The sequence below is a fragment of the Citrobacter sp. MNAZ 1397 genome (assembly GCF_023613995.1).
Lineage (GTDB): Bacteria > Pseudomonadota > Gammaproteobacteria > Enterobacterales > Enterobacteriaceae > Phytobacter > Phytobacter ursingii.
Window position 1 is genome coordinate 57672 of the sequence record NZ_JAKIVH010000006.1, and the last position, 56787, is coordinate 114458.

Annotated in this window: 60 protein-coding genes (2 of these 60 running past the window's edge); 28 read left to right on the forward strand and 32 right to left on the reverse strand. The window is 53.3% G+C overall.

Features of this window, described 5'->3' with window-relative positions; all coding sequences use genetic code 11:
- Positions 1-472, reverse strand: partial view of a cell-envelope stress modulator CpxP gene (gene cpxP / locus L2097_RS22605; protein ID WP_250353746.1) — the 5' portion only. It extends 29 nt beyond the left edge of the window; 472 of the gene's 501 nt are visible here — the first part of the coding sequence; the start codon lies at positions 470-472; the stop codon falls past the left edge of the window.
- Between the two features lie 151 nt (positions 473-623).
- On the opposite strand from cpxP, the gene cpxR reads away from it, so the two are divergent.
- Positions 624-1322, forward strand: coding sequence for an envelope stress response regulator transcription factor CpxR (gene cpxR / locus L2097_RS22610; protein WP_039077316.1), 699 nt, complete (start codon positions 624-626; stop codon positions 1320-1322).
- Complete coding sequence (gene cpxA / locus L2097_RS22615) at positions 1319-2692, forward strand: envelope stress sensor histidine kinase CpxA (protein ID WP_085006108.1); 1374 nt, start codon at positions 1319-1321, stop codon at positions 2690-2692. The genes cpxR and cpxA overlap by 4 nt, the downstream gene beginning before the upstream one ends.
- 36 nt (positions 2693-2728) lie before the next feature.
- Here the strand turns inward: cpxA and yiiM are convergent, their stop codons facing one another.
- Complete coding sequence (gene yiiM / locus L2097_RS22620; RefSeq protein ID WP_085006109.1) at positions 2729-3403, reverse strand: 6-hydroxyaminopurine reductase; 675 nt, start codon at positions 3401-3403, stop codon at positions 2729-2731.
- 158 nt (positions 3404-3561) lie between these two features.
- Between yiiM and L2097_RS22625 the strand changes: the two genes are divergently transcribed.
- On the forward strand, positions 3562-4458 hold the full coding sequence (locus tag L2097_RS22625; RefSeq protein ID WP_071845950.1) for a dihydrodipicolinate synthase family protein: 897 nt from the start codon (positions 3562-3564) through the stop codon (positions 4456-4458).
- 44 nt (positions 4459-4502) lie between these two features.
- Here the strand turns inward: L2097_RS22625 and kdgT are convergent, their stop codons facing one another.
- The gene (kdgT, locus tag L2097_RS22630; protein ID WP_047373432.1) at positions 4503-5486 is read right to left on the reverse strand and encodes a 2-keto-3-deoxygluconate transporter; all 984 of its coding nucleotides are present in this window, start codon (positions 5484-5486) and stop codon (positions 4503-4505) included.
- A gap of 257 nt (positions 5487-5743) precedes the next feature.
- Positions 5744-6364 (reverse strand): superoxide dismutase [Mn], encoded by a 621-nt coding sequence (sodA, locus tag L2097_RS22635; RefSeq protein ID WP_039077321.1) that lies wholly within the window; start codon positions 6362-6364, stop codon positions 5744-5746.
- 538 nt (positions 6365-6902) lie between these two features.
- Between sodA and L2097_RS22640 the strand changes: the two genes are divergently transcribed.
- The 3 genes from L2097_RS22640 to L2097_RS22650 are packed head-to-tail and all read left to right on the forward strand — an operon-like array spanning position 6903 to position 9688.
- Positions 6903-7880 (forward strand): TRAP transporter substrate-binding protein, encoded by a 978-nt coding sequence (locus L2097_RS22640; RefSeq protein WP_250353721.1) that lies wholly within the window; start codon positions 6903-6905, stop codon positions 7878-7880.
- A 9-nt stretch (positions 7881-7889) separates the two neighbouring features.
- A complete protein-coding gene (locus tag L2097_RS22645) occupies positions 7890-8384 on the forward strand; it encodes a TRAP transporter small permease (RefSeq protein ID WP_250353722.1) in 495 nt (164 codons plus the stop codon).
- Complete coding sequence (locus L2097_RS22650; protein WP_085006112.1) at positions 8381-9688, forward strand: TRAP transporter large permease; 1308 nt, start codon at positions 8381-8383, stop codon at positions 9686-9688. Before L2097_RS22645 ends, L2097_RS22650 begins: the two co-directional genes overlap by 4 nt.
- 34 nt (positions 9689-9722) lie before the next feature.
- Here L2097_RS22650 and rhaR read toward each other — a convergent pair whose 3' ends face one another.
- The 3 genes from rhaR to L2097_RS22665 all read right to left on the reverse strand — a co-directional run bounded on the left by rhaR (position 9723) and on the right by L2097_RS22665 (position 12414).
- Positions 9723-10571 carry an HTH-type transcriptional activator RhaR gene (gene rhaR, locus L2097_RS22655; protein ID WP_047372376.1) on the reverse strand — a complete coding sequence of 283 codons (849 nt, stop codon included), beginning with the start codon at positions 10569-10571 and terminating at the stop codon, positions 9723-9725.
- Positions 10572-10650: 79 nt separating this feature from the next.
- Positions 10651-11484 (reverse strand): HTH-type transcriptional activator RhaS, encoded by an 834-nt coding sequence (rhaS, locus tag L2097_RS22660; RefSeq protein WP_047372377.1) that lies wholly within the window; start codon positions 11482-11484, stop codon positions 10651-10653.
- 258 nt (positions 11485-11742) lie between these two features.
- Positions 11743-12414: an oligogalacturonate-specific porin KdgM family protein gene (locus L2097_RS22665; protein ID WP_250353723.1), complete on the reverse strand. Its 672-nt coding sequence runs from the start codon at positions 12412-12414 to the stop codon at positions 11743-11745.
- Positions 12415-12891: 477 nt separating this feature from the next.
- Between L2097_RS22665 and rhaB the strand changes: the two genes are divergently transcribed.
- The 9 genes from rhaB to rhaM all read left to right on the forward strand — a co-directional run bounded on the left by rhaB (position 12892) and on the right by rhaM (position 22996).
- Positions 12892-14361 (forward strand): rhamnulokinase, encoded by a 1470-nt coding sequence (rhaB, locus tag L2097_RS22670; RefSeq protein ID WP_250353724.1) that lies wholly within the window; start codon positions 12892-12894, stop codon positions 14359-14361.
- Positions 14358-15617, forward strand: a complete 1260-nt coding sequence (gene rhaA / locus L2097_RS22675) for an L-rhamnose isomerase (protein ID WP_047372380.1) — start codon at positions 14358-14360, stop codon at positions 15615-15617. The genes rhaB and rhaA overlap by 4 nt, the downstream gene beginning before the upstream one ends.
- 116 nt (positions 15618-15733) lie before the next feature.
- Positions 15734-16564, forward strand: coding sequence for a rhamnulose-1-phosphate aldolase (gene rhaD / locus L2097_RS22680; RefSeq protein ID WP_250353725.1), 831 nt, complete (start codon positions 15734-15736; stop codon positions 16562-16564).
- Positions 16565-16773: 209 nt separating this feature from the next.
- Positions 16774-17760, forward strand: coding sequence for a rhamnose ABC transporter substrate-binding protein (gene rhaS / locus L2097_RS22685; protein ID WP_047372382.1), 987 nt, complete (start codon positions 16774-16776; stop codon positions 17758-17760).
- Between the two features lie 101 nt (positions 17761-17861).
- Complete coding sequence (locus L2097_RS22690; protein WP_250353726.1) at positions 17862-19373, forward strand: sugar ABC transporter ATP-binding protein; 1512 nt, start codon at positions 17862-17864, stop codon at positions 19371-19373.
- On the forward strand, positions 19373-20377 hold the full coding sequence (locus L2097_RS22695) for an ABC transporter permease (RefSeq protein WP_085006115.1): 1005 nt from the start codon (positions 19373-19375) through the stop codon (positions 20375-20377). Before L2097_RS22690 ends, L2097_RS22695 begins: the two co-directional genes overlap by 1 nt.
- Positions 20374-21378 (forward strand): ABC transporter permease, encoded by a 1005-nt coding sequence (locus L2097_RS22700; protein WP_250353727.1) that lies wholly within the window; start codon positions 20374-20376, stop codon positions 21376-21378. Before L2097_RS22695 ends, L2097_RS22700 begins: the two co-directional genes overlap by 4 nt.
- Positions 21379-21536: 158 nt before the next feature.
- Positions 21537-22685, forward strand: a complete 1149-nt coding sequence (gene fucO / locus L2097_RS22705; RefSeq protein WP_250353728.1) for a lactaldehyde reductase — start codon at positions 21537-21539, stop codon at positions 22683-22685.
- Complete coding sequence (gene rhaM / locus L2097_RS22710; protein ID WP_047372387.1) at positions 22682-22996, forward strand: L-rhamnose mutarotase; 315 nt, start codon at positions 22682-22684, stop codon at positions 22994-22996. The genes fucO and rhaM overlap by 4 nt, the downstream gene beginning before the upstream one ends.
- Positions 22997-23151: 155 nt before the next feature.
- Here the strand turns inward: rhaM and L2097_RS22715 are convergent, their stop codons facing one another.
- The 5 genes from L2097_RS22715 to L2097_RS22735 form a co-directional block, all read right to left on the reverse strand.
- Positions 23152-24426, reverse strand: coding sequence for an MFS transporter (locus L2097_RS22715; RefSeq protein ID WP_047372388.1), 1275 nt, complete (start codon positions 24424-24426; stop codon positions 23152-23154).
- On the reverse strand, positions 24423-24914 hold the full coding sequence (locus L2097_RS22720; protein ID WP_085006117.1) for a NanQ anomerase/TabA/YiaL family protein: 492 nt from the start codon (positions 24912-24914) through the stop codon (positions 24423-24425). Before L2097_RS22720 ends, L2097_RS22715 begins: the two co-directional genes overlap by 4 nt.
- A 15-nt stretch (positions 24915-24929) precedes the next feature.
- Positions 24930-25853 (reverse strand): dihydrodipicolinate synthase family protein, encoded by a 924-nt coding sequence (locus tag L2097_RS22725; RefSeq protein ID WP_250353729.1) that lies wholly within the window; start codon positions 25851-25853, stop codon positions 24930-24932.
- Positions 25854-25868: 15 nt separating this feature from the next.
- Entirely contained in the window at positions 25869-27083 is a 1215-nt protein-coding gene (locus L2097_RS22730; protein ID WP_085006119.1) for a PfkB family carbohydrate kinase, read from the reverse strand.
- 215 nt (positions 27084-27298) lie between these two features.
- Positions 27299-27847 carry a helix-turn-helix domain-containing protein gene (locus L2097_RS22735; RefSeq protein ID WP_047372392.1) on the reverse strand — a complete coding sequence of 183 codons (549 nt, stop codon included), beginning with the start codon at positions 27845-27847 and terminating at the stop codon, positions 27299-27301.
- A 104-nt stretch (positions 27848-27951) separates the two neighbouring features.
- On the opposite strand from L2097_RS22735, the gene L2097_RS22740 reads away from it, so the two are divergent.
- Together L2097_RS22740 and L2097_RS22745 are read left to right on the forward strand one after the other, a co-directional pair.
- Positions 27952-28614: an AzlC family ABC transporter permease gene (locus L2097_RS22740; protein WP_250353730.1), complete on the forward strand. Its 663-nt coding sequence runs from the start codon at positions 27952-27954 to the stop codon at positions 28612-28614.
- 11 nt (positions 28615-28625) lie between these two features.
- Entirely contained in the window at positions 28626-28937 is a 312-nt protein-coding gene (locus L2097_RS22745; protein ID WP_250353747.1) for an AzlD domain-containing protein, read from the forward strand.
- 15 nt (positions 28938-28952) lie between these two features.
- Here the strand turns inward: L2097_RS22745 and L2097_RS22750 are convergent, their stop codons facing one another.
- The 8 genes from L2097_RS22750 to L2097_RS22785 all read right to left on the reverse strand — a co-directional run bounded on the left by L2097_RS22750 (position 28953) and on the right by L2097_RS22785 (position 34417).
- Positions 28953-29510, reverse strand: coding sequence for a P-loop nucleotide/nucleoside kinase family protein (locus tag L2097_RS22750; RefSeq protein ID WP_250353731.1), 558 nt, complete (start codon positions 29508-29510; stop codon positions 28953-28955).
- Complete coding sequence (locus L2097_RS22755; RefSeq protein ID WP_047372395.1) at positions 29507-29944, reverse strand: PTS sugar transporter subunit IIA; 438 nt, start codon at positions 29942-29944, stop codon at positions 29507-29509. The genes L2097_RS22750 and L2097_RS22755 overlap by 4 nt, the downstream gene beginning before the upstream one ends.
- A 9-nt stretch (positions 29945-29953) precedes the next feature.
- Positions 29954-30223: a hypothetical protein gene (locus tag L2097_RS22760; RefSeq protein ID WP_047372396.1), complete on the reverse strand. Its 270-nt coding sequence runs from the start codon at positions 30221-30223 to the stop codon at positions 29954-29956.
- 70 nt (positions 30224-30293) lie between these two features.
- A complete protein-coding gene (locus tag L2097_RS22765; RefSeq protein ID WP_047372397.1) occupies positions 30294-31136 on the reverse strand; it encodes a class II fructose-bisphosphate aldolase in 843 nt (280 codons plus the stop codon).
- Positions 31123-32490, reverse strand: a complete 1368-nt coding sequence (locus L2097_RS22770; protein ID WP_047372398.1) for a PTS sugar transporter subunit IIC — start codon at positions 32488-32490, stop codon at positions 31123-31125. The genes L2097_RS22765 and L2097_RS22770 overlap by 14 nt, the downstream gene beginning before the upstream one ends.
- Entirely contained in the window at positions 32483-32797 is a 315-nt protein-coding gene (locus L2097_RS22775) for a PTS sugar transporter subunit IIB (protein ID WP_047372399.1), read from the reverse strand. Before L2097_RS22775 ends, L2097_RS22770 begins: the two co-directional genes overlap by 8 nt.
- Before the next feature lie 10 nt (positions 32798-32807).
- Complete coding sequence (locus tag L2097_RS22780; RefSeq protein ID WP_047372400.1) at positions 32808-33788, reverse strand: 6-phosphofructokinase; 981 nt, start codon at positions 33786-33788, stop codon at positions 32808-32810.
- Positions 33789-34204: 416 nt separating this feature from the next.
- Positions 34205-34417 (reverse strand): YdgH/BhsA/McbA-like domain containing protein, encoded by a 213-nt coding sequence (locus L2097_RS22785; RefSeq protein ID WP_047372401.1) that lies wholly within the window; start codon positions 34415-34417, stop codon positions 34205-34207.
- A gap of 140 nt (positions 34418-34557) precedes the next feature.
- On the opposite strand from L2097_RS22785, the gene L2097_RS22790 reads away from it, so the two are divergent.
- Both L2097_RS22790 and L2097_RS22795 read left to right on the forward strand, forming a co-directional pair.
- Entirely contained in the window at positions 34558-35079 is a 522-nt protein-coding gene (locus L2097_RS22790) for a Crp/Fnr family transcriptional regulator (protein ID WP_250353732.1), read from the forward strand.
- 56 nt (positions 35080-35135) lie between these two features.
- Positions 35136-35639 carry a YgjV family protein gene (locus L2097_RS22795; RefSeq protein ID WP_250353733.1) on the forward strand — a complete coding sequence of 168 codons (504 nt, stop codon included), beginning with the start codon at positions 35136-35138 and terminating at the stop codon, positions 35637-35639.
- Positions 35640-35688: 49 nt separating this feature from the next.
- Here the strand turns inward: L2097_RS22795 and L2097_RS22800 are convergent, their stop codons facing one another.
- A complete protein-coding gene (locus L2097_RS22800) occupies positions 35689-35901 on the reverse strand; it encodes a YdgH/BhsA/McbA-like domain containing protein (protein ID WP_047372403.1) in 213 nt (70 codons plus the stop codon).
- Positions 35902-36030: 129 nt separating this feature from the next.
- Positions 36031-36867, reverse strand: a complete 837-nt coding sequence (gene fdhD / locus L2097_RS22805; protein WP_047372404.1) for a formate dehydrogenase accessory sulfurtransferase FdhD — start codon at positions 36865-36867, stop codon at positions 36031-36033.
- 155 nt (positions 36868-37022) lie between these two features.
- Here fdhD and fdnG point away from each other — a divergent pair, with 155 nt between their 5' ends.
- The 7 genes from fdnG (at position 37023) to fdhE (ending at position 46385) form a co-directional block, all read left to right on the forward strand.
- A complete protein-coding gene (fdnG, locus tag L2097_RS22810; protein WP_139800479.1) occupies positions 37023-40073 on the forward strand; it encodes a formate dehydrogenase-N subunit alpha in 3051 nt (1016 codons plus the stop codon).
- 12 nt (positions 40074-40085) lie between these two features.
- The gene (gene fdxH, locus L2097_RS22815; RefSeq protein ID WP_039077360.1) at positions 40086-40988 is read left to right on the forward strand and encodes a formate dehydrogenase subunit beta; all 903 of its coding nucleotides are present in this window, start codon (positions 40086-40088) and stop codon (positions 40986-40988) included.
- Positions 40985-41623: a formate dehydrogenase cytochrome b556 subunit gene (gene fdoI / locus L2097_RS22820; RefSeq protein WP_047372407.1), complete on the forward strand. Its 639-nt coding sequence runs from the start codon at positions 40985-40987 to the stop codon at positions 41621-41623. The genes fdxH and fdoI overlap by 4 nt, the downstream gene beginning before the upstream one ends.
- Before the next feature lie 174 nt (positions 41624-41797).
- A complete protein-coding gene (locus L2097_RS22825; protein ID WP_250353734.1) occupies positions 41798-43141 on the forward strand; it encodes a vWA domain-containing protein in 1344 nt (447 codons plus the stop codon).
- Between the two features lie 17 nt (positions 43142-43158).
- Positions 43159-44655 carry a sensor histidine kinase gene (locus L2097_RS22830; protein ID WP_250353735.1) on the forward strand — a complete coding sequence of 499 codons (1497 nt, stop codon included), beginning with the start codon at positions 43159-43161 and terminating at the stop codon, positions 44653-44655.
- A 4-nt stretch (positions 44656-44659) separates the two neighbouring features.
- Positions 44660-45349 carry a response regulator transcription factor gene (locus L2097_RS22835; protein ID WP_047372409.1) on the forward strand — a complete coding sequence of 230 codons (690 nt, stop codon included), beginning with the start codon at positions 44660-44662 and terminating at the stop codon, positions 45347-45349.
- Positions 45350-45455: 106 nt separating this feature from the next.
- Positions 45456-46385: a formate dehydrogenase accessory protein FdhE gene (gene fdhE, locus L2097_RS22840; protein WP_229221724.1), complete on the forward strand. Its 930-nt coding sequence runs from the start codon at positions 45456-45458 to the stop codon at positions 46383-46385.
- Between the two features lie 5 nt (positions 46386-46390).
- Here fdhE and L2097_RS22845 read toward each other — a convergent pair whose 3' ends face one another.
- The gene (locus L2097_RS22845; protein ID WP_250353736.1) at positions 46391-46540 is read right to left on the reverse strand and encodes a PIN domain-containing protein; all 150 of its coding nucleotides are present in this window, start codon (positions 46538-46540) and stop codon (positions 46391-46393) included.
- Positions 46541-46730: 190 nt separating this feature from the next.
- Here L2097_RS22845 and L2097_RS22850 point away from each other — a divergent pair, with 190 nt between their 5' ends.
- Entirely contained in the window at positions 46731-47639 is a 909-nt protein-coding gene (locus L2097_RS22850; protein ID WP_250353737.1) for an alpha/beta hydrolase, read from the forward strand.
- A gap of 64 nt (positions 47640-47703) precedes the next feature.
- On the forward strand, positions 47704-48042 hold the full coding sequence (locus L2097_RS22855) for a nuclear transport factor 2 family protein (protein WP_047372412.1): 339 nt from the start codon (positions 47704-47706) through the stop codon (positions 48040-48042).
- A gap of 47 nt (positions 48043-48089) precedes the next feature.
- On the opposite strand, the gene fabY is transcribed toward L2097_RS22855, so the two are convergent.
- The 9 genes from fabY to L2097_RS22900 form a co-directional block, all read right to left on the reverse strand.
- Positions 48090-49031: a fatty acid biosynthesis protein FabY gene (gene fabY / locus L2097_RS22860; RefSeq protein WP_047372413.1), complete on the reverse strand. Its 942-nt coding sequence runs from the start codon at positions 49029-49031 to the stop codon at positions 48090-48092.
- 44 nt (positions 49032-49075) lie between these two features.
- Positions 49076-49513 (reverse strand): D-aminoacyl-tRNA deacylase, encoded by a 438-nt coding sequence (dtd, locus tag L2097_RS22865; RefSeq protein WP_047372414.1) that lies wholly within the window; start codon positions 49511-49513, stop codon positions 49076-49078.
- A gap of 2 nt (positions 49514-49515) precedes the next feature.
- Positions 49516-50379: a virulence factor BrkB family protein gene (locus tag L2097_RS22870; RefSeq protein ID WP_047372415.1), complete on the reverse strand. Its 864-nt coding sequence runs from the start codon at positions 50377-50379 to the stop codon at positions 49516-49518.
- Entirely contained in the window at positions 50373-50972 is a 600-nt protein-coding gene (yihX, locus tag L2097_RS22875) for a glucose-1-phosphatase (protein WP_142517035.1), read from the reverse strand. The genes L2097_RS22870 and yihX overlap by 7 nt, the downstream gene beginning before the upstream one ends.
- A gap of 149 nt (positions 50973-51121) precedes the next feature.
- Entirely contained in the window at positions 51122-52027 is a 906-nt protein-coding gene (locus tag L2097_RS22880; RefSeq protein ID WP_047372417.1) for an aldose epimerase family protein, read from the reverse strand.
- Positions 52017-53390 carry an MFS transporter gene (locus L2097_RS22885; protein ID WP_250353738.1) on the reverse strand — a complete coding sequence of 458 codons (1374 nt, stop codon included), beginning with the start codon at positions 53388-53390 and terminating at the stop codon, positions 52017-52019. Before L2097_RS22885 ends, L2097_RS22880 begins: the two co-directional genes overlap by 11 nt.
- 94 nt (positions 53391-53484) lie before the next feature.
- Complete coding sequence (locus L2097_RS22890; protein WP_085006132.1) at positions 53485-54912, reverse strand: MFS transporter; 1428 nt, start codon at positions 54910-54912, stop codon at positions 53485-53487.
- Between the two features lie 69 nt (positions 54913-54981).
- Positions 54982-55992: a zinc-dependent alcohol dehydrogenase gene (locus tag L2097_RS22895; protein WP_047372420.1), complete on the reverse strand. Its 1011-nt coding sequence runs from the start codon at positions 55990-55992 to the stop codon at positions 54982-54984.
- 32 nt (positions 55993-56024) lie between these two features.
- Positions 56025-56787, reverse strand: partial view of an aldolase gene (locus L2097_RS22900; protein WP_085006133.1) — the 3' portion only. Its footprint extends 125 nt past the window's final position; the window shows 763 of its 888 coding nt (coding positions 126-888); the start codon falls outside the window, past its right edge — the gene reads right to left on this strand; the stop codon is at positions 56025-56027.

The window sequence follows — 56787 nt, forward strand, 5'->3', positions numbered from 1 at the left end:
ATACTCTCAACGGTGAACTTTGCTGCATCTGCGTCATTTCACGCAGTTGGCTCATCCGTTGCTGGTGTTTCTGGTTCAAAACCGCTTGCTGATCAGGGGTAAGCAGGTGATACATCTGGTTGCGGACTTTCGCCATTTCAACCTGACGACTTATCTGCTCCTGCGCCATTTTCTCGGCCTGAATGCGCACAGCGTTTTCATCAAAATTTTCTGCGGTGACAAGGCGATGCATTGTCTCCATTTCGCTAACATTAACAGGAGGCTTGTCGTGCCTTGCCTGTTGCATCAGATCTCGCATCTGTTGACGCTGATGTTCGGTTAAATGTATGCCGTCGAACATATGGCTCTGACTGGAACGCTGCGCGAATCCCTCAGTCGGGTGCCAGTTATCGCCTGTTACGACTTCAGCAGCCTGGCTAAAAGCACTTAGCGCCAGTGTTGAGGCCATGACGGCAGCGGTAACTTTGCGCATCATTTGCTCCCAAAAACTTTCTATGTCGCGAATCAACGATAATGAGTCTACGATTCAGGCTGCAAACATGCGTCAGGGGGTGTAAAACAACGTAAAGTCATGGATTAGCGAGCCTTGATGACGTAATTTCTGCCTCGGAGGTATTTAAACAATGAATAAAATTCTTTTAGTAGATGATGACCGAGAGCTTACATCCCTGTTAAAAGAGCTGCTCGACATGGAAGGTTTTAATGTGCTGGTTGCCCACGACGGGGAACAGGCGCTCAACCTCCTTGATGACAGCATCGATTTGCTTTTGCTCGATGTCATGATGCCGAAGAAAAACGGTATTGATACCCTTAAAGAGCTACGCCAGACACACCAGACTCCCGTCATTATGTTGACCGCACGCGGCAGCGAGCTGGATCGCGTACTCGGCCTTGAGCTGGGCGCGGACGATTATCTGCCAAAACCGTTTAACGACCGCGAACTGGTCGCGCGTATCCGTGCGATTTTGCGCCGTTCTCACTGGAGCGAACAGCAGCAGAATACCGACAACGGTTCGCCGACGCTGGAAGTAGATGGCCTGAGTCTCAACCCAGGTCGTCAGGAAGCCAGTTTCGATGGTCAATCGCTGGAACTGACCGGTACCGAATTCACCCTGCTCTATCTGCTGGCACAGCATTTGGGCCAGGTGGTTTCGCGTGAACATTTAAGCCAGGAAGTGCTGGGTAAACGCTTAACACCGTTTGACCGCGCGATTGATATGCACATCTCTAACCTGCGCCGTAAGTTACCGGACCGCAAAGATGGTCATCCGTGGTTTAAAACCTTGCGAGGCCGGGGCTACTTGATGGTATCCGCTTCATGATAGGAAGTTTGACCGCCCGCATCTTCGCCATTTTCTGGTTAACGCTGGCGCTGGTGCTGATGCTGGTACTGATGGTTCCCAAGCTTGATTCCCGCCAAATGACGGAGTTGCTTGATAGCGAACAACGCCAGGGCGTGATGATTGAACAGCACGTTGAAGCGGAACTGGCCAATGATCCACCCAACGATTTGATGTGGTGGCGCAGGCTGTTTCGCGCAATCGACAAATGGGCCCCTCCGGGGCAACGTTTGTTGCTGGTAACCAGTGAAGGGCGCGTCATCGGCGCCGAACGCAATGAAATGCAAATTATCCGCAACTTTATTGGTCAGGCGGATAACTCAGATCACCCGCAAAAGAAAAAATATGGTCGGGTAGAGCTGGTAGGGCCTTTTTCCGTCCGCGACGGTGAGGACAATTACCAGCTCTATCTTATTCGACCAGCCAGTAATTCCCAGTCTGACTTTATCAACCTGCTGTTTGACCGCCCTCTCCTGTTGCTGATTGTCACGATGCTAATCAGTTCGCCGTTGCTGTTGTGGCTGGCGTGGAGCCTGGCAAAACCCGCGCGTAAATTGAAAAACGCGGCAGATGAAGTGGCGCAGGGCAACTTGCGACAGCATCCTGAGCTGGAAGCCGGGCCGCAAGAGTTTCTTGCCGCAGGCACCAGTTTTAACCAGATGGTTATGGCGCTGGAGCGAATGATGACCGCCCAGCAGAGGCTCTTGTCCGATATTTCCCACGAACTACGGACACCGTTAACGCGACTGCAACTCGGCACCGCGCTGTTGCGTCGTCGCAGCGGTGAGAGTAAAGAGCTGGAACGTATCGAAACCGAAGCCCAGCGGCTGGACAGTATGATCAACGACCTGTTGGTCATGTCGCGTAACCAGCAGAAAAACGCGCTGGTCAGCGAAACGGTCAAAGCCAATCAGTTGTGGAATGAGGTGCTCGACAATGCCGCGTTCGAAGCGGAACAGATGGGTAAATCGCTGACGGTGAATTTCCCGCCTGGCCCGTGGCCGCTGTATGGCAACCCGAATGCGCTGGAAAGCGCGCTGGAAAATATCGTCCGAAACGCGCTGCGTTATTCACACACCAAAATTGAAGTGAATTTCTCGGTCGATAAAGACGGCATCACCATTAACGTGGACGATGACGGTCCGGGCGTCAGCCCGGAAGATCGCGAGCAGATATTCCGTCCGTTCTACCGCACCGATGAAGCGCGCGATCGCGCGTCCGGGGGAACAGGTTTAGGATTGGCAATAGTTGAAACCGCTATGCAGCAGCATCGCGGTTGGGTGAAAGCCGACGACAGCCCACTCGGCGGTTTACGCTTGACGTTGTGGATCCCGCTGTATAAACGCGCCTGAGCATTTCCCCTCGCCTTACCGGGCGGGGGGAAACCGCTACTTACCCCGCAAACGTCGGGAGTTATCTTCGATTTTTCCGCTACTTCGCCGATTTTGAATCGTTCTTGTCCAACTGGCCGAAAGCCCCGCTGCGGACACCAGCCTGCGATATTGCTCATCGTCAAAGGGCATATGCCAGGCGATTGCGGCGGCATCCAGGACGCTCACATCGCTGTTACGTGATACCCGTTCCAGTGGCGCGTCGACGTTAACTTTGCCGCCAGTAATGACCCGATAAAGCCAGCCAACGCGCCCACTCGCCTGCATCTGCGAAGACATGTCGCTAATGGAAAAGTGAAAGTTAAGTTTGAAGCAGGGCGATCGCGGCTGCGTCACCTGAATGAGCGCATTTCCCCACTGAAAAATATCACCGATAAAGACATTGCTTTCCGTCAGCCCTTCGGTCGAGAGGTTCTCGCCAAACGCCGGGGCGAAGAAAAGCGCCGCCTGTTCGGGAAACATCGCCTTCCAGTGAGCGTAGTGTTCACGGGGATAATGACAAAGCGCCCGGTCCGGGCCGCCGTGGTAGGAGGTTTCCGCCTGCTCATCACCGACTAACCCCCGTTCCGTTAACACCAACTCACCTTCCACCTGCAATTTGGCAATGGCACTGGGTCTGCTGCCAGAATAATCCCTTATTTTTCCTGTAAAAACATTCACCGGATGCTGCATGTCCCCTCCCCGGGCTTATTCATTGTCGAGGTATTAGACCACACTTTTTAGCAATAAATCGTGCAGAAATGCGACACCGATACGCCTGCGGTTTACACGTCCGTGCTATGACTTAATGGAGAAGTGAAACGCAATTTCATATTCAAGGAGACAATGACGTGAAGAAGAAAAATGAATTTTATGGCGTCTGGTGCCCGTCCATTACGCCCATGACATCGGCCGGTAAAATCGACCTGAACGGATTGAGACAGCATATTTCACGCCTGACCGAGGCCAGCATTGACGTCGTGTTGCTGATGGGCAGCATCGGCGAATTTGCCTCTTTCACCCTTGATGAACGACTCATGCTTATCCGGGAAGTGCGCGGTATGACGCCCGGCACCCTGGTCGCGAACGTTTCCTCGACCTGCCTGAATGATGTGGAGTGGATGGCGGATGAAGCCTTCCGCACGGGTTACGATGCCGTCATGGTCCTGCCCCCTTATTACTATGGGCAAACGTCTGCGCAATTGCTGAGCTACTTTCGCCATCTGGGGCAACGGCTGAAGGGTAAGTGGTTTGCCTATAATTTTCCGGCCAGGACCGGCTGCGATCTGACACCCGAAATTGTCGCAACGCTGGCAGCAGAATTCCCGAACTTCGCTGGCATCAAAGATACGGTCGATTGCCAGTCGCATACGCGCAACATCATTCTGGCAACCGAGAAAATCCGCGATGATTTCGCCGTACTGTCGGGGTATGACGAATACTTCATCCCCAATCTGCTGGCAGGCGGTGCGGGGGTTATCTCCGGGCTCAACAACGTAATGCCGGAACTGTTTGTCAGGGCGCGGGAAGCATGGAAACAAAACGATTTGGCTACGCTGCATGAAGCCCAACGCGAGATGGGCAAATTCATGTCGATTTACACCATTGGCGAGGATTTTGTTACCACTATCAAAACCGTGGTAGCCCGGAAATTCGGTTATTGTGGCGCAACGTCCCGCAATGCGGGCGGCGAATTAACGCCAGCGCAATGTGCACAGATTGATGAGGTTTTCGGTATCGGCCATTAAAAAAACCGGCCTGAGAAGGCCGGTTTCTCTTTTAAACCACGGCGTTATTTCACCGCACCGCGCAAATCCGCAACCACGGCATTTCCTTTCACTTTGCGTGACCAGAGAGAGGTCAAAATCGGCACCAGAATAGAGGTCACAATCACCGATGTCGCCACCAGCGCGGTCGCGGCGGGCGCCATCGCTTTAAACTCCGGTACCATCTCGGCAATCAGCACCGGTGTCGCCACCGCCGCACCGGCGGAACTCGAGGCAGCAAGCCCGGCGGTACCATCCCCACCGCCCAGTACTTTATCAGCAATAATCAACGGGATGCCGGTAATCACAATCACCGCCAGCCCCAGCAGGATACCGAGCAATCCGGTCTGCGCGATAACGCTGAGATCGATAGTGTTCCCCAGCGCAAAGGCAAAAAACGGAATCAGCGTCTGCACCGCTCGGGTGAAGAATTCACGTAGCTCCGGATCCAGGTTGCCCAACCCAAAACCAATCAGGAAGGGCAGCACCGCGCCGACAAATACGTGCGGTTCAAAAGAGGCGATACCCGCCGTCCCCAGAATCACCATCGTCATCAGCGGGCCGGATTCAAGCGACATTAACACAAATGCCCCAGCCTCTTCTTTGGTGCCATATTGCTGCATGATCGAGGCATAAAGGCCGCCGTTCGTCATATCCATAGAGGCCACCAGCGCCAGCGTCGACAGCCCGGCAAAGAAACCGGCTTCCACACCGTGAGCCGGAATCAAGCGGGATGCTACCGCCGCAACCACCCAGGCCACCGCAATTTTAGTCACCACCAGCGTGCCAGATTTACGCAATACCGTCCCGGTCGCGCTGAGCTTAATCGATGCGCCCATACAGAAAAACCACACCGCCAGAATCGGCACGGTACCGGTAATCATGCCATTGGTGAAGGAACCAAAATATTTCCCGGCCCCAGGCGAAAACGTATGGCACAGCGCCCCAAGAAACAGAGGAACCAACATCATCCCACCGGGGATTTTTTCTATTGCACGTTTGATTTGCATATCGCCACCTGTAAAACAGTGAGTTTTGCGCGCCATCTCACCCTATAGGCGGGCGTTTCCAGCGCTGATGGCAAAATGTTAGAACGTCGTCACACTCAGAAAAGTGATCTCCCATGCAAATTCAAAACAATATTTCATTTTTATTGGATATGCGTTTCTTTTGATTTCAGTAGCTGATCAGAAGCCATAAAAAAACCCCCGCTGGCGATGTCAGCAGGGGTCTGGTTTGCCTGTAAGAACGGGCTATTTAGCGAAAATTATTTCTTCGCAGCGAAACGTGCCGCAGCTTCATCCCAGTTCACTACGTTCCAGAACTCTTTGATGTAGTCCGGGCGGCGGTTCTGGAATTTCAGGTAGTACGCGTGTTCCCACACGTCCAGACCCACGATCGGGAAGCCAGACGCGCCAGAAATCGCTTCACCCATCAGCGGGGAATCCTGGTTAGCGGTAGAGACGACAGCCAGTTTGTCGCCTTTCAGCACCAGCCATGCCCAGCCAGAGCCGAAGCGGGTTGCTGCTGCTTTTTCGAATTCAGCTTTAAAGTTATCAACGGAACCAAAGTCACGCTCGATAGCCGCTTTGAGGTCACCCTGCAGGGTGGTGCCTTTTTTCAGGCCTTTCCAGAAGAAGCTGTGGTTAGCGTGACCACCCGCGTTGTTACGCAGAACGGTTTTTTTGTCAGCCGGCAGTTGGTCCAGTTTGGTGATCAGCTCTTCAGCAGACAGACTGGCGAATTCAGGCAGGCTTTCCAGCGCTGCATTCGCATTGTTTACATATGTCTGGTGGTGTTTAGTGTGATGGATTTCCATCGTCTGCTTGTCGAAATGAGGTTCAAGTGCATCGTACGCGTAAGGCAGGGATGGCAGTGTATAGCTCATACTAATCTCCATTATTGTCGGGCGGCAGGTATGTTAACGCCGCGTAATCAGTTGGTTCATTATAGTTAGTTAAATGATATTGAAAATGTTTATCAATGCCGTAGTTTTAATATGGTTATAACATTCTGTTATGAACCCGTGCCGACAAGAGGAATAGCGCAGCGACAGACGAAAAAAAGATCGCTAAACGCTACACACAAATGGAGTGGCTAGTTAACAGGCCGTCATTAAAACGGTGGAGTATCAAAGAGGGAGGATCATGGGCTGGCACAGCCTGGATATCAGTAAGTTGAACAACCATCACCAGGTGTCCCGTGGTCTTTGCCCTTTGCGGTCATGGAAGACACTTCATCGCACTTCCCCCTGCTTTCACTCAAGAACCTTCCTTTATAAATTCCTGGTTTAAAGGTTTTGTGAATTCCCGATTGCCTGGCCTTTGTTTTTTGCCGCGTTTGCGTATTTCCTGGCAAAACTTCAAAGGTCTCCTCTCTTTGAGCACAGTAATTTCAGCAGCAAATTCACTCATGGAGAGGTTTATATGACAAAACGACGGATAGTCCGGGCACTCTTTTTATGCCTTTTTATCTTGCCTTTCGCCGCCCCGGCGAAAACGATGCTTCGTCTCGCCTACGCGGAAAATAGCCAGCCCGTAAAAGATGCGCTGCGCTTTTTAGGGGACGAAATCGAAAAAAACACCCACGGCGACGTTCAGGTCATCTATTTTCCGGACGGGCAGTTAGGCGGTGAACGTGAGCTGGTGGAACTGACGCAGGTTGGCGTGGTGGATATCACGAAAGTATCTTCCGGCTTGATGGAAAGCTTTTCGCCTCTCTATGGCGTCTTCTCGCTGCCGTATCTCTTTGCCAGCAAAGAAGAATATTACAAGGTCATGGATAACCCGCAGGTGATGGATGGGGTATATCAATCCACGGCTGAGCGAGGCTTTATCGGTGTGGGTTGGTATGACTCAGGCGCCCGTAATTTTTATATGACCAAAGGACCTGTTAACGGTGTGGCGGACCTGAAAGGGAAAAAAATCCGCGTCATGCAAAGCGTAACGGCCATCAATACCATGAAATTACTTGGCGCCTCGCCCATCGCAATGGGTCAGGCCGAAGTCTACACCTCGCTGCAGCAAGGCATTCTCGACGGCGCGGAAAACAATGAGTTCGCGCTTACCATCGCCCGGCATGGCGAAGTCGCCCGCTTTTACACCTACGACATGCACACCCGTATTCCAGACATTCTGGTCATGAGCCAGCAGGCCCTCAAAAAGCTCACCCCTGAACAACTGGCGATTGTAAAAGACGCAATTAAGGCCTCAATCGATTTTGAAAAAGCGGCCTGGGATGCCGAGATCGAAAAAACCCGCCTGCAGGCTGTAAAAGACTTCAACGTTGAATTTAACGATGTTGATAAAAAGCCCTTTCAGGACGCCGTACAACCCATCTATGAAAGCCTGAAGGAGAAACCCGTACTGTATGCGCTGTACCAACGTATTCAGGCGGCAAAATAAGGATTTATCATGAATAAAATAAGAAAGTTACTCGATAAAATACTGGAAGTGCTTACTTGTCTGATGCTGGCAATGATGGTCATTACCGTGTGCTGGCAAGTTATCAGCCGTTATGTTCTCGGTACCCCCAGCACATTCACCGAAGAATTACTGCGCTTTGCGCTGGTCTGGCTCTCCATGCTGGGTATGGCTTATGTCTCGGGAAAACAGCATCACATCTGCCTGACGCTATTCCTTGATAAGGTATCCCCTCTGCTGCGCACGCTCTGGACGCTGGTACTGCAAATATGTTTTGGTCTTTTTGCACTCTACGCGTTGATTATCGGTGGGCTACAAATATCGTCCATTTCAATGGCGCAATACTCCCCTGCCCTGAACATATCAATGGGCCACGTCTACTACGCCCTGCCGCTGGGTGGCATCCTCATCATTATCTACAGCGTGCTGAACATCATGGACAGCCTGCGCAATATGAAAGCACTTTCAGGGACGGAATCCGCATGATTGAACCACTGTACGCCGCCAGTTTGATGATTGGCGTCTTTGTTATCCTGCTGGCGATGGGCGCACCCATTGGCTTGTGTATTGTCATTGCATCCTGCAGCACCATGATGCTGGTGCTGCCTTTTGATATTGCGATGTTTGCCACGGCGCAAAAAATGTTCTCCAGCCTGGACAGTTTTGCACTGCTGGCAGTGCCATTCTTTGTGCTGGCGGGGGTCATCATGAACAGCGGAGGGATCGCGATTCGTCTGGTGAACTTTGCGAAATTATTTACCGGTAAGCTGCCCGGCGCGCTGTCTTATACCAACATTGCAGGCAACATGATGTTTGGCGCCATTTCTGGCTCCGCCATCGCCGCCTCCACATCCATTGGCGGTGTGCTGGTGCCGATGAGCGCACGAGAGGGTTATGACCGGGGTTTCGCGTCTGCGGTCAATATCGCCTCCGCGCCAACAGGAATGCTTATTCCCCCTACCACCGCCTTTATTTTGTATGCGCTGGCCAGTGGCGGCACGTCAGTCGCTGCACTCTTCGCCGGCGGCCTGGTGGCGGGTGTACTGTGGGGTGTCAGTTGCATGGTGGTGACATGGGTCGTGGCAAAACGATGCCATTACACGCTCACGTTTGCCCTTGAAAAGGGCATGGCCTGGCGAGTCACCAAAGAGGCGCTGCCAAGTCTGTTACTTATTGTGATCATCGTGGGCGGGATAGTCCTTGGCATTTTCACCGCCATTGAAGCGTCGGCCGTGGCGGTGGTGTATACCCTTTTTCTGACAATGGTGCTCTACCGCACGCTAAAAATAACAGACCTGCCCAACATCCTCATCCAGACAACCGTCATGACCGGGGTGATTATGTTCCTGCTGGCGACCTCATCAGCCATGTCGTTCTCCATGGCCATTACGGACCTTCCGGCAGCGCTCAGTAAGCTGATTCTGGGTATCTCGGAAAGTAAGTTGGTTATTCTGCTGGTCATTACGTTGTTTTTACTGGTGATCGGTGCCTTTATGGATATCGGCCCGGCGATATTGATATTCACGCCCATTTTGCTACCGATCATGCTGAAACTGGGCGTTCACCCGGTGCATTTTGGCATCATCATGATTTATAACCTCGCGTTTGGCACCATCACTCCACCGGTGGGCAGTGGCTTATACGTGGGGGCAAGTGTCGGAAAGGTGAAGGTTGAGCAGGTATTAAAACCGCTGGTTCCGTTTTATATCGCCATCATCGCGATGTTACTCCTTATCACCTATGTTCCAGAAACGACCTTATTTTTGCCACGTCTTCTGGGCGTGATGTAACGCTGTTACGCCCCCGGTGCCATCCGGGGGTTGCTCAGGCGGCATGCCTTCCGCGCTGTCGCCACTGGCTTGGGGTCATCCCTGTTTCACGGGTAAATACAACCGAAAAGTAGTTACTGTCTTCAAATCCACAGCGCATGGCGATCTCACCTATCATTAACTCACTGTGCTGCAACAAATATTGCGCATGACAAATGCGTAGCTGACGCAGGTAATGGTTAACGGTCATCCCGGTCTGATCGCGGAATTGCTGACGTAGCGTACGTTCGCTGCATTGTTCACGCTCGCAAAATTGTTCCAGCGTAAAGGTGCAACTCAGGCTGCCAGATAGCGTGGTAATTAACTTATCCAACAGCGCTTCACTGCGGGTCGCCGCCAGATTATCTGCCGCAAAACGGTGCCGCCGTAGCGTGAGCACCAGTTGTGCGAACAAAACCTCGGCCATCGTGTTAGACAGGGCATCGTCCCTGGTATTTTCCTGCTCAAGCTGCGTAATCACCTGACGGACCTGGGCCATACCGGAACTACCCATTCGCCAGTGGGGGGTTAAATCCGCCCCATTCCAGCCGGGAATGTGCGCCTGCCAGTCAAAATTAAGCGACAACCTGTCGGGGCAGTAGATGATGTTTTGTAAAACCAGATCGTTAACCGAAGCATACGAGTGACGATCTTCGGCGCGAATATAAAAAAGATCGCCGCGTGTGATCCGGTAGGGCCGGTCATTAAGCACATGTAAACCGTTGCCCCGCCAGACCAGCACCAGCTCGCAAAACTCATGGGTATGCTCAGCAAACACATTTTGCGGGTAGCGGTCAGCAACCGTGACCGCCTGTCCAGGCCGCGGAAAAAAATCAGCTTTACGAAGGATTAAATGCCCTGCCACAAATTCACCTCTGCTGTGCTCAACCTGCCATTATTAGCTGATTGGCAGCAAAAATACGGTGATTACCTTCTCGTTACTGTCACTGCAGAAGTGTGTCGCGCCCCTGACGAATATCGCGAGGAGACCAGTCAAACTCGCGGCGAAAAAGCGTGGAAAAATGGTTACTGTCGCCGAAACCGCAGCGAAAAGCGATATCAGTAATACTGTCGTCACTGTGGCGTAGCAAATGGCGCGCTTTGATTAACCGTACGCGATTGAGATAACGTTGCGGCGTCAGCCCGGTATGTTGTTTCATCTGCCGATGGAGTGTTCGCAAAGAAAGCGAGAATTTATCGGCCAGGTGTTCCCAGTTCACATCGTCGGCGAAATTATCTTCAAGCCACATCATCAAATGATTGATCTGCATATTATTTTCGACAAAGTTATCGTCGAGGCAGCTTTGACGCAACAGCACAAGAAGCTGCATAAACAACACTTCGCGGCTGGCAATTGCGTGAATATTGTCATCCTTGCATTGCGCCATCTGGTCAATAATGGGACGCGCCTGTTGCAGTACGCTCTGGTTGATACGCCAGTGTGAAACATACTGCCCGTCTTCCTCTTGCGGCAGTAACTTATCCAGACCGGAAATAAACTGGAAGCCCTTCGGAGAGCGATAAAGCACATTCGTCAGGCATAAATTTTCCGTGTGTTCATAAAGATGGCGGTCTTGATCGCGAACAAAACAGATCATGCCACGGCTCAATGTATAAGGCTGACCGTTAAACACATGAATGCCGGTTCCATGCTCGACCAGGACAATTTCATAGAAATCATGGTCATGTTCAGGGAAGGCTACCTGCGGCAGTCGCGGCTCAATGGCGACCGTCGCCGTACCTGAGGTAAAAAAATCAAAGCCATGTAATTGTGCCATCTTCATTGCCTCCACATCAGTGAGAACTAGCATAGTGAAGGGTGATGAATGGCACCTTGAATTTTTGACAGCAAAAAATATAAATCCTGCTATTTTTTCAAGACGGGGCGCAGAATAAATCGAAAATGTTAGATCGATCACATAACTATTTTCATTAGAAAACAAAGGAAAAAAAGCCGACATCTTTTTCATGATGCCGGCCAAATAACCACAATAAGAAAAGTACTACCTGGCTTATCGCTTAGAGAATATCAATCATCAAAAGCTATATCCCACACCAATACGGAAACGCGTTTGTCTTTCATCAGAAGTACTACGTACTGAAACATTACCAATCTCTACGTACGGCGTCCATTTGTCTATAATGTATGCGGTGCGAAAATTAAACTCGTAATTATCCCGACCATTATCGAAAAGGTTATATTTCTCAGCTTTCTTATAAATACCTTCAACGGTCCAGTCAAAATTATTCCATTTGTAACCAGCCCAAACATCCATGCGGTTTACGGTATCATCATCCCGCGAGTCAGACGAACGGCGGATATATTCGAAACGGTAACGTGCACCCACCCACCAGCTATCGTTTAATGTCCATGTCGCGCGCAAATAAGGTTTGTAGGTGGCATAACCATTCCCCGTTTCCAATACAAAACCAGGCTGCCAGGCTACCGCCCCTGATTTATATTGATAGCTTAGCGTATACTCATTTCCCTGTGATTCCATGTCATTAAAGGGCTTATCGGTATCGTCGCCACCGGATTTGGATATTGCCTCAATGGCAAAACCAAACCCGTTCTCGAAACGATGCGAAATATAAGCACGATCGTAATTTGCTTTGCTGTCATCCAGATATTCATGGCGAACATCCACATACACTGCCTGTGCGCTTGATACCGCAAACGGTAATAATAAGAATAACAATTTTCTCATACAAACAATCCATTGAAGTGAAAAAATAAATTTTAAAGGAAAGTATCCCCATGACTTCGCGAACAACCTAATTTAAATGAAAAATTGTTTCAATAATTCTATCAAGGTAGTTACAAATATGAGAGCGCCATCAAAAACAGTAATAAATAAAATAAAAAACACATCAGTAATAAAAATACCAAAACTTAATAAATCATCACAAAAAATAATTAAGCAATCCATCAATCTTATAACTCATTGTTTTTAACGGGTTAACAAATAAAACCATTCAACAGAAAAATAATTATTTCTGCTTGCCTTGATTTCTTTTTCCCCTGTAACCCTGGTGTCGACAAAAGGTATTGCGCCAACCGTGATTTTTATCATGCCCATCTTTATTTGATTGCCATGTTGCCGTCTTTGCTGTCACTACCATCAAGGTGGCGCGAGAAAGGCATTTATACACTGTCCTTCACTCTTTGATTTGGGACTCTAATCATGACATTTCGCCATTGTGTCGCCGTTGATTTAGGCGCCTCCAGCGGGCGTGTAATGCTGGCCCGCTACGCGACGGAACAGCGGACCCTCACGCTGCGTGAAGTTCATCGCTTCCCCAACTATCTGGAAAAAAACAACGGTTTTGACTGTTGGGATATTGATGCGCTGGAAGATGAAATTCGTCTCGGGCTGGAAAAAACCTGCACGCAGGGCGTCACTATTGACAGCATCGGTATCGACACCTGGGGTGTGGATATCGTGCTGATCGACAAACAGGGTGCTCGCGTTGGCTTGCCGGTTTCCTATCGCGATCATCGCACGGATGGCATCATGGCCACGGCAGTGGAGCAGTTGGGCAAAGCCAACATTTATGGCCGCAGCGGTATCCAGTTTTTACCGTTTAATACCCTCTACCAGCTACGCGCGCTGGCGCAGCAACAGCCGGAGATTGTCGCCGGGGCCGAGCATGCATTGCTCATCCCCGACTATTTCAGTTTCCGTCTGACCGGCAACCTGAACTGGGAATACACCAACGCGACCACCACACAACTGGTTAACATCGATAGCGACAACTGGGATGCCACGCTGCTCAACTGGGCGGGCGTGCCTGCATCCTGGTTCGGTACGCCAACCCATCCGGGTAATGTTATCGGTCACTGGCAAAACCCGCAGGGCACCGCTGTTCCTGTGGTGGCGGTAGCCAGCCACGATACCGCCAGCGCGGTTATCGCTTCGCCGCTGAAAAACGCCAATGCCGCCTATCTCTCTTCCGGCACCTGGTCGCTGATGGGTTTTGAAAGCACCACGCCCTACACCAGCAGCGATGCGCTGGCCGCCAATATCACCAACGAAGGTGGCGCGGAAGGCCGCTATCGCGTCCTGAAAAACATTATGGGGCTGTGGCTGTTGCAGCGTGTTGTGAAAGAGCGCGATATCCGCGACCTGCCCGCCCTGATTGCCCGTACCTGCGAACTGCCCTCCTGTCGTTTCGTGATTAACCCGAACGACGAGCGCTTTATTAACCCGGAAAACATGGGTGAAGAAATCCAGGCCGCCTGCCGTGAAAGCAATCAGTCGGTCCCACAAAGCGATGCTGAACTGGCGCGCTGCATTTTCGATAGCCTGGCCCTGCTGTATGCCGATGTCCTGAGCGAACTTGCCGCCTTGCGCGGTCAACCTTTCACTGAACTCCATATCGTCGGCGGCGGCTGCCAGAACCACGTTTTAAATCAACTGTGTGCAGATGCCTGTGGACTGCCCGTTATCGCAGGCCCCATCGAAGCCTCTACGCTGGGCAATATCGGCGTACAACTCATGACGCTGGGCGAACTCAGCGGCGTGGATCCCTTCCGTGATGTGGTGAGCACCAGCTATGCGCTGACCACCTTCACACCCAATCCTGACAATGAAATTGCCCGTAACGTCGCGCGGTTTCAGCAGAAACGACAGACAAAGGAGCTTTGCGCATGACCACTCAACTTGAACAAGCCTGGGAACTCGCTAAACAGCGTTTTGCCGCTGTAGGCATTGATGTCGAAGAGGCCCTGCGCCAGCTCGACAGACTACCAGTATCCATGCACTGCTGGCAGGGCGATGATGTCGCCGGGTTTGAAAACCCGGAAGGCGCTCTCACTGGCGGTATTCAGGCAACCGGCAACTATCCGGGCAAAGCACGCAATCCTCAGGAGTTGCGTGCCGATCTGGAACAGGCCCTGAGCCTGATCCCTGGTCCTAAGCGCCTGAACCTGCACGCGATGTACCACGAAGCGGGTCCATCGGTCAGTCGCGACGCGATCAAGCCTGAACACTTCAAAAACTGGGTTGAGTGGGCAAAAGCCAACAAATTGGGTCTGGATTTCAACCCGTCCTGTTTCTCACACCCGATGAGTGCCGACGGCTTCACACTTTCTCATGCGAACGATGAAATTCGTCAGTTCTGGATTGATCATGTGAAAGCCAGCCGCCGGATCTCCGCTTACTTCGGCGAACAACTGGGCACGCCATCGGTAATGAACATCTGGGTACCGGACGGCATGAAAGATGTCACCGTTGACCGCCTGGCACCGCGTAAACGTCTGATGGCGGCGCTGGATGAAGCGCTGAGCGAAAAGTTCGACCAGGCGCATCACATCGACGCCGTTGAAAGCAAGCTGTTCGGTATTGGCGCAGAAAGCTACACCGTCGGCTCAAACGAGTTTTATATGGGGTATGCCACCAGCCGCCAGACCGCCTTGTGTCTGGACGCGGGTCACTTCCACCCCACCGAAGTCATTTCTGACAAGATCTCCGCCGCCATGCTCTATGTACCGCGTCTGCTGCTGCACGTCAGCCGCCCGGTACGCTGGGACAGCGACCACGTGGTCCTGCTGGATGATGAAACCCAGGCCATCGCCAGCGAGATCGTGCGCCACAACCTGTTCGACCGCGTACACATCGGCCTGGATTTCTTCGATGCCTCTATCAACCGTATTGCCGCGTGGGTTATCGGCACCCGCAACATGAAAAAAGCCCTGCTGCGCGCCCTGCTGGAGCCGACAGAACAACTGCGTCAACTGGAAGCCGACGGCGATTACACCGCCCGTCTGGCGCTGCTGGAAGAGCAGAAATGCCTGCCATGGCAGGCGGTGTGGGAAATGTATTGCCAGCGTCACGACACCCCGGCCGGCAGCCAGTGGCTGGAGAGCGTGCGGGCGTATGAGAAAGAGGTATTGAGTCAACGCGGGTAAGACCGCCCTCACCCTAACCCTCTTCCACGGGGAGAGGGAACTTTTACCCCCTCTCCCCGTGGGAGAGGGCCGGGGTGAGGGGGAATCCTCACCGCGATAACAGGAACCAAACGACTATGCAGAATATTATCAACGCCTGGTTCACCCAGGGCATGATCAAAGCCACCAGCGATGCCTGGCTCAAAGGCTGGGATGAACGCAACGGCGGCAACCTGACCCTGCGTCTGGACGCGGCAGACATTGCCCCGTACGAAGCTGATTTCCACGCCGAACCGCGTTATATCGCGCTCAGCCAGCCGATGCCGATACTGGCGAATACCGCGTTTATCGTCACCGGCTCGGGCAAATTCTTCCGTAACGTCCAGCTCGACCCGGCCGCTAACCTCGGTGTGGTCAAAGTGGACAGCGACGGCGCGGGATACCACATTCTTTGGGGTCTTACCAACGAAGCGGTGCCAACGTCTGAGCTGCCGGCCCACTTCCTGTCACACAGTGAACGCATCAAAGCTACCGACGGCAAAGATCGTGTCATCATGCACTGCCATGCCACCAACCTGATCGCGCTGACCTATGTGCTGGAGAATGACGCCAGCCTTATCACCCGCAAACTGTGGGAAGGCAGCACCGAGTGCCTGGTGGTCTTCCCGGATGGCGTCGGCATTCTGCCGTGGATGGTGCCGGGCACCGATGAAATCGGTCACGCCACCGCAGAAGCCATGAACAAACATTCGCTGGTACTTTGGCCGTTCCACGGTGTCTTCGGAAGCGGTCCGACCCTGGATGAAACCTTCGGTCTGATCGACACCGCGGAGAAATCCGCAGAAGTGCTGGTGAAAGTCTATTCGATGGGCGGTATGAAGCAGACCATCACCCGTGAAGAACTGATTGCGCTGGGTAAACGCTTTGGCGTCACCCCGCTGGCCAGTGCGTTAGAGCTGTACCAATAAGAACATCACATAATCCCTCCAGGCGATGACCAGGAGGGAAACTCTGTTACCTGCAAATTATCCATTCCCTAAGGATTTCGCGGTGCAGGAAGGCGGCGGCGCAGCGAATCCCCAGGAGCTTACAGGAGTAAGTGACTGGGGTTTGCGAGAACGCCAACGCACCTGCAATGTGAAAGACGACGGGAAACTAACTCAGTGGAGTAAAAGCAATGAAAATAAAGACAAGCTTGATCCTCACCGTTGCCGCCCTGGCGTTGTCCGGTTCCGCATTAGCAGAAGTCAAAATCGCTCTCGTGGCGAAATCATTGGGAAATGGTTTTTTTGAAGCAGCAAACACCGGCGCGCAGGAAGCCGCCAAAGAGTTAGGCGATGTCAAAGTCATCTATACCGGCCCAACCACTACCACCGCAGAAGCACAGATCGAAGTGCTTAACGGCCTGATCGCTCAGGGTGTGGATGCGATCGCGATTTCCGCGAACGATCCCGATGCCGTGGTTCCGGTACTGAAAAAAGCCATGCAGCGCGGCATCAAAGTGGTCTCCTGGGACTCCGGCGTGGCGAAAGCGGGTCGTCAGATACATCTGAACCCGTCCAATAATGCCCTGATTGGCGAAACCAACGTCAAGCTGGCCGTCGACGCATTAAAAGCGCTGAACGTTGAGAAAGGCGATGTGGCCATTCTGAGCGCCACCCCAACCTCTACCAATCAGAATATCTGGATTGAAGAGATGAAAAAGGTGCTGCCGAAGTACCCCTCCGTCAATCTGGTGACCGTTGCCTATGGCGACGATCTGTCTGATAAGAGCTACCGCGAAGCGGTGGGTCTGCTGAAATCGTACCCCGATCTGAAAGTGATCGTCTCTCCGTCCTCGGTGGGTATCGTGGCCGCCGCGCAGGCGGTGAAAGACCAGGGCAAAATCGGCAAAGTTTACGTCACCGGCCTGGGTTTGCCGTCTGAAATGGCGGGTGCCGTGAAATCCGGGGCGACGAAAAGCTTCGCCATCTGGAACCCGATCGATCTGGGTTACGCCGCGACCTACCTGGCGGATGATTTAGTGAAAGGGACAGCGACGAAAACCGAGGCCAATATGGGCAAACTCGGCAAGGTGAAACTGGATGCTGACGGCAATGGCGCAATGGCAGAGCCGTTCGTCTACGACGCCAGCAACATTGATAAGTTCTCGAAAATTTTCTAATCCCTTCTCCCTCTCCCGGTGGGAGAGGGTCGGGGTGAGGGCATCAGGCCGCCCTCACTTTAACCCGCTGCCGAGGGGAGAGGCGATATTTGGAGAACATCATGACGGCATCCACACCCCTGCTGTCGCTCAAAGGTATCACCAAGGTTTTCCCTGGTGTCCGTGCCCTTGAGAACGTACAGCTCGACCTCTGGCCCGGCAAAGTCACCGCCCTTATCGGTGAAAATGGCGCGGGCAAGTCCACGCTGGTCAAAGTTATGACCGGTATTTACCAGCCTGAAGAGGGCGAAATTCTCTACAAAGCTATTCCCATTCAGCTTCCGACCCCGGAATCTGCGCACAAGGTGGGGATCACCGCCATACACCAGGAAACCGTGCTGTTTGACGAATTGTCCGTCACGGAGAATATTTTCGTCGGTCAGTACCTGTACAAAGGCCTGCTGAAAAAGCTCGACTGGCCCGCCATGCACCAGAAGGCACGGGATATTCTGACCCGCCTGGAAGTGCAGATTGACCCGCGCGCCACGCTGAAAACCCTGAGCATCGCTCAGCGTCATATGGTGGCGATTGCCCGCGCGCTGTCGTTTGAAGCGCAGGTGGTGATTCTCGACGAACCCACTGCGGCCCTCTCACAGCACGAGATTCTGGAGTTTTATCAAATTGTTGAGCGTTTAAAACAAGAGGGCAAAGCCATTCTGTTTATCTCGCACAAGTTTGATGAAATCTTCGAACTGGCAGACCACTACACCATTCTGCGCGACGGCGTGTGGATCGGTTCCGGTGCCATGCAGGACATTACCGAAGAACGCATGGTCGCCATGATGGTCGGTCGCGCCATTACCCAGACCTACCCGAAAGTTGCCTGCGAAATGGGCGACACGGTGCTGGAAGTGAAAGACCTCTGCCACCCGACCGAATTTGCCCATATCGACTTCTCTTTGCGTAAAGGGGAGATCCTCGGCTTCTACGGTCTGGTGGGCGCCGGGCGTACCGAACTGATGCAGGCGCTGTCCGGCGTTTCGCGCCCCTCTTCCGGTGAGATAGTCCTCAACGGCAAAGCGGTCCATTTCAAACAGCCCGCCGATGCCATCCACGCCGGGATTGTCTGCGTGCCAGAAGAGCGGCAAAAACAAGGGGCGATTATCGAACTCCCCATCGCCCAGAACATCAGCCTGCCGCAGCTTGGCAAACTCAACCCGAACGGCGTGCTCAACGACGCCAAAGAGTGGGCACTGGCGGACGAGTACGCCAAACGGCTGCAGGTGAAAGCCTTTAGCTGGAAGCAGGCGGTGGAAACCCTCTCCGGCGGTAACCAGCAGAAGGTGGTGATCGGCAAATGGCTCGCTACCCACCCGGACGTGATCATCCTCGATGAACCGACCAAAGGCATTGATATCGGCTCGAAAGCGGCAGTGCACCAGTTTATGTCTGAACTGGTTTCACACGGACTGGCAGTGATCATGGTGTCGTCCGAACTGCCGGAAGTGATGGGCATGGCCGACCGCATCATCGTGATGCACGAAGGGCTGATGGTCGCTGAATATCAGGCCGGTGAAGCCACGGCGGAAACCATCGTCAGCGCCGCCAGCGGCGCCGGTAAGGAGGCAGCATAATGTGGCAACAACTCCTTAAACACCGCGAAGCCCTGCTGGGCGGCGTTATCGTGCTGATGGTGCTAGCCATCGGCAGCCGCGTGCCGTCATTTATCGGCCCCGGCAACCTGGTGGAGATGTTTAACGACACCGCCATTCTTATCATTCTCGCCCTCGGGCAGATGATGGTGCTGCTGACCAAAGGCATTGATTTGTCGATGGCGGCCAATCTCGCGCTGACCGGGATGATCGTCGCGCTGCTCAACTTCCACCATCCGGACATCCCGGTCTGGGCGCTGCTGATTCTGGCCACCGCGCTCGGGCTGGTGATGGGCATCATCAACGGCCTGCTGGTGTGGAAGATGGGCATTCCGGCGATTGTGGTCACCCTCGGCACGATGAGCATCTATCGCGGCATCATCTTCCTGCTCTCCGACGGTGGCTGGATTAACTCCCACCAGATGAGCGCCGATTTTCTCGGTCTGCCGCGCTCGTCACTGCTCGGTTTGCCATTACTAAGCTGGTGCGCCATCGCCGCGTTATTTGTGGTGGGTTACTTCCTGCGTTACAGCCGTACCGGCCGTGCCCTGTATACCGCAGGCGGCAACGCCACGGCGGCGTATTACACCGGGATCAACGCCGGAAAAATGCAGTTCGTCAGCTTTTGCCTCTCCGGGGCGTTGGCGGGTTTCTGCGGTTATTTATGGATTTCCCGCTTCGCGGTGGCGTATGTCGATGTGGCGAACGGTTTTGAACTGCAGGTCGTGGCAGCCTGTGTCATTGGCGGCATCAGTACCATGGGCGGAACAGGCCGGGTGCTGGGATGTTTGTTGGGCGCGCTGTTCCTTGGCGTGATCAATAACGCGCTGCCAGTCATCGGTATTTCCCCCTTCTGGCAGATGGCGATTTCCGGCTCGGTCATTGTCATTGCGGTTCTGCTTAATGAACGCGGTAACAAGCGCAAAGGACGTTTAATCCTGCGCGATGCAGCCCTGGCACGACAAAAACAGGCGGTGAAATCATGACCAAAATGCTGACTTCCGACGCCATGAAAAGCGCTCCCTCCGCTACTCCATTCTGGCAGCGTCTGATGTGCTGGGAAGGCTTTTTGCTGGCGGTGACCCTCGCGGTGTTTATCGTGAACGCCCTGGCGTCACCCTATTTCCTCAATATCTGGAACCTGTCCGACGCAACCTTCAACTTCACGGAAAAAGCGATCATCGTATTGCCAATGGCGATGTTGATTATTGCCCGTGAAATTGACCTGTCGGTGGCCTCCACGATGGCGCTGAGCTCAACGGTCATGGGCTTTTGCGCCGCCGCAGGTATGGACACCGCACTGCTGGTCTGTGTGGGACTGGGCATGGGGCTGCTGTGCGGCTTGTTCAATGGCTTCCTGGTGACGCGTTTTAACCTCTCGTCCATCGTTATCACCATCGGGACCATGAGTCTGTACCGCGGCATCACGTACATCCTGCTCGGCGATCAGGCGCTTAATGCGTATCCGGAGAGCTTCGCCTGGTTTGGTCAGGGCTATGTCTTCGGCGCGCTGTCCTTCGAGTTTGCGCTGTTTATTGTGCTTGCCGCCGTCTTCGCCTTTGTCTTACACCGCACCAACTTTGGTCGCCGCACTTACGCCATCGGCAATAACCCAACCGGCGCGTGGTACTCCGGCATTAACGTGAAACGCCACAACCTGATTCTGTTTGCGCTGGTGGGACTGATGGCGGGCCTGGCGTCAGTATTGCTGACATCCCGTTTAGGCAGTACGCGCCCGACGATTGCGATGGGCTGGGAACTGGCGGTGGTGACGATGGCGGTGCTGGGTGGCGTCAATATCCTTGGCGGTTCCGGCAGCATGGTGGGCGTGGTGATTGCCGCCTTCCTGATGGGGCTGGTGACCTTTGGTCTGAGCCTGCTCAACGTACCGGGGATTGTGATGTCGATTATCGTCGGCGCGATGCTGATCGTGGTGATTTCCCTGCCGATTATCTACCGCCGGGTGATGCAGCGCAGAAGGATTTAATTTACCCCTAACCCTCTCCCACAGGGAGAGGGGACTGCTCGGTGCGGCCTTCCCCTTCTTCTCCCAGAGGAGAGGGCCGGGGTGAGGGGTACAGAATACTTCCGACGACATGGAGTTTCGCCGCCGGACAAAAATCACAGCAATTATGGAGATAGATTATGAGCTTTATGTTAGCCCTTCCCAAAATCAGCCTGCATGGCGCGGGCGCAATCGGTGATATGGTCAACCTGGTCGCTGGCAAACAGTGGGGTAAAGCGCTGATTGTCACCGACGGGCAACTGGTCAAACTCGGCCTGCTCGATAGCCTGTTTGCGGCGCTGAAAACGCACCAGATGGCCTATCACCTGTTCGATGACGTCTTCCCGAACCCGACCGAAGAACTGGTGCAAAAAGGCTATGCGGCCTACAAAGCCGCGGGCTGCGATTACGTTATCGCCTTCGGCGGCGGCAGCCCGATCGACACCGCAAAAGCGGTGAAAATCCTCACCGCCAACCCAGGCCCCTCCACCGCCTATTCTGGCGTCGGCAAAGTGAAAAATGCAGGTGTGCCGCTGGTGGCGATTAACACCACCGCCGGGACCGCCGCGGAGATGACCAGTAACGCCGTGATTATCGACAGCGCTCGTCAGGTCAAAGAAGTCATTATCGACCCGAACATCATCCCGGATATTGCCGTGGACGATGCCAGCGTGATGCTGGAAATCCCGGCTTCCGTCACCGCCGCAACCGGCATGGACGCCCTGACCCACGCGGTCGAAGCCTTCGTCTCCGTGGGCGCTCACCCGCTAACCGACGCCAACGCGCTGGAAGCCATTCGCCTGATCAACCTGTGGTTACCGAAAGCAGTGGACGATGGTCATAACCTGGAGGCACGCGAGCAGATGGCCTTTGGTCAGTACCTGGCGGGTATGGCATTCAACAGCGCCGGTCTTGGCCTGGTCCACGCTCTCGCCCACCAGCCGGGTGCGACTCACAACCTGCCGCACGGCGTCTGCAACGCCATCCTGCTGCCGATCATCGAAAACTTTAACCGCCCCAACGCCGTAGCACGTTTTGCTCGCGTGGCGCAGGCGATGGGCGTTGATACCCGTGGCATGAGCGACGAAGCCGCGAGCATGGCGGCCATTCAGGCGATTCGCGATCTGAGCGCGCGTGTGGGTATTCCATCTGGTTTCAGTAAGCTGGGCGTCACTAAAGAGGATATTGAAGGCTGGCTGGACAAAGCGCTGGCGGATCCCTGTGCGCCGTGCAACCCGCGCACCGCAAGCCGCGATGAAGTCCGCGAACTCTACCTGGAGGCCTTATGATCCGCAAGGCCTTTGTGATGCAGGTAAACCCCGATGCACACGAAGAGTATGAACGTCGCCATAACCCTATCTGGCCCGAGCTGGAAGCGGTGCTGAAAGCGCATGGTGCACACCATTACGCGATTTATCTCGATAAAGCGCGCAACCTGTTGTTCGCGACGGTAGACATTGAGTCCGAAGAGCGCTGGAACGCGGTGGCCAACACCGACGTCTGCCAGCGCTGGTGGAAGCACATGCGCGATGTGATGCCCGCCAACCCGGACAACAGCCCGGTGAGCGCAGAGCTCAAAGAAGTGTTTTACCTGGCGTAAAAACGAAATAGCTCCCCGCAAGGGGAGCTATTATTTTGTAGGCCGGATAAGGCGCCTGCGCCGCCATCCGGCAAACGCGTTCAGGACGGGTCAAGCGAATAAAAAAGCCCGGCGGTTGTCCGTCGGGCTTCTTATTTTTACGGTATCAGCCGTGATTAACGGATCGGTTTACGCACAAAGAAGCCGTAGAAACAGGCGCCCATAAATAACAGGCAGCCACCCAGAATAAACACATTGGTGAACTGACCAGTCACATCCAGAATGATACCGGTGACGATCGGCGCCAGCGCGGCCCCGAGGAAACCACCAAAGTTCTGGATAGCCCCTAACGAAGCCACCTGCCCTTTCGGCGCCATATCGGTCGCCAGCGTCCAGATAACCCCTGAAGGCATCTGCGAACAGAAATAGCCCAGCGTCAGCAGCGTAATCGCGGTTGTAGTATCGCTTACGAACGGAATCGGCATTACGAAGCAGGCTGCCATCCCGGCACCTAATACAATTGGCACCTTACGCGCCGTCACCGCTGAAACACCCCGACGCACCAGGCGGTCAGACAGCGTACCACCACATAACACCCCGAGAATCCCGGCGAAGAAAGGTACTGAGGCAATCAGGCCGGTTTGTTTCAGGCTAAAGCCAAGGGATTTTTCCAGGTATCCCGGCAACCAGGTCAGGTAGACCCAAATGGTGAACATAATGCAGAAGTTACCGGCAATCATGCACCAGGTCGTCTTGTTGCGAAATAACGTGCCCCAGTTCCCTTTTGGTTCGTCCGACGCGGCGGTAGTCACCTGGCCGGTGTGGATCTGCATCGCTTCACGTGCATCAGGATCGCGATAGAACTTAAGCCAGGCCAGAATCAACGGCAGACCTAACAACCCAACGGCGATAAACATGCCTCGCCAGCCCACCCACAGCAGCAGTATGGTCAGCAGTGGCGGTGCAATCGCATTCGCAATTTGCGAACCGGTGTTGATGATAGAAGTAGGCAGACCACGCTCTTTTTCCGAGAACCAGCTCTGGGTAATTTTAATGCCGGAGGTGAAGAACGGTGATTCCGCAATCCCCAGCAGCATACGCAGGCCATAGAAGAAACTGTAAGTGTTAACAAACCCCATCAGGAAGGTCACTGCAGACCACATCCCCAGCGCGCCGGTAAACATCTTTTTCGGGCCAAAGCGGTCAACCAACCACCCGGCAGGCAGGTTCGCCAGCGCGTATGGCCATAAAAACGCAGAGAGCAGCAGTCCCATTTGGGTGGCAGAAAAACCAAACTCTTGTGAAATCGTTGTGTTGGCGATACTCAGGTTAGCGCGATCCAGATAGTTCACCACTGCAGCCAGCAGCAGAATAAGGATGATGCCCCAGCGGCGACGTGAAAGTTCAGGTGCCTTAACAACGGATTCAGCGGGAGATTGCACAGTACTCATACCGTTTCCTCCAGAAGTTCACGGTGAATTTTGATAACCGCTTTGCGCAGATGGCATGGCGCATCGCCAGGCTGGTGAGCGCACGGGCGGTGGATGTCATCAGGGAAAAAAATGGCAAACATACCAGGGGTCAGCGTCACCGGGTTTTCATCCTCATTAACCTGCCAGAACAGAATGTCCTGTTCTGGCGTACGGTCTTCCACGACGCGATGTTTACCGCAGCTCACCGAACTCACTCCCATCACTTCATGGCCGGAAATGAGGTACTGAATATCGATAAACTGGCGGTGTGATTCCGGGCGTGCATCACTGAATGGCACACTGTCCATCTCCTGCAACAGGCAGAAAAGTTTTCCCGGAATAATGTCGATTTTCCCCGGCTTCTCATGCCGAAAATCATGTTGCGCGATAAACGCCAGCGCCCGGCGAAAGACCGGATGATACGCGCTGGCCTGGGTAGGCCAGGTCTGAAGGCTGGTCACAATCATGACAGTCTCTCCGCATTAGCGCGCAAGGCGCGTCTGCCACAGCTCAGTGCCGGCACGGATTTGATCGAGGATCATCGTCAGCCCCCAGAATTTCGTCAGCACATCATCTTTGTTTACCCGGCAGGTCACATCGTCAAAGGTACCCAGACGCTGGTGGTAAATTTTGGCGTTTTTGGGATAACCCAGGGTTTCAGTCACGGCGCCCAGAGAGAGGAAAATCGCCAGTTCGTCGGCAAGCTCGCGCTGTGTTTTACCGTGATGCCACAGCCAGCTATACAGTTCTGGATGGAAGTTAGTGAACACGCCGCTGAACCCCTGTGAACCCGCCAGAATCGCTGGCCAGGCGATAGCGGCGTTGGCGTTAATGACATTCAACGGCGTGCCCTGCGCCAGTTTGACGCGACGTTCGACGGTCGGCAGGTCGCAGCTCACATCTTTCAACACCACAAAACGACCGCTGCTGGCGCACCAACTAAACTCATCATCCGTCAGCAGACGACGATACGGCGCCGGGCATTCATACAGCCCCAGAGGCAGTTCTTTTGGCAGGGTATCAAGCAGCGTATTCAGAGTGGCAAAAAAGGTCTCGCTCCCCTCGTTGCGCGGATCCAGATGGTTAGTGACCATCACCAGCGCATCAATGTTGGTCTGCGCCATCGCCAACAACTCTTCTTTTTGCGCGGCGATATCATCGCTGATATGACCGGAGGCGATCACCGGAATACGCCCATCAACGTGCTGTACCACAAAGCGGGCAAGTTCTACGCGCTCTTGCAAGGAAAGGAACTGCATTTCACTCGACTGGCAAACCGCAAACAGCGCGTCGACGCCTTTCTCCAGATACCAGTCGATCAGTTTTGCCAGCGCCGGGTAATCAATCTGTTCATCGGCGGTGAAAGGGGTCAACATGACCGGAACAATACCGTTAATGGTTTTCATTTTTTTCGTCCTGAATTAGTTGTGAGTACGGAGTCGTGCTGTTGCCTGTTCGAAGTCAGGCATATTGGATGCCCCCTCCAGCTCTACAGCGAGAGAGGCAAATGCAGAGGCCCAGGTTGCGGCCTGAACCAGGCTGTTTCCGGCAGCGAGAGAAGCCGCCAGCGCGCCATTAAATGCATCCCCGGCGCCGGTGGTATCGACCGTGACTGCCGGGAATGCGCGGATATGGCTAAATTGCTTGTTATCGAGCAACAATGCGCCACGCGAACCCATGGTAATGAGCACTTTCTTAGCACCCATATCAGCAATAATGAGCGCGGCCTCTTTTGCAGTATCCAGGTCACGAACATCAACCCCGGATAATAAAGAGGCTTCGGTTTCATTGGGGGTAATTACATCGACAAAGGGCAAACATGGAATTATTTCGTCTGAACACGGTGCAGGATTAAGGATGACGGTTTTCCCTAATCCGTGAGCCATTTCAATTAATGCCACAATAGCATCAAGGTTATTCTCAAGCTGTACCAATAAAACATCGGATGAAGACAATTCAGAGGCAATGGCCTGCACTTCACTATGGGTAATGGTTTTATTTGCTCCGGAATAAATGGCAATCATATTCTCACCATTTTCCTGAGACACATAAATAATTGCATTACCCGTAGGCTCACTATCAGACTGATATAAGGTATAAGAGTGGATTTCGGACGCGTTCAAATGATCTGCGGCAAGCTGGCTAAACTGGTCTTTTCCCACTTTCGCGGCGAAATGAACTTTCGCGCCGGCTTTACTTGCAGCGGTGGCCTGGTTTGCGCCTTTACCGCCAGGCCCGAGACTGCTTGCCAGCGCCAGCAGTGACTCGCCCCCGCGCGGAAAACGTTCTACCCGCGCGACAATGTCCACATTGAATGAACCAAAAACACAGACCTTACCCTGCATAACTTTTCCTTTTTGTTGATGATCGTTCTGTGGTTTTCTGTGGGCTATCGGCTGGAGTAAAACTTCAAATCCACGGCCGGTTTCAGAGATCAATTCCGATTGCAGACTTCGCCGCAAAATAATCGCACCGCCGTGGCAACGTTGTACCAACCCCATTTCTGCTAAAATATTTAAATCACTACGTATCGTTTCTTTAGATACGCCATGACAGGCAGAAAAATAATTAACCGTGCCACGCTCATGTTTATTTAAATATTGCCAAATAAGATGTCTTCGTTCTTCAAGAAACATAATTAGCCCCGAAATCACAATTGAAGTATACGAATCGCATACTGCTGGAAGAGTGATATCAATCTCATGTTTACAGGCAAAACGGAACCAAACAAAAATGGCAGGATAAAACGTGGTGTAGAAGATTTATTGACGTAATTCTGAATATCAGGAGGCGTGAATATAGTGATACAGACTATAAATCACCTGCGTGTCAGCATGACACGCAGGCATATTTAATTCTGCTCCGCGACTAAAATCGCCTGAGTATCCGGCGCCAGCGCTTTGAAAATATGCGGCAGATCCGCCGGGTAGCAGATGTAGTCGCCTTCGTTTAACTCTTCCGGGGCTTCCATGAGCCCGACCATCGCACGTCCACGTGTCACAATAATATGCTCAACTGAACCCGGTGGATGCGGCTGAGAAATACGATCAGCGCCAGGTTGAGCATCCAGAAAATAGATGTCACGCCGCGCGCCCGGCGGGCAAGTCGCGAGCAGCGTCGCCTGGTAGTGGGCCAGTTCGGCAACCACCTTCGTGCCTTCGCCACGCCGAATGACCTGTGTTCTGACGGCCTGCGGCTCCAGCAGACGGGCAAAAGGGATGTCCAGCGCTACGCACAAAGACCACAGGGTCTCAATGCTGGGGTTGCCATTTCCGGCCTCAAGCTGGGAAAGCGTGGATTTCGCGATACCGGCACGGCGGGCAATTTCCGCCAGTGAAAGTCCGGTTCGCAGGCGTTCTCGCACCAGACTTTTGGCGATCATGCAAATTGGCTGTGTCATGATACGACTCCAGTGTTCTATAAAATGAACGAATCGTTCACCTTGAAAAACGATTCTGATATGTTCATTATAATGGAAACTCGTTCGATATAGCTGAAAATTGTATGTTCAAACAACACTTCTCAAGCCTGACAAGCGATACGATCAAAGCCATATTGCTGGTGTGTCTGGCGGTTGGGGTCGTCGGCGTCTCCTACGGTTCACTGGCAATGGCCTACGGTTTTCCGCTGTGGGTGCCGCTCGCCCTGTCCACGCTGGTGCTGGCGGGCGCCTCCGAATTCATGTTCATTGGCATTGTCGCCAGCGGCGGCAATCCGCTGGCGGCTGCCGTCGCCGGGTTGCTGGTGAATGCCCGCCATTTGCCCTTTGGCGTTACGGTGCGCGAGCTGGTGGGCACGCGTACGGCAAGCTTCTTCGGCTGCCACATTATGAACGATGAAAGCGTCGTGTTTGGCCTGGCGCAACCGACACCGGAACAACGTAAAGCCGCCTATTGGCTATGTGGACTGGGTATCGCCCTGCTCTGGCCGCTTGGCGTCGTTGTTGGCGCGGGGGTCGGAAAACTGCTGCCTGCCCCGGAAACCATCGGCCTGGATGCCGTCTTCCCGGCTATTTTGCTGGCGTTAGTGCTACCCGCACTGAAAAAGAAAACCACGCTGATTCGCGCCGCCAGCGGCGCCGTTCTGTCCCTTGCCGCCGTGCCTTTTACGCCCGTGGGCCTGCCGGTACTGCTCTCTTTATCTGGGCTGCTGATGAGGAAGAAATAGTGGCGAATACCATGCTGGTCATGATCGGTATTGCAGTGCTGTCGGTGGGGACCTGGCTGATGCGCTTTGGCGGCGCAAAGCTCGGCAACAAACTGGCGCTGACAGAACGCTCTCAGGCGCTGTTGTCTGATGCGGCGACCACCTTACTCTTCTCCGTGGCACTGGCGGCAACGCTGTATGAAGGTGAACATTTCGCCGGCATGGCCCGCGTGCTGGGGGTGATGTTTGCCCTGTTTCTCGCCTGGCGCAAGATGCCGCTCATCGTAGTGATCCTCTCCGCCGCCGTGGTCACCGCGCTGTTACGCCTGGCCGGGGTGGCATAATAGCGCCCGCAGGCGCTATCCCTTTTTTTGCTGCAGCAAATGCGCATCCAGCCAGCTAAACAGACGGGTGTAGCTCTCTTCACTTCCCTGTTCAAAGCGAAACACCGGGCCAAGCGCCATTGGTTCGGCGTTGGCGGCAAGCACCGCCAGCTCCGGCAGATACTCCTCGCCAGGGTGGCCAACCCGTCGTTCGCCAAGGCGCCTTGCATACCGCGCGACGGCGACGTCAGGGGTAACCGCATTCCAGACTTCGAGAATCCGCGTCACCCCGGCCTTTTCCAGGTAGTCAACCAGCTTCTCCTTCGGCTGAAAACCAAACCAGGCATCGACGAGAAACGGGCAACCTGCTGGCGCATGGCGAATAATCGACCAGATGACGTCATAAGCCGCGCAGCCCAGCTTACGGTTAAAGGCCCGGTCTATTTCGCTAAACTGCGCCATAAACGGCTCTTTGATGCCGTCGATGGTCAGAATGGGTAGCGAAAACCGTTCCGACAGTTGGTGTGTCACCGTGGTTTTCCCGGATGCTGGTACACCGTTGACCAGCACGACCGTTTTCATTTGCGTAGTCATAACAGCGCCACCACCTCCTCCCTTGTCCGTGCCGCCCGCAGCGCCGCCAGCGTGTCATCGTTATCCAGCAGATGAACAATGGCGCGAATACCTTCTTCAATATGCGCATTACTGTTGCGAGCCCCGAACATAATGACGATATCCGCCGCTTCACTTTCGCCAAAGCGTATCGGTTCCTGCAATAACACCAGACTAAAACAGTCGCGCTTCACGCCGCACTCCGGGCGGGCATGCGGCATGGCGATGCCCTCATCAAACACATAATAGGCACCATGCTCCAGCGTACTGTCGATCACCGCTTCGCCATAGCGAGCCTCCAGATAGCCCCCCTTAATCAGAGGCCGGGCGGCGAGCCTGATCACCTGCCTCCAGTCCTTTTCCGTTACGCCAACCTGAATCGCATCCGCTTCGATAAGAAGATCTTTAATCGTCATCCGTTCTCCCTAAATATTACGCCGAATAATATTGCGCAATTCATCGATACGAATAAAGAGAGAATCCACTTCATGGCGATGCAGTTTACTTTTAGCAAAGACATTTAATGCCCGGTTATACAGCAACATTAATTGTTTTTGCACATCGCTATTTCGCGGGTCCTCCACCAGTTTACCTTCCAGTGTTTTAATATCGACAGCCAGCAATTCAGCCTGTCTGTCATATTCTTCCACCGCCGTATCGTCTTTTTTCCACAACGACTTCAATGATTCAAACATGACTCACTCCCGCCCCGACGGGTGCCGGAGCACCAGGGTTATGGAATAAAATTAACGTGGTAATGCAGGATTATTTAAATAAATTCATTTTCTCGACCAGCACCTGGGTGACGGCATCGTTGGCAGGGATCAGGAATTTACGCACGCTATCATTCACCTTCCCTTTTTCAAAGGTCGATTTGCACTGGCCAACCCACTGCACATTCATCTCCGTGCCGACATTCACTTTATTGATCCCTTCGGTCACGGCCTTGCGCATATCCTCATCACTGACGCCGGTTCCGCCATGCAGCACCAGCGGCGTGCCGGTGGCGGCGCTTATCTCCTGTAAACGCTGATGCTGGATCTGCGCCTTACCGGTATACAGCCCGTGTACCGTGCCGACCGATACCGCCAGCATGTCCACGTGGGTTTCCTCGACAAAACGTTTCGCATCTTCCACGGTGGTAAAGCAAATGTCCTCTTCGGCCACGGCCTTACCGTCTTCCGAACCGCCAATCGCGCCCAGTTCGGCTTCAACCGAAATACCGCGTGGACGCGCCATCTCCACCACAATACGGGTATTAGCAATATTCTCATCAATATCCAGATGCGAACCGTCGTACATAATTGAGCTAAATCCGGCATCGATCGCAGTCTGAATGGCGTTAATATCCGAGCAGTGATCTAAATGCAAACAAGTAGGCACATTTTCGCTTGCCGATAATGAGCGCACAGAATCAACCAGTAATTGATATCCCAGATAGTGCGCCGTTCCGGTTGATATCTGAATCATTAATGGGCTGTTAGTTTGCTTTGCCGCTTTAAAAAAAGCGGGCAACATTTCCAGACAATGTAAATTAAACGATCCGACAGCTTTAAATTGACGCGCTTTGGCTATTTCTAACAGCGCAGTGAAATTATGCAGACTCATGGACTTTCTCCCCTTTTGGTTTTACTGATTTGCCATTAACAAACCAGGCAAGGAACGCAACAAAGACAATAAACAGACCGACAAACAGCCAGTTATTCTGGAAGGCATGCCCCAGAACCAGGCCAGAGCTGATGACATCGGAGTCACTGAACGTCACCCCGGTAAAGCCGTAACTTTCCAGCATCGGCACCAGGATGGCCGGGAGGAAGGTGATAAACAGGCCGTGGACAACGCCACCGATGACCGCGCCACGACGCCCACCCAACGCGTTACCAAAGACACCTGCCGTGCCGCCCGCAAAAAAGTTAGTCAGCAGGCCAGGCAGAATCATCGCCAGACCAAACATCGGGAAGACCAGCATGCCGATAATCGAACCGACGGTGGTGGCCAGGAAGCCGACGATGACCGCATTCGGGGCGTAGGGGAACAGAACCGGGCAATCGAGCGCCGGTTTAGCGTCCGGGACGATGCGCATGGCGATCCCCCGGAAAGCAGGCACCAGTTCGTTCAACAGCAGACGCACGCCGCTATAAAGGACGAACACCCCAGCGACAAACTGAATGGACTGCATAAAGGCGTACATCAGAAAATTCACGCCATGGGAGAACTGGCTGATATATTCCGGGCCCGCCGCCACTGCCGGGATGAGGTACATCGGCACCATCACCACCGCCATGGCAAGATAGGTATCCTGCAGGAATTTGAAGTTGTCCGGCAGTTGCAGGTCTTCCGTAGAGCGGGAGCCTTTACCCACGACTTTTGCGACAGCCGCCTGGACCAGGTAGCCAATGGTACAGAAGTGCCCCAGCGCCACGTCATCGGAACCGGTAATGCGTCGGACCACCGGTTGCGCCAGCGCAGGCATCAGTACCGCCATCGCGCCGCCAAAAATACCGCCCGTAAGGATCAGCGGTAGCCCGGTCAGACCTGATTTATAACCAATAACCGCCCCGATGGTCGCCATCCACAACAGCGCCTGCCCGGTGAGGAAGATGTATTTCAGTGGCGTCAGGCGGGCAATGATGATGTTAACCGCAAAAATCACCATCAGCGTCAGCGCCACTTCGGAACCCAGTTCACGGTTTGCCAGCCCGGCGATGGCGGCAACGTCCGTGATGTAGCCTTTCATGCCAAAACCGTGGGTGAAGATATCGTTCAGGAAAGTCAGGGTGGCAACGATAATATTGATACCGGCCATCATGATTAAAAAACCGAGCAGCGTTTTAAAGGTTCCTTCGGCAATTTTTCCCGGCGATTTCTTTTGTAAGATCAAACCGAGCATGGCAATAAAAGCAATTAATATCGATGCCTGCCCGAGTAAATCCTTGACGATAAACTCAACAAAGCTATTCATGGTCAGTTACCTTCATGTTATGCAGTTTTAAGAACGCGATAATTTTTTGTTCGATCTCTTCTTTATCGGTTAATTTATTAAGCACAACGACTCGTTTGATTTCTTCTTCACTGGCATCTGCCGTTAAAATGTCGGCAAAGACTTTTTGTGTCAAAATCATATCGGATTTAAATGCACCGGCTTCTGAAACTGTCGTGTGTTCAACTTTTGCCGGAATTTCTAATTTTTTCAGCACCGCTTTCGCGCTCATTTCGATCGCAAAGCTGGAGCCGAGGCCGCAGCCACATACGCAGAGAACTTTAAGCATGTAAATCTCCTCAAATAATATTGAGTTGTTTGGCCAGTTTGTAGGGATGTCCTTCTGTATCTACCAGACGTTTTTTCATACTAACAAGATCAATCGGAATAGGTTTATTACTGGAATTGATAATAATGGCTTTATTCTTCATGCCAGATTGAATACAACGTACGACTTCACTGGCCATAATGGTGCCCTGATAAATTTCTTCACAGGTGGGGTCACCGTTACGTAGACCATAGCCAATAATTGTTTTACGAATACGCACACCAATCCGTGGTTCAAGCTGCTTGATCATGGTGTCGATAGCACCCTGAAAACCGGGCGTATACTCTCTGGTGTAACCTTCGGAACACAGGATCACCACACTGTTCTGGCTGGCAAGGCGGTCTTTAATACGTTGAGATAACTCATCAATGGGGATCTGGCATTCCGGAATAAGAGCAATATCCGCATTGCTTTTGATCGCCGATTGCAGCGTCAACTCGCCACAGTAACCACCCAAGACTTCCACCATAAATACACGACCGGGTAACGCCCGGCCGGTATTTCTGAGTCGGGAAACTTCTTTGATAATTTGTTCGCAAGCGGTAGAAAAGCCAATCGAATAATCGCTGCCATACACATCATTATCAATCGTCATGCCGACGCCAAAACAATTCACATCAAACTCACTGAGCGTATTCAAAAATTGCAGCGATCCGTCACCACCCGCCATAACCAGCACATCAATTCGCAACGATTTTAATTTTTTCGCAATCGTTTCGTATTCACTTCGCACTAATTTACGGGTTGTGCGACCAGAGGTAATAATAGGGATAGAGGCAATGGAAAAATCCACTAAATCCCGCCAGTCAATTTCATTGTGTTTCTTTTCAAGTAAACCAGGTATCCCTCCGTTGAACAGGGTAATTTCTGCCTGCGTCAGTCTAGCGATTTGAAAAATAAAATTATTTATTCCCGATACATCACCACCGCTAATGACTACACCGATTTTCATCGCGAATTCCCCACTGGCTGCCTGTGCGAATATTTTTCCCTGACTTCAAGGGGCATATTTGCAATGAAAGTCACATTTTACGGATAATTTTGTTACCACCAGCCATTGACAGAGATATTAACAACTCATTATTTGTGATAAAAATCACATAAATCCAGTAGGATTCAACTCACAGTATTTTTATTAATTTCTTTTCAATCATTGGGTTATAAAAAAATAAGAGCGGGGAGGTAATGGGGAAATAAAATCGTCGTTACGGTGTTTCGACAGAGAGTAATTTTGTGATTGTAGCCGCATTTTTTAGCGTAAAAGAGGCATATGGGGAGGTAATTCAGAAGAGGGAGAGAGTAAACCGGGGAAAAAAAAGAACCTGTCCCCGCTCCGAAGAGCCAGGGACAGCGGCAATGCGGGAAAACTTATTTGGTCAGTTCAGCAGTCATATGGACCTGGTTACCGGTGAAAGCTTCGGTAATCTGGTATGAAGACGCGCCAGCCTGTTGCGCCTGAGCGGCAATTTTCGCTTCTGCACCGGACAGTGTAGAGTCAGTTGCGGTGACGGTCTGCGCAGCGAAAGAACCGAAAGAAGAAGCCAGAGCGACAACTGCGACAAAAGTTTTGATGCTTTTCATGATATAAACCCTTCTGAATGTTTGTTGAGATGAGGCGCTGTGCCTCGATGGAAGAAATAATAGCCCTTAACCTCATCAACAAACAGCGGAATGATTTGCATTTATTTTTCAAATTATTTGAATCACAAAGAGAGTAAAAAATGACCCCAGACTGGCTCACCGCCCTGCAGCAATTTGGGCGCACGCGTAGCGTGTCGGCGATGGATATTCTGCAACGGCAAGGTGAGCCCCAGCGTAGCGTGTTTTGGTTGCAGGAGGGGACGGCCCGGGCGGTGTATCACTCGGCACAGGGCCACGAAAGAGTGAAAGAGTTCTACTTCGCCGGAGAGTGCTGTTTTCTCTACCTGAGCTGGCTCACCGGTTCGCTGGCGGATTACAGCCTGCAAATGCTCACCCCTGGCAGGCTTTGTGAAATCCCGCTGCGCTTGCTTGATAAACCCGAACACCTCGCCGCGCGGCTGGCGCTGCTCAGTCAGCAGGTGGTTTACAAGGAAAAGAAAGAGCAGATGTTTTTGCTCAATAATCCCGAACAGCGCTGGCAATACGTGCAGACCCATTTTCCGGACTGGGAGCAGCAACTCACGCAAAAAGATCTTGCCAGCTACATCGGTATCTCCCCGGTGAGTTTGTCGCGAATTCGCGGGCGTCTTAACAAAGGTTAACGACCGACACGCCCACCCTTCTTATGCTGCTCCCCTTTTCTGCTGCGGGCGATGCGATGACACCATTTTTCCTCTCACAAATTCTGGCGGGCCTGTCGTTTGGCCTGGATGTGCTAGCCTTTCAGTTTGTCCGTCGCCAGCGCTCTCTACAGACACTCGCCTGCTCTACCAGCCTGCTGGCGCTCCATTTCTGGCTGCTCGGTGAAGTCAGCGCCTGCGGACTGATGGCGCTGGCAGCCTGCCGATATCTTCTGGCGACCGTTACCACCAGCCAGCGTGTGAAAGGGGGATTTCTTTGCGCGTCGGTGTTATGCAGCGTGCTGACCTGGCAGCACGCAACGGATATCTTCCCGCTGGCGGGCAGCTTGCTCATGACGGTTGCCGCCTTTCAGTCAACGGCGACGGGATTACGACTGATTACCGTGAGCGGCAGCCTGTGCTGGCTTATCAATAATATTCTGGCGGGCTCGCCGATGGCGATCGTCATGGAAGGCACGTTTATGCTGAGTACGCTGGTGTCGTACTGGCGATTAAAACGAGGAGCGGCGGTAGCCGGGTAATTCAGAAACGAAAAAAGCGCCCGCAGGCGCTCTTTCGACAGTGTTACGCTTATTTGGTCAGTTCTGCGGTCATGTGCACGCGGTCACCGGTGAAAGCTTCGGTGATGTGGTAAGAAGAGGCACCCGCCTGCTGAGCCTGCGCGGCGATTTTCGCTTCTGCACCGTCCATTGTGGAGGCGGTGGCGGTCACTGTCTGTGCAGCGAAAGAACCGAAAGAAGAAGCCAGAGCGATAACTGCGACAAAAGTTTTGATGCTTTTCATGATATAAACCCTTCTGAATGTTTGTTGAGATGAGGCGTTGTGCCTCGATGAAGTAAATAGTAGACCTGAACCTCACCAACAAAAAGCGGAAGAATTTGCTCTCAATATTCAAAAAAACTGATTTATATCTTACCCTGCAATCAAACGCTGCGGATGGGTATAAATCGTTGCCCTGCCCGGCTTACAAAACCCCACCAGCGTCAGGTTACAGCGCTCAGCAACCTCAACGGCCAGGGTGGTTGCCGCAGAGACGGCGAACAGAATTTCCACGCCGCACATAGCTGATTTCTGTACCATTTCGTAACTCGCGCGGCTGGACACTAACGCTGCTCCCGTCTGCCAGGATGCCCCTTCATCGGCGCGATGGCCCAGCAGTTTATCCAGCGCCACGTGGCGTCCGACATCCTCATGCCCACCCACAAGTTGCCCGGAAGGCAGCATCCACGCCGCCGCATGGGTGCACCCCGTAAGTTTGCCTATCGGCTGGAAATCGGTGAGATGCGCCAGCGCTTGATCCAGATTTGCCACATCAAAGGTCTGCGTAAACGGCAGCGGCGCAACAGGTTTACCGATGTCATTGAGTTGTTCCACACCGCATACGCCGCAGCCTGTTCGGCCAGCCAGCGCCCGACGCCGCTCTTTCAGCCCCATAAAGCGACGGCTGGAAAGTTCAATCTGTACCTCCAGACCGTTACACGACGGCACGACCTCCATACCGAAGATTTCCCGCGGGCTTTCAATAATCCCTTCGGATAAGGAAAAACCGACGGCAAACCACTCCAGGTCTTTGGGCGAGGCCATCATCACGACATGAGAAATGCCGTTATAGACCAGGGCAACAGGAACCTCTTGCGCAAGGGTATCAGGGCGGGAATGCTGCAGATCATTACGCGACCACAGCGAAACGCGGCGGGCACCTGTGATCACGTCTGCATTTTCGAGTTGTTCTGTATGGACTTTGTTCACGTTGTTTTAACCGAATAAGAACAGTCTTACCTACATTATGATATTCTGAACGTATACCCCTTTTGGGCCAGGGGATTAGCGTCAATTTTGTACCTTTGCGGCGGCGACCGCAAAGTAAAAAAATCTCGTGACAATGTCGAAACAAGGAGCAAACCATGCAGGTCAGCAGAAGGCAGTTCTTTAAGATCTGCGCTGGCGGTATGGCAGGTACGACGGCGGCGGCGCTGGGCTTTGCCCCCAGCGTAGCGCTGGCGGAAACGCGGCAATATAAATTACTGCGCACCCGTGAAACGCGAAACACCTGCACATACTGTTCTGTCGGCTGTGGGCTGTTAATGTATAGCCTCGGCGACGGCGCGAAAAACGCCAAAGCATCTATTTTCCATATCGAAGGCGACCCGGATCACCCGGTGAACCGCGGTGCGCTGTGCCCGAAAGGTGCAGGTCTGGTGGATTTCATTCATTCAGAAAGTCGTCTGAAATACCCGGAATACCGTGCGCCAGGCTCCGACAAATGGCAACAAATCACCTGGGAAGACGCGTTTGATCGCATCGCAAAACTGATCAAACAAGACCGCGACGCCAACTACATCGCGCAAAACGCTGAAGGCACCACCGTTAACCGTTGGCTTTCCACCGGTATGCTGTGCGCTTCCGCATCCAGTAACGAAACCGGTTATTTAACCCAGAAATTTACCCGCGCCCTCGGCATGCTCGCCGTGGATAACCAGGCGCGTGTCTGACACGGACCAACGGTAGCAAGTCTTGCTCCAACATTTGGTCGCGGTGCGATGACCAACCACTGGGTAGATATGAAAAACGCCAATCTCATCATCGTGATGGGAGGAAACGCTGCTGAAGCGCATCCGGTGGGATTCCGCTGGGCGATGGAAGCAAAAATCCATAATGGCGCCAAATTAATCGTTATCGATCCTCGATTTACGCGAACCGCTTCGGTCGCGGACTTTTACACGCCCATTCGTTCCGGGACGGATATCGCTTTCCTTTCCGGGGTTCTGCTGTATCTGCTGACCAATGAAAAATACAACCGCGAATACACCGAAGCCTATACCAACGCCAGTCTGATCGTGCGTGAAGATTTCGGCTTTGAAGATGGCCTGTTTACCGGCTATGACGCGGAAAAACGCAAATATGACCGTTCAAGCTGGAACTATGAGCTGGATGAACAGGGCTTCGCCAAACGCGACACCACCCTTACTCACCCGCGATGTGTCTGGAACCTGTTGAAACAGCATGTTTCTCGCTACACGCCAGAAGTAGTGGAAAACATTTGCGGCACACCAAAAGCGGATTTCCTGAAAGTCTGCGAATACATCGCACAAACCAGTGCCCATGACAAAACCGCGTCGTTCCTGTACGCACTGGGCTGGACGCAGCACTCTGTAGGTGCGCAGAACATCCGTACCATGGCGATGATCCAGTTGCTGCTCGGCAATATGGGAATGGCGGGCGGCGGCGTTAACGCCCTGCGTGGACACTCCAATATTCAGGGACTGACCGACCTGGGCCTGCTGTCGCAAAGCCTACCCGGTTACATGACGCTGCCAAGCGAAAAACAGACGGACCTGCAGACCTATCTGACCGCCAACACGCCAAAACCGTTGTTGCAGGGCCAGGTCAACTACTGGGGCAACTATCCAAAATTCTTCGTCTCGATGATGAAAGCCTTCTATGGCGAAAAAGCGACGAAAGAAAATAACTGGGGCTTCGACTGGCTGCCGAAGTGGGATAAAAGCTACGACGTCCTGCAATATTTCGACATGATGTTTAAAGGTCAGGTGAACGGCTACATCTGCCAGGGCTTCAATCCGGTCGCGTCGTTCCCGAACAAAAACAAAGTCGTGGCGGCGCTGTCGAAACTGAAATTCCTGGTCACTATCGACCCGCTGAACACGGAAACCTCCACGTTCTGGCAAAACCACGGTGAGTCGAACGACGTTGACTCATCGAAAATTCAGACCGAAGTGTTCCGTCTGCCCTGTACCTGCTTTGCCGAAGAGAACGGCTCTATCGTCAACTCCGGTCGCTGGCTGCAATGGCACTGGAAAGGTCAGGATGCGCCGGGAGATGCGGTTACCGATGGTGAAATTCTGGCGGGCATCTTCCTGCGCCTGCGCAAAATGTACGCCGAAGAGGGCGGCGCCAACCCGGAACAGGTGCTGAGCATGACCTGGAACTACTCCACACCACACGAACCGGCTTCGGAAGAGGTGGCGATGGAGAGCAACGGGAAAGCGCTGGCGGATATCATCGATCCGGTGACCAATACGGTTCTGGTGAAAAAAGGTCAGCAACTCAGTTCGTTCGCCCAATTGCGTGACGACGGCACCACCTCCAGCGGCTGCTGGATTTTCGCCGGTAGCTGGACACCGGACGGCAACCAGATGGCCAAACGCGATAATGCCGACCCGTCAGGTCTTGGCAATACGCTCGGCTGGGCATGGGCATGGCCGCTAAACCGTCGCATTCTGTATAACCGCGCCTCCGCAGATCCGCAGGGTAAACCGTGGGATCCCAATCGCCAGCTTCTGAAATGGGATGGGGCGAAATGGGGCGGCGTGGATATTCCGGATTACAGCACTGCCGCACCGGGTAGCGATGCGGGGCCGTTTATCATGCAACCAGAAGGGTTGGGCCGCCTGTTCGCTATCGATAAGATGGCGGAAGGGCCGTTCCCGGAACATTATGAGCCGTTTGAAACACCGCTGGGCACTAACCCACTGCACCCGAATGTTGTCTCTAACCCGGCCGCGCGCGTCTTTAAAGACGACATGGCCGCGATGGGTAAAGCGGATAAGTTCCCTTATGTCGGCACCACGTACCGTCTGACCGAACACTTCCACTACTGGACCAAGCATGCATTGCTTAACGCGATCGCACAGCCGGAGCAGTTTGTGGAAATCGGTGAAAAACTGGCGGGCAAGCTGGGGATCGTCCAGGGCGATACCGTGAAAGTCTCCTCCAACCGCGGCTATATCAAAGCCAAGGCAGTGGTGACCAAGCGTATTCGGACACTGAACGTGCACGGCAAAGAGGTGGATACCATCGGTATTCCCATTCACTGGGGTTATGAAGGCGTGGCGAAGAAAGGCTTTATCGCTAACACCCTTACCCCGTTTGTCGGTGACGCAAACACCCAGACGCCGGAGTTTAAGGCGTTCCTGGTGAATGTGGAAAAGGTCTAGCGGAGACGAATTATGGCTTACCAATCTCAAGATATTATCCGTCGTTCCGCAACCAACGGTTTTACCCCCGCGCCTCAGGCGCGGGACCACCAACAGGAAGTGGCGAAGCTTATTGACGTCACCACCTGTATTGGTTGTAAAGCCTGTCAGGTAGCCTGCTCGGAGTGGAATGATATTCGTGATGAAGTGGGACATAACGTCGGGGTTTACGATAACCCGGCGGACCTGACCGCTAAGTCATGGACGGTCATGCGTTTTTCCGAGGTGGAGCAGAACGACAAACTGGAATGGCTTATCCGCAAAGATGGCTGTATGCACTGCGCCGATCCGGGTTGTCTGAAGGCGTGCCCGTCAGAAGGGGCTATCATTCAGTATGCCAACGGGATTGTCGACTTCCAGTCTGAACAGTGTATCGGCTGCGGCTACTGCATTGCGGGTTGCCCGTTCAACGTACCGCGCCTGAATCCGGAAGATAATCGCGTCTACAAATGTACGCTGTGCGTAGACCGCGTTACCGTCGGTCAGGAACCGGCCTGCGTGAAAACGTGTCCGACCGGCGCTATCCACTTCGGTAGCAAAGAGGATATGAAAACGCTGGCAGGCGAACGCGTGGCGGAGCTCAAAACACGTGGTTATGACAATGCGGGCCTGTACGATCCGGCCGGCGTCGGCGGTACGCACGTTATGTACGTACTGCACCATGCCGATAAGCCGAATCTGTATCACGGTCTGCCGGAAAACCCGGAAATCAGTGCCACCGTGAAGTTCTGGAAAGGTATCTGGAAGCCGCTGGCCGCGGTGGGTTTTGCCGCGACATTCGCAGCCAGTATCTTCCACTACGTCGGTGTCGGTCCAAACCGCGCAGAGGAAGAAGACGACAATCTGCATGAAGAAAAAGACGAGGTGCGCAAATGAAAAGACGTGACACCATCGTGCGCTACACGGCGCCGGAACGCATCAACCATTGGGTCACCGCCTTCTGCTTCGTGCTGGCGGCGGTGAGCGGGCTGGGATTCTTTTTCCCGTCCTTTAACTGGTTGATGCACATTCTGGGTACGCCGCAGCTGGCACGCATTCTGCACCCGTTTGTTGGGGTGGTAATGTTCGCGTCGTTCATCATCATGTTCTTCCGCTACTGGCATCACAACCTCATCAATCGGGATGATATCTTTTGGGCGAAGAATATTCGTAAGATCGTCGTCAATGAGGAAGTGGGGGATACCGGGCGCTATAACTTCGGCCAGAAATGTGTGTTCTGGGCGGCGATTCTCTTCCTGGTGTTGTTGCTGGTGAGCGGCATCATCATGTGGCGTCCGTACTTCGCACCCGTTTTCTCTATCCCGGTCATTCGAATTGCGATTATGGTTCATTCGTTTGCCGCCGTTGCGTTAATTGTGGTTATTATGGTGCACATCTACGCCGCACTGTGGGTGAAGGGCACGATAACCGCCATGGTGGAAGGCTGGGTCACCAAAACGTGGGCGAAGAAACATCACCCGCGCTGGTACCGTGAAGTCCGCGAAAAACAGCAGGATAAGCCCCTGCCGTAAGGACACAGGGTTCATGAACGCATAACTGGGCGCCGGAGACGTTTTTCTCCGGCGCTTTTTTTTGCCCGATTGCGACGTTTTGACAAATTTTTGACAACTTAATACAGATAACAGACCAACCCGGAGCCAGGCCGCAACAGAATGGAGGCGATTCTTATGACAAGGAGACGTATCGTGAATCTTAAACACCTCTTTGCCGCTCTGGCATTCATTCTGCTGGCCCTGACGGCCAATGCCAGTGCGCAGCAACCCGAACAGAAAGTCACCATCAAATCTGACCTGGCCTCACCCGTGATGCTGGAAAATGTGCAGGAAAAAAACTACCTGAAAGTGTCCCTGACAGGGTTCCCGCTCAGCGCCACCAGGCGTAGCCCCATTAATCTTGCGCTGGTTATTGACCGTTCGGGTTCAATGGGCGGCGATCGCATCCAGCAGGCGACAGAAGCAGCAGTGATGGCCGTTAACACCCTGAGTAGCCAGGACACGCTCTCTGTCGTGATTTATGACGATGTTGTCGATGTCATCGTGCCGGCCGGCAAGCTCAATAATAAAGAGAAACTCATCAGCCAGATTCGTGAACGTCTCACCCCGCGTGGCGGCACCGCGCTGTTTGCTGGTGTCAGTCGCGGCATTAAAGAAGCCAGTAAATATCTCGATAAAGCGCAGGTTAATCGCATTATTTTACTTTCTGACGGGCAGGCAAACGTGGGTCCGTCATCCACCAGCGAACTGGCGGAACTGGGTAAAATTGCCGCCCGTAAAGGCATTGCCGTTACGACGATGGGAATTGGTGAGGGCTACAATGAAGATCTGATGGCCGCCATTGCGCAATACAGCGACGGTAACCACGTTTTTGTGCAAAACACTGACGCGCTGGAAAAAGCCTTCGCCCATGAATTTGGCGATGTGATGTCCGTTGTCGCACAGGATGTGATGGTAGAAATCAAAGTGGACAATGGCGCAAAACCGTTGCGACTGCTGGGGCGTGAAGGCGACATCCATGGCAATACCGTGAGCGTAAAACTGAACCAGCTTTACGCCAACCAGGAGAAATATGTCATGCTGGAAGTGCTTCCGGCCAAAGGTGATGCGACGCAAAGTAAGCCGCTGGCCGAAGTGAAAGTCAGCTACGACAATCTGGCCACCCACCAAAAAGATCGCTGGGATGAATCCGTCGCCATTCGCTATACCGCGTCTGCCGATGAGGTGCAAAAAGCACAGGTGGAAGAGGTCGTCGTTGACTCCGCCATTCAAAAATCAGCCATTCAGAACGAGCAGGCCTTAAAGCTCATCGACGAAGGCAAAATGGATGAAGCGAAAGCGGTGTTGCAGGATAGCGCAAACGCGTTGAACGCCCTGCCTGTCCGCGCTCCCGCACCCAAAAAGAAAGCGCAGGCAAGCGCGGAGGAAAACCTCAAGTTGCTGGAGAAAATGGAATCTGAAAGCAAAGAGGCATCGCGCAAATCGCTGAAAGAGCAAAGTTACAAGACGAAGAACCAAAGCTCAAAATCGAACTGATCCACAAGGAGTGCCGGATGCCCGGAAGTAAGCCGATTTTTCTCATCGCCACGCTGATGTTTTTTATCCTGCTTGCGTATCTGGGCTTTCGCACCCTGGAGCATGAAGTTTTGCTACGCCAGTACCAGGCGCAGACCCTCGCCAGGACACAAACCGCCAGCATACTTGCCGGTATCGAAGGGCTTCTGCAGCAAAAAGCTTCACGTCTTCACGCCATCAGCGATTTTATCAATCCTGACGATTCTGCCATGCTCAACGCACTAAAAGAGAGCGACGATGATATTGCTGCCGTTTTTATCATGCGTAAAAACCAGCTCCTTTTCCCCGACGAGCGTCAGCTGTTAAGCAATGAGGATAAAGAGTGGGTGCGTCAGCTTACTCCCCTGGTCAACGATCCCAGTCAGCTTGCCAGCCATATCGCTCACGGTGAACAAGAATCGCCGCAGGCCGGATGGTTTATTACCAACGAAACGCAGGAGCCGCTGCTTATTTACTGGCGACTAAAAGACAGCGCGGTAATCGGCTTTCGTCTTTCTTATGTGCAGATGATGATGGACATCATCAATAACATTCAGGTCGACACTCAGGAATCGCAGCTGATAGTGAGAGTGACCGAGAATGGCCGCCAGCTTTATCAGAACGCCCCGGCGACTCTGAGTCAGTTAACACTTCTGGATTCCCACACGCTGGATTACCCACTGACCACGTGGCAAATCAGCATTTATGGTGTGAAGGCTCCGCTCTGGCACGTCTGGATTTGGGGCTGTGCGTTAATTGTTCTGCTACTGGCGGGTGTCGCGCTGCTGGGATATTTACTGTGGCGGGAATACACTCGCGCTGCACGTCTCGCCCGACAACAGGTCGATTTTGTCAGCCAGGTGTCACATGAACTCAAAACCCCGCTGACCAATATCACCTTATACGCTGAACTGCTACGCGAAGGTCTGGATGACGAACAAACGCACGAACGACGCTATCTGGACGTTATCACCCAGGAAGGACAACGGTTAACCCGCCTTATCCAGAACATCCTCACCTTTACCCGAGCACCTAACGTGCATATCCGGGAGGTGGATATGTCAGAACTTGTCACTGAGATTGCCCATATCTTCACCCCGGCGCTGCAGGCAAAGGGAATAGAGATTCATATTGCCTGCCCTGGAAATATCACGTTACGGAGCGATCGTGACATGATCACGCAAATTATCAGCAATTTTTTGAGTAATGCTGAAAAATATGCGGCCCAGGGAAAACGTGTTGATATTGAGGCACAAGCGGTATCCGGTCAGATTGAAATCGCCGTTCGCGATTATGGACCCGGCATTGCGGAGAAAGAGATTAAGATGATTTTTCTTCCGTTTTATCGGGTCAAATCGTCCATTACCGAAGGTGTTTCAGGGACCGGCATTGGTCTGACTATCGCCCGCCAACTGGCACAACGCCTGCAAGGGGAAATCCGCGTCGCGGCGAAAAACCCCGGCATATGTTTTACCCTGATACTGCCTCAAGGATGAAACCATGAAGATACTGATTGCAGAAGATGACGCCAATATCCGCCAGGGGCTTGTGGATGCTCTTGCACGTGAGGGCTATACGCTGATTGCCGCGCCCGATGGTCGTGCGGCGCTGACGAGCTACCATCGCGACATGCCCGATTTCGTGCTGCTGGACATTATGATGCCTGAAATGGATGGCTATGCCGTGTGCCGTGAAATTCGCCGGCACAACGAGCATATCCCGATTGTCTTCCTCTCCGCCAAAGATGAAGAAATTGACCGGGTTGTGGGGCTGGAACTCGGGGCAGATGATTACATCAGCAAGCCTTTTGGCATTCATGAGCTACGGGCGCGGATAAAAACTATCGCCCGTCGTTGCTTAAGCCACAATGCTCCCCAACCTAATCTCTGCTTTCCTTTCGGCGACTTAACGGTTTTTCCCAACGAACTGTGCGCGAAGCGCGGCGAGCAGAAACTGGAGCTCACGCTAAGGGAAGTTCGGATTTTAAGCTGTCTTTACAGTAATAAAAATCAGGTGGTGACCCGGGATATGTTGTTTGATGCCGCCTGGGGCTATGACTACTTTCCCAACAGCCGCACGCTGGATCAGCATATTTCTCGCCTGCGTAAAGTCATTGAGCTGGACAGCAGCCACCCACAACTGATTCGCACCGTACACGGCATTGGATATCGCTACCAGGTTCAAACATAGCCCTAAATAAGGATGGCTGCCTGCGTAAATGCCGTTATCATAAATAGATTCATTCCGCCCTTACATCAATACTGAGCGAGGGCCATAAGACAGGAATCATTACGGCATGAGTATTCGCATAATCCCGCAAGACGAGCTGGAGAAGAGCGAGAAACGCACGGCGGAGGTCATTCCGCCGTTATTATTCCCCAGACTGAAAAATCTCTATAACCGCCGGGCGGAGCGCCTGCGCGAGTTAGCTGAGCACAATCCGCTGGGTGATTACCTGCGTTTTGCCGCGCTGATCGCCCATGCCCAGGAAGTGGTGCTGTACGACCATCCGCTGGAGATCGATCTGACAGCGCGTATCAAACAGGCCGCCGCCGAGGGCAAACCGCCACTGGATATTCACGTTTTGCCGCGCGACAAGCACTGGCACCGACTGCTGCATTCCCTCATTGCCGAACTCAAGCCGGAGATGAGTGGACCCGCGCTGGCGGTGATTGAAAATCTGGAAAAATCCTCCGAACAGGAACTGGAACAAATGGCCAGCGCGCTGTTTGCGTCTGATTTTAGTTCGGTCAGCAGTGATAAAGCGCCGTTTATTTGGGCTGCGCTTTCCCTCTACTGGTCGCAAATGGCAAGCCTCATCCCCGGCAAAGCCCGGGCGGAATATGGCGAGCAGCGTCAGTTCTGCCCGGTATGCGGATCGATACCTGTTTCAAGCGTTGTGCATATCGGCACAACCCAGGGGTTGCGCTATTTGCACTGTAATCTGTGTGAAACCGAGTGGCACGTGGTGCGCGTCAAATGCAGCAACTGCGAGCAGACACGCGATTTACACTACTGGTCGCTGGACAACGAGAAGGCGGCAATCAAAGCCGAAAGCTGCGGCGATTGCGGTACCTACCTAAAGATTCTGTATCAGGAAAAAGATCCGAACGTGGAACCTGTTGCTGATGATTTAGCCTCGCTGGTACTCGATGCCCGGATGGAACAGGAAGGGTTCGCCCGCAGTTCCATTAATCCATTCCTCTTCCCCGGCGAGGGGGAGTAACGTCATTATCTGCGCCAGATTGTGAATGCGCCCGGCCGCCGTTGCCAGGGCGCACTCACTCCCGGTACACCGGTAAACTCAAAGGTATTTCGCATTGCCCGTTCACGACGCTGCGTCTGCGCTATCGCCAGGATTATGGCGTCTGGCCGCCCCATGTCCTATTCCTGACGCAGATTAAGACGCCGCTCTGCAATCTAAATTGATCGTTAATACAGGCGCCTTACGGCCTGCATTTCATCTTTGCGAGACGCTTTCCCGTTTCACCCGCCTGCGAAAAATCGCCGTTCCCATCGCCGTAAATCCAGGTTATAACACTGGATATATATACAGAAAATAGGTGTGATAATGGCGCTGGAAACAGGAATTGCAGAGCTGGTCAGGGAGTTTATCGCCGCCGGGCGGCCATCCTCGAGGGACAAAAGTATTGATGAACGGAGAGCAGGCTACATCGCCAGTACCGTGCTGGCGGGTGAAACGGAAACCCGGGTCAATGTGAAAGATGTCCATCTCGACGGTATGACATTTCGCGTTATCTCCCCGCTTGAGGCAACGGGCCCATTGCCTACGCTGGTCTATTACCACGGCGGCTGTTTTATCAGCGGCGAATTTGCCACTCATGACAAACCATTACGCCAGCTCGCCTTTTATAGCGGCTGTCGGGTGATTGCGGTGCAATATCGTCTGGCCCCGGAACATACTTTTCCTGCCGCACATGATGACGCGCAGAAAGGAGCACAGCTTATCTGGCAATACGCCGCTGAGCTGGGCGTGGATCGGCAAAAAATCACCCTCGCCGGAGACAGCGCAGGTGGCCATCTGGCGCTGGTCACGGCACTTCGTCTTAAAGCGGCGCAGGTATGGCAACCCGCTCAACTGATCCTGATTTATCCGATGCTCGATGCAACCGCCTATTTTGAAAGCTACACCACTAACGGCGAGGACTATGTGATAACCCGTGATGCGCTGCTTAGCGGCTACGCGCTCTATCTCGGTGACACGGATCCAATGCACCCGGAAGCCAGTCCACTCTGGCGCGATGATTTCAACGGCCTGCCTCCTGTGCATATTCTTACTGCAGAATATGATCCGCTCTGCGATGAAGGCGAAGCATTGTTTCAACGGATGACCGAGCAAGGGGTGGAGTGTTCCTGTCAGCACCATCTGGGGGTCATTCACGGCTTCTTTCAGCTTGGTGGCATCAGCAAAACAGCACGCGGGGCGATAAGAGATTTGGCCTGGCGGTTGGGATATTGACACTATCCTGTTGAAATAAAAAACGTAAAAATGATAATTACGTTTTTCAGCTTAAGGAAACGCCATGTCCATCGTTGCGCCCGTCGAAAGACAATTTGCCGCCTATAACGCCCATGACATCGACATGTTCACGGCCTGTTTTAGCGAAGACTTTACCGCATGGCGCATGCCTGCCACATCGCCTTCCACACGGGGTCGGGAAGCGCTGCGCGCGTTTTACAGCCAGCATCGCTTTAACAACCCGGCGCTTCGGGCGGAGTTACTCAGCCGTACCGTGATGGGGAATAAGGTGTTCGATCACGAAAAAATCTACGGCATTGGCGAGCAGGTTATCGAGAATATGGCGGTGTATGAGGTTCAGGATGGTTTGATAAAAACCGCGTGGTTTTACTTTGCCGAATAGCTGTACGTTGCCAGGGTCGAGTCCGACCCTGGCGCCGGACTCGCTAATTACTCTTCTTCGTTGCCGCCTTCTTCAAAAGCGCCATACGGTTTAGCCGGTAACACGATGTAGACCGCCTCAAACAAGGCACCCTGCTTATCGTCGCCAAACAGTTCTACCTGCAACTGAACACGCGCTTTACGCCCGCGAGCCAGTCTGTCGAGGTCGCCACTTAGCGAACCCAGATCGGCAATCGCGCTGGGTTTACCGGTGATAGGCGTGCTGTAGCGGATATGCGCATCAGCAAGAATAATCGTCCCCCCCAGATGCCGCTCACGCAACATCAACCAGATAAGCCCCCAGCCCGTTAACGTCGCCAGTGAGAACAGGCTTCCGGCAAACAGCGTATGGTGCGGATTCTGGTTGCCCGTCTCCGGCATGGTGGTGATAAATTTCTGCCCGGTGTACTGCTGAATACGCACGCCCATCTTTTCGCTAAGCGGAATATGCTGATACCAGGCCTGCTGCAACTGCCCACACCAGTCGCCGCGATGCAGAATATCCTCCAGCGTCGCCACGGGTTTGATCATCAGAAAATGGCGCACCGGCGTGGTTTGCGGGGCGGTAATTTCACCCTCATTGATAAAACCCAGCTTTGCGAAGAACTCCACCGCATCTTCACGTGCGCTACAGGTCACCCGCTTCACACCTTCCTGGCGCGCGACCGATTCCAGCGTCATCGCCATCAGCGTGCCGAGTCCTTTATCCTGCACGGAGGGGTGTACAGCCATAAAACGGATCGAAGCCTCATTGTCGGCATTGATATATAACCGACCAACGGCAACGATTTCGCCTTCTTCATCCACAACCATTTGATGATGGGCCATGGCATCCCAGGCATCGCGTTCGGAACCTTTCGGCTGATGCAGTGGCTTGCGCAGCATCTCCCAACGGAACTGGTAGTAAAGCTCTAGCTCTTCTTCTGTTTGCGGTACGCGAAGGTGATACATAGCTGTATTCTCTCTTGTTACCCGTGGCAACTCCGCAAGCTGGCTCATACTTGCAACCAGAACGTTACGGGGCCGTCATTAACCAGCGATACCTGCATATCTGCAGCGAATCGTCCGGTCTGTGTTTCTATCTGCTGGCTACGGCAGCGACTGACGAAATAGTCATATAATGCTTCCGCTTTTTCCGGCGCGGCGCCCCGGGAAAAACCAGGACGCATGCCGCGTTCGGTATCCGCCGCCAGTGTAAATTGTGACACCACCAGCACGCTGCCGCCGGACTGCTGAACGTTGAGGTTCATCTTGCCGTCAGCATCACTGAAAATACGATACCCCAGTACGCGCTCGCACAGGCGGTTCGCTTTTTGCTCGTCATCTTCCCTTTCGACACCTAACAACACCAAAAGTCCCGGACCGATTTCACCCGTCACTTCACCCGCCACGGTAACGCTGGCCTGGGATACACGTTGTATCAATGCAATCATGGTTAGTCTTCTTCTTGTTCTGCGGCTTTTTTTAATCGTCGATATTCACCGAGAGTGACAGTTATTTCAGCGCCAAGCAAGACGATACACCATGTCCAGTAGACCCACAGAAACAAAATCGGGACCACCGCCAGCACGCCATAAATGAGCTGGTAAGAAGGAAATGTGGTGATATAAAGCGCAAACCCTTTTTTTCCCGCTTCAAACAACACAGCGGCGACAAAAGCACCAATTACTGCATCACGATTGGGCACGCGCGTGGTTGGCACAATGCTGTATAACAACCAAAAAGAGATCCACGACAAAATGAGCGGGAAAACGCGCAGCATATTATCTATCGCGCCGTTGAGTCCGCTGGCCCAGCGCAGAGAGAGCAAATAGGAGCTTATCGCCAGGCTCGCCCCGGCAAGCAGCGGCCCCAGCGTCAGGATCATCCAGTAGACAGCAAAGGAGTATATCCGCGGACGAACGCGCGTACTGCGCCAGATAGAATTCAGTGCGCTGTCGATGGAATACATCAACAGCAATGATGTCACCACCAGCCCGCATGCCCCAACGGCAGTCATTTTGCTTGAATTGGCAACAAACTGTTCAATATAACGTTGAATCACGTCGCCGGTGGTAGGAATAAAATTAGCAAAAACAAAATGACGCAGCTGGATGCTAACCTCAGAAAACATCGGAAACGCGGCAAATAACGCAAAGATAACGGCAATGAGTGGCACCAATGAAAGCAAGGAAACATAGGCGAGATTTCCCGCCAGGGTTGTCATATGGTCTTCATCGATGCGCAACCAGAGTAATTTAAGCCACGACCAAATGGGTCGCGTATGGTGTTTCGTTTTATGGCGAATAAATTTCAGCATAACTGCTTCGCAAAATAGTCAGGGAGGGTGTTCTTACCCGTCACCAGAATACTGGTAATCCCCAACTGGTTAGCCCCTTCTATATTATTCGCATTATCATCGAAAAAGACAGTATTATCAGCGCTATAGCCTTCCAGTTCGAGTACACGCTGGTAGATGCGTGTTTCCGGCTTACGCATCCCCATATCTTGCGAAAGATAAACGTGGTCGGCGGCGGCCAAAATTTCCGGGTATTGATCCGGCCAATAGGTGGTGTGAAGGCTGTTGGTATTTGAGAGCACGACAACGCGGTGCCCTTGCTCGCGCAGTTGTTTCATGATGCTGATAACGTCCTTACGCAGGGAGACAAAAACCGCCTGCCAGCCCGTTGCAAATTGCTCAAAACTTAACGACATGGACATCTCTTCACACAGCGCTTTGGCAAAATCTTCATCACTGATTTCACCCCGCTCATGAAGCTGAAAAGTTTCGCCCATCGTGAAGCTTTGTTTGAGCGTTGCAAGCGGCACACGACTGAAGTCACTCCATACGCCCAGCACCCGATTGAAGTCGATATCAACGATCACGTTACCCAAATCAAAGATATAGAGCATCTCTCTCTCCTTATTTTCCGTGGAAAGTTAACTGTAGCGGGAAAGTCAGTAGTTGAGTAGTTCGCCCGCTCAGACGGGCGACAGGAATGTGACGACTTCGTGAGGAAATGCCCCGCATGGAAATGACATCATGCGGGAACATGCACGACTTAGCGTTGTGTGAACTGCCAGCGGGTTTCGATAACCAACGGCTGCGCCGGGGAAACATATTCAGGATCAGTATTAATGGCATTCGGAGCTTGCGTCAGTGGGTTAACACAGGTGGCATCTGGTTGCTTATCAAATACCACCAAACCTGGCGCCCCAGAGGTCATGCTTAATGCCAGTTTGCCGGGCCATTCAAGATTTACCGATACCCCCTCGGTAAAACCAAAACAATCATCCCACGGGCCTGGGCGCGGTGAGACACGCCTACCGGTCGGCAGTTCATTCGCTCCGGGCTCTTCTTGCCAGTCTGCCTCAAAGCGCAACTGTAGAGCCTCATCTGTGGGTAAACCGCTGACGTTCTGTGGTGCATCCACCCATTTCGCAAACCAGGGATGCCAGCCAGCAGAAGCAGGAAACGTGTCGGCATCGCTACGAATTTCCAGGCACATGATTAACGCATCGTCCTGTAGCATAATCCGCTGTATGACACGACCTTTCCACGGCCAGGGTTCCGCCAGTGTCATACAGAGCGTCAGGCTGTCGGAGGTTATCTCAGTAACGTTCCACAATGAGTAACACGCCATCCCGTGCAGCGCATGCGGCGGTTTGTTGGCGGGTAATTGCCAGATTTTCCCATTTGCATCCAGTTGGCCATTACCCAGACGCCCTGCCCATGGCACCATAGGAAACGAACCATACTGAAACGCACGGCGCTGCGGGTTCCACTGGCGCAGCAGTTCATAGCCAAATACCCGTAGCGATGTCATCCGGGCAGCATCCTGTGGATAGACCGTCACCTCAACATGCCCGCGCTTCAATGTAATGGCATCACCCATCGGCCCCGGCCAGGGCGCATCAAACGCCCGCTGCAGTGCCTGAAAATGTGCATTTTCCCCTTCATTGTTCATGAGATTGCTTCCTGAGAAAGTGATAATCCTGTGTCAATTTTTGCGCCTTTCCCTGGGGTGAATTGAGCGGCAGCGGTTCGATAAACCAGACGCAGACAAACGACACCACAGAGACAACGAATAAGAAGGTGGCCACATACCAGGGTTCACCACCCCCTAATGCCAACAAACTCGAGGCGATAAGCGGGCTCATTCCGCCAAGAATGGCGGAGAACTGATAGGCAAAAGAGAGTCCTGTGTAGCGCACCTGAGTGCCAAACATGCGGGTAAAGAGCGTTGGCTGAACGGCAAACATCATCGTTGGGCCAAAGTTGTAGCCCAGAATCATGCTGATCCAGATAATCGCCACGCTTTTGGTGCCCAGCAGCAAGAAGAAGGGAAACGCAAATAGCACACAAAAACCGGCCCCCAACAGATAGATTTTGCGCTGTCCGACGCGGTCGGATAGCCAGCCTACTAATGGGCAACTCACTATCCCGATAGCGGAGGCAATCAACATGCCGGTGAGCGGAATATCACGGGAAAGCGCCAGTTGCGTGGAGATATAAACGATACCAAAGGCGTTGATAATGTTTGAGGAAACGCTTTCAGCGAGACGCGCGCCCAATGCCAGAGAGATATTTTTCGGGTGTTTACGAAACAGCTCAATCAGCGGCGGCGGTGCTTTCCTTTCCTGCGACTTTGTTCGCCGTTGTTTAAAATCCAGCGTCTCTTCGGTATGCAGGCGAATGAACATCCCCACCGCCAGCATTAATGCCGACAGCCAGAACGGGATACGCCAGCCCCAGGAAAGAAATTGCTCCGGGGTCAACAAATGATTACAGAGCGCAAAAATGCCGGTCGCCAGCATAATGCCGACAGACGCAGCCGTTTGCGGTAATGAGCCCAGAAAGCCCCGTTTATTCTGCGGTGCAGATTCAATGGTCATCAGCGCCGCCCCACCATACTCACCGCCCAGGCCAAATCCCTGAATGAGGCGCAATGCCATCAGCAGCAACGGTGCCCAAATACCAATATCGTGATACGTGGGAATAAACCCGATCAGAAAGGTGGATGTACCGACAATACCCAGCGTCCAGATAAGGGTGATTTTACGACCAATCTTGTCGCCGAAATGACCGAAAACAATGCCCCCCAACGGGCGAGTGAGAAAGCCGACGCCAAAGGTGGCGAAAGCCGCGATAACGCCAATAAAGGGATCGCTATCGGGGAAAAACAACGGTGCAAACACCAGCCCGGCGGCGGTGCCAAAAATAAAGAAGTCATACCATTCCAGTAACGCGCCGGCGAAACTTCCCATAACGACGCGGCGCATCGCTTTACCGGTAAGTCCGGCAGTAGGTTCATGTAATCTTTCAGACATTGTGTTTCCTCTCCGTAGCGGTGAGAAAACTGTGGGTGAAACTCACCCACAGCAGGTACAGGTCATAGCGCATCGATACATGCCGGGCGCGTTATTATTTTTCCAGTTCAGCTAATACCTGAGCATCTTCCGCATCCACATTGGCCCCCAACGGTTCCCATTTAATCAGTGCGCACGTGATGAACCCGATAAACGGCACCACTGCCAGCCAGAAGAAAGCATCCGTCTTTAATGCGCCCCAGAGCATAGGCCAGAAAATAAGGCCAGCAATCGCTCCGGTACGCATAATGGCGCGAGCAAAACCAACACCTGTCGGGCGAATACTCGGAGGATATGAAAGCGTGGCGATTGTCATCCCCAACCCGCCAGGTCCGGCAGAATGGAAGAAAATGATGGCACCCAGTAACCCCAGAGAGAGCCAGGGGTTAGTCGTGGCCAGCGCACCCAGCGCCAGCAGTGCGAGCGTCACAACGGCGAAGCCGTACATTGACTGCAGACGCGTCCCTAAGCGCTGCAGGATAAGAGAGCCAATCAAACCACCGGAGATCCCGCACAGGGCGTTAACCACGGCCGAACCGGAAAGCGCTCCTGCCAGACCGCCGCTCAGAATACCTGCCAGCGTCAGCGGTAAATAGACACCCACCGCGTTGTACTGCCATGCCTGCATCGTGGCGACAATACATCCCAGAATAGTGCGTTTGCGGTAACGCCCGTTGAACAAAATGCCGTACCCGGTGTGGATTTTGTTTTCACTCTGCGAGGCCTGGGCGATGGATTTTTCCAGCGCCACGCGGGCATGTACCCCATAGCGTTTTCGCAAGATATCGCAGGCTTCGTCATAGCGACCGACACGTGCCGCCCACATAGCTGATTCACCGATGAAGACGTAGCGCAGGATCATGATGATGACGGCAAACACGGCACCAATGAATATGCCGTAACGCCAGAGTTGGTCTTCCGCAATCCCGGAAAGCAGTAGCGGCAGCAGCACCAGATACACCACGGTGGTCGAAACATACCAGGCCATCTGCCATAAGTTGACCGATGTACCGGTTTTTTTCGACGTGGAACCACGAAGTTCCGCCACCGCATTGGTCGCCAACGGGAAATCGATCCCCAGGCCGAAGCCCATTACCACGCGGCAGACCAGTACCCACCAGATGTTCGGCGCAACTGCAACAGATGCCGCCCCCAGCGTACACAGCGCCATACCAATCAAAAATGCGCGGCGCTGACCAAAACGGTTAATCACGCGGTTTGCCAGCAGACCGCCAATCAGCGCAGCGATCAGGACAGAGGCGTTTACCGTGGCCGCCAGTCCGGGGGAGATCCCAAACTGCGCAGCAATGTATTTATTACCAAAACCCACCATTGCCGCCTGATAGGCATCAATCAAAATGCCGCCCAGCGCAATGAAGATAACGCCTGCACTAGCGTTAACAGCCGAGTTTTTATTAACAATATCAATCACGTCCTGTGGACGACTGATTGAATAAGGTGCAGGACTGGTGATTTGTACCATCACAATATCCTTTCTTTTTGTTGTAGGGGACGCTGCCCTGGTGCGGCGTCTGTCAGAAGTTGTGGCCCATCAGGCATCAGCGAATTGCAGCATGACTTTGATGGAGTCATTTTGCTGCGCACGCTCAAACGCTGCAGCGGCTTCACTCACCGGGAACATGTCCGTCACCAGTTCACTGGTATCAAAGCGCCCGTCCGCCAGCCATTCGATCACCACGTCAAAGTCTTCGGGGATGTACATGCCGGAGTTGAGCAGGTCGCGTTCGAAACGCTGCATCATCGGCAGCGGAATTTCACGCGGGCCGCCCGGAACGCCCATGCAGACCACGGTGCCACCGGCATACACGCGGGTGCAGGCTTCATTGAGCGTTGCCTGTGCGGCAACCACATCAATCGCGCCAGTAAAGCGGGCTTGCGCATCCAGCTCACCAGGGGCCCAGGCCTGTGCTGCACCCAGTTTGAGTGACAGAGCACGTTTCGCGGCATCGGGTTCGATAACGGTAATCTCTCCCGCGCCCATGATGCGCAGCGCCTGAACAATCGACAGGCCAATAGTGCCCGCGCCAATCACCAGCACGCTTTCCAGCGAAGCTTGCGGCATGCGTGTCACACAGTGGCGAGCACAGGCAGCAGGCTCTGCAAACGCGAGCACGTTTAACGGCATTGAGGCTGGCGCGACATGGCAGTTGCGCGCCGGAACGACATGCTGCGAACGGGCAAAGCCCGGCGCACGAAAACCCGCCACCTGCGGCGGCTCACATAGGTTAAAACGCCCGGCTTTACAGGCACGGCATTCCATACAGGCCATAATGGGATCGACCACAACATGATCGCCAGGCTTTACATTCGCCACATCGCTACCCACTTCGGTAATGCGGGCGGCAATTTCATGCCCCGGCACGACGGGGGGTTTGGCGAATGGATGCCCGCCTTTCAACACATGCAAATCCGAGCCGCAAATCCCAAAGAATGCCGGAGCAATGCGGACTTCGTGAGGCTTAAGTTCCTGGTGTGGCTGCTCGACGTACTGCGTCGTGACCTTTCCAATATCGGAAAATAAAACTTGGGTAATTTTGTCCATGGTTGTTCTCCTGGTGCGCTTATGGTTTTGTGTTAACGCTGAGAAATACCTTCATCAACAATCTCGGCCAGCCGTTGCAGGCGCGGAACTGACACATCACGCAGCATGGTTTGCGGATCTTGCGCGCCTATAACCGATGCCCAGACCGCACGGCCTGCCAGGAAACCGGATGCTCCGCTTTTCATGGCAATGCGCACAGCACGACCAAAGATATCGGCCTCGACGCCTGATGAAAGGATGACCCATGGCATGTTCATCTGGTCATTCAGTTTCTGGCAGGCGGAAAGCAACGCCTGCTCACTGCCCTTCCCGCCCAGTGGCATTTCCACTTTGTAAAGATCAGCCGCGGTGCTACCTAGTTCGGCGGCAGCGGCCACAATGGCGCTCTCGCGGTCAAATTCCCAGCCGCGGCGCGGCGGACGAACAACCGGTTCGATGATGCTCACCAGACCGGCACTGCGGCAGCGTTGAACAAACTCATCGACCATCGCGAGACGCGCATCTGCTGGTTCATCTTCACGCCACAAGACTAATAACTTCATTGCCTTACCGCCCATTTCACGCACGCGTTGCGGATCGATAGCCCGGTCGATTTCCACGCTATCAACCGGAATACCGTTACCCGGCACAAAATGGTCAGCGGCGACAATCAGACCGCAGGTATCGGCAACCGCGCCCTGCGCAATAATCTGATCGAGACAAAATTGTTTATCAGCCAGTACTGCAGAAGCCCACGGCGAAAGAATGCGCGTCGCCGCCACTTTAAAATCGGTCAGTACGCTGTCAGCAACCGGT

Bases quoted from the DNA above. Each gene is read 5' to 3' on its own strand.
- cpxR (WP_039077316.1), top strand. From the start codon at position 624: ATGAATAAAATTCTTTTAGTAGATGATGACCGAGAGCTTACATCCCTG.
- cpxA (WP_085006108.1), top strand. From the start codon at position 1,319: ATGATAGGAAGTTTGACCGCCCGCATCTTCGCCATTTTCTGGTTAACG.
- yiiM (WP_085006109.1), bottom strand. From the start codon at position 3,403: ATGCAGCATCCGGTGAATGTTTTTACAGGAAAAATAAGGGATTATTCT.
- kdgT (WP_047373432.1), bottom strand. From the start codon at position 5,486: ATGCAAATCAAACGTGCAATAGAAAAAATCCCCGGTGGGATGATGTTG.
- sodA (WP_039077321.1), bottom strand. From the start codon at position 6,364: ATGAGCTATACACTGCCATCCCTGCCTTACGCGTACGATGCACTTGAA.
- L2097_RS22640 (WP_250353721.1), top strand. From the start codon at position 6,903: ATGACAAAACGACGGATAGTCCGGGCACTCTTTTTATGCCTTTTTATC.
- L2097_RS22645 (WP_250353722.1), top strand. From the start codon at position 7,890: ATGAATAAAATAAGAAAGTTACTCGATAAAATACTGGAAGTGCTTACT.
- L2097_RS22650 (WP_085006112.1), top strand. From the start codon at position 8,381: ATGATTGAACCACTGTACGCCGCCAGTTTGATGATTGGCGTCTTTGTT.
- rhaS (WP_047372377.1), bottom strand. From the start codon at position 11,484: ATGGCACAATTACATGGCTTTGATTTTTTTACCTCAGGTACGGCGACG.
- L2097_RS22665 (WP_250353723.1), bottom strand. From the start codon at position 12,414: ATGAGAAAATTGTTATTCTTATTATTACCGTTTGCGGTATCAAGCGCA.
- rhaB (WP_250353724.1), top strand. From the start codon at position 12,892: ATGACATTTCGCCATTGTGTCGCCGTTGATTTAGGCGCCTCCAGCGGG.
- rhaA (WP_047372380.1), top strand. From the start codon at position 14,358: ATGACCACTCAACTTGAACAAGCCTGGGAACTCGCTAAACAGCGTTTT.
- rhaD (WP_250353725.1), top strand. From the start codon at position 15,734: ATGCAGAATATTATCAACGCCTGGTTCACCCAGGGCATGATCAAAGCC.
- rhaS (WP_047372382.1), top strand. From the start codon at position 16,774: ATGAAAATAAAGACAAGCTTGATCCTCACCGTTGCCGCCCTGGCGTTG.
- L2097_RS22690 (WP_250353726.1), top strand. From the start codon at position 17,862: ATGACGGCATCCACACCCCTGCTGTCGCTCAAAGGTATCACCAAGGTT.
- L2097_RS22695 (WP_085006115.1), top strand. From the start codon at position 19,373: ATGTGGCAACAACTCCTTAAACACCGCGAAGCCCTGCTGGGCGGCGTT.
- L2097_RS22700 (WP_250353727.1), top strand. From the start codon at position 20,374: ATGACCAAAATGCTGACTTCCGACGCCATGAAAAGCGCTCCCTCCGCT.
- fucO (WP_250353728.1), top strand. From the start codon at position 21,537: ATGAGCTTTATGTTAGCCCTTCCCAAAATCAGCCTGCATGGCGCGGGC.
- rhaM (WP_047372387.1), top strand. From the start codon at position 22,682: ATGATCCGCAAGGCCTTTGTGATGCAGGTAAACCCCGATGCACACGAA.
- L2097_RS22715 (WP_047372388.1), bottom strand. From the start codon at position 24,426: ATGAGTACTGTGCAATCTCCCGCTGAATCCGTTGTTAAGGCACCTGAA.
- L2097_RS22720 (WP_085006117.1), bottom strand. From the start codon at position 24,914: ATGATTGTGACCAGCCTTCAGACCTGGCCTACCCAGGCCAGCGCGTAT.
- L2097_RS22725 (WP_250353729.1), bottom strand. From the start codon at position 25,853: ATGAAAACCATTAACGGTATTGTTCCGGTCATGTTGACCCCTTTCACC.
- L2097_RS22730 (WP_085006119.1), bottom strand. From the start codon at position 27,083: ATGTTTCTTGAAGAACGAAGACATCTTATTTGGCAATATTTAAATAAA.
- L2097_RS22735 (WP_047372392.1), bottom strand. From the start codon at position 27,847: ATGACACAGCCAATTTGCATGATCGCCAAAAGTCTGGTGCGAGAACGC.
- L2097_RS22740 (WP_250353730.1), top strand. From the start codon at position 27,952: ATGTTCAAACAACACTTCTCAAGCCTGACAAGCGATACGATCAAAGCC.
- L2097_RS22745 (WP_250353747.1), top strand. From the start codon at position 28,626: ATGCTGGTCATGATCGGTATTGCAGTGCTGTCGGTGGGGACCTGGCTG.
- L2097_RS22750 (WP_250353731.1), bottom strand. From the start codon at position 29,510: ATGACTACGCAAATGAAAACGGTCGTGCTGGTCAACGGTGTACCAGCA.
- L2097_RS22755 (WP_047372395.1), bottom strand. From the start codon at position 29,944: ATGACGATTAAAGATCTTCTTATCGAAGCGGATGCGATTCAGGTTGGC.
- L2097_RS22760 (WP_047372396.1), bottom strand. From the start codon at position 30,223: ATGTTTGAATCATTGAAGTCGTTGTGGAAAAAAGACGATACGGCGGTG.
- L2097_RS22765 (WP_047372397.1), bottom strand. From the start codon at position 31,136: ATGAGTCTGCATAATTTCACTGCGCTGTTAGAAATAGCCAAAGCGCGT.
- L2097_RS22770 (WP_047372398.1), bottom strand. From the start codon at position 32,490: ATGAATAGCTTTGTTGAGTTTATCGTCAAGGATTTACTCGGGCAGGCA.
- L2097_RS22775 (WP_047372399.1), bottom strand. From the start codon at position 32,797: ATGCTTAAAGTTCTCTGCGTATGTGGCTGCGGCCTCGGCTCCAGCTTT.
- L2097_RS22780 (WP_047372400.1), bottom strand. From the start codon at position 33,788: ATGAAAATCGGTGTAGTCATTAGCGGTGGTGATGTATCGGGAATAAAT.
- L2097_RS22785 (WP_047372401.1), bottom strand. From the start codon at position 34,417: ATGAAAAGCATCAAAACTTTTGTCGCAGTTGTCGCTCTGGCTTCTTCT.
- L2097_RS22790 (WP_250353732.1), top strand. From the start codon at position 34,558: ATGACCCCAGACTGGCTCACCGCCCTGCAGCAATTTGGGCGCACGCGT.
- L2097_RS22795 (WP_250353733.1), top strand. From the start codon at position 35,136: ATGACACCATTTTTCCTCTCACAAATTCTGGCGGGCCTGTCGTTTGGC.
- L2097_RS22800 (WP_047372403.1), bottom strand. From the start codon at position 35,901: ATGAAAAGCATCAAAACTTTTGTCGCAGTTATCGCTCTGGCTTCTTCT.
- fdxH (WP_039077360.1), top strand. From the start codon at position 40,086: ATGGCTTACCAATCTCAAGATATTATCCGTCGTTCCGCAACCAACGGT.
- fdoI (WP_047372407.1), top strand. From the start codon at position 40,985: ATGAAAAGACGTGACACCATCGTGCGCTACACGGCGCCGGAACGCATC.
- L2097_RS22830 (WP_250353735.1), top strand. From the start codon at position 43,159: ATGCCCGGAAGTAAGCCGATTTTTCTCATCGCCACGCTGATGTTTTTT.
- L2097_RS22835 (WP_047372409.1), top strand. From the start codon at position 44,660: ATGAAGATACTGATTGCAGAAGATGACGCCAATATCCGCCAGGGGCTT.
- fdhE (WP_229221724.1), top strand. From the start codon at position 45,456: ATGAGTATTCGCATAATCCCGCAAGACGAGCTGGAGAAGAGCGAGAAA.
- L2097_RS22845 (WP_250353736.1), bottom strand. From the start codon at position 46,540: ATGGGGCGGCCAGACGCCATAATCCTGGCGATAGCGCAGACGCAGCGT.
- L2097_RS22850 (WP_250353737.1), top strand. From the start codon at position 46,731: ATGGCGCTGGAAACAGGAATTGCAGAGCTGGTCAGGGAGTTTATCGCC.
- L2097_RS22855 (WP_047372412.1), top strand. From the start codon at position 47,704: ATGTCCATCGTTGCGCCCGTCGAAAGACAATTTGCCGCCTATAACGCC.
- fabY (WP_047372413.1), bottom strand. From the start codon at position 49,031: ATGTATCACCTTCGCGTACCGCAAACAGAAGAAGAGCTAGAGCTTTAC.
- dtd (WP_047372414.1), bottom strand. From the start codon at position 49,513: ATGATTGCATTGATACAACGTGTATCCCAGGCCAGCGTTACCGTGGCG.
- L2097_RS22870 (WP_047372415.1), bottom strand. From the start codon at position 50,379: ATGCTGAAATTTATTCGCCATAAAACGAAACACCATACGCGACCCATT.
- yihX (WP_142517035.1), bottom strand. From the start codon at position 50,972: ATGCTCTATATCTTTGATTTGGGTAACGTGATCGTTGATATCGACTTC.
- L2097_RS22880 (WP_047372417.1), bottom strand. From the start codon at position 52,027: ATGAACAATGAAGGGGAAAATGCACATTTTCAGGCACTGCAGCGGGCG.
- L2097_RS22885 (WP_250353738.1), bottom strand. From the start codon at position 53,390: ATGTCTGAAAGATTACATGAACCTACTGCCGGACTTACCGGTAAAGCG.
- L2097_RS22890 (WP_085006132.1), bottom strand. From the start codon at position 54,912: ATGGTACAAATCACCAGTCCTGCACCTTATTCAATCAGTCGTCCACAG.
- L2097_RS22895 (WP_047372420.1), bottom strand. From the start codon at position 55,992: ATGGACAAAATTACCCAAGTTTTATTTTCCGATATTGGAAAGGTCACG.